Origin of the sequence: Massilia scottii, assembly GCF_030846495.1 — a bacterium.
GTDB classification, from domain to species: domain Bacteria; phylum Pseudomonadota; class Gammaproteobacteria; order Burkholderiales; family Burkholderiaceae_D; genus Telluria_A; species Telluria_A violaceinigra.
On record NZ_JAVCWM010000016.1, the window covers coordinates 1 to 57671 of the forward strand.

44 protein-coding genes (1 of these 44 running past the window's edge) are annotated in these 57671 nt (G+C 63.2%); 39 read left to right on the plus strand and 5 right to left on the minus strand.

What is annotated here, in order from left to right; translation table 11 throughout:
* Positions 1-2010, minus strand: a 2010-nt coding sequence (locus RBA41_RS21410) for a class III lanthionine synthetase LanKC N-terminal domain-containing protein (RefSeq protein WP_306626285.1), incomplete at its 3' end; no start/stop codon positions are given.
* A 139-nt stretch (positions 2011-2149) separates the two neighbouring features.
* Here RBA41_RS21410 and RBA41_RS21415 point away from each other — a divergent pair.
* From RBA41_RS21415 to uvrA, 21 genes are all read left to right on the plus strand, one after another.
* Positions 2150-2401: a hypothetical protein gene (locus RBA41_RS21415; protein ID WP_306626286.1), complete on the plus strand. Its 252-nt coding sequence runs from the start codon at positions 2150-2152 to the stop codon at positions 2399-2401.
* 1674 nt (positions 2402-4075) lie between these two features.
* On the plus strand, positions 4076-5815 hold the full coding sequence (locus RBA41_RS21420) for an IlvD/Edd family dehydratase (RefSeq protein ID WP_306626287.1): 1740 nt from the start codon (positions 4076-4078) through the stop codon (positions 5813-5815).
* A 107-nt stretch (positions 5816-5922) separates the two neighbouring features.
* Positions 5923-6915, plus strand: coding sequence for an AraD1 family protein (gene araD1, locus RBA41_RS21425; protein ID WP_306626288.1), 993 nt, complete (start codon positions 5923-5925; stop codon positions 6913-6915).
* The gene (locus tag RBA41_RS21430) at positions 6912-8483 is read left to right on the plus strand and encodes an aldehyde dehydrogenase (NADP(+)) (RefSeq protein WP_306626289.1); all 1572 of its coding nucleotides are present in this window, start codon (positions 6912-6914) and stop codon (positions 8481-8483) included. The genes araD1 and RBA41_RS21430 overlap by 4 nt, the downstream gene beginning before the upstream one ends.
* 109 nt (positions 8484-8592) lie before the next feature.
* Positions 8593-9360, plus strand: a complete 768-nt coding sequence (locus RBA41_RS21435) for an SDR family NAD(P)-dependent oxidoreductase (protein ID WP_306626290.1) — start codon at positions 8593-8595, stop codon at positions 9358-9360.
* A gap of 47 nt (positions 9361-9407) precedes the next feature.
* Positions 9408-10964 carry an alpha-N-arabinofuranosidase gene (locus RBA41_RS21440; protein WP_306626291.1) on the plus strand — a complete coding sequence of 519 codons (1557 nt, stop codon included), beginning with the start codon at positions 9408-9410 and terminating at the stop codon, positions 10962-10964.
* 116 nt (positions 10965-11080) lie between these two features.
* Positions 11081-12100: an arabinan endo-1,5-alpha-L-arabinosidase gene (locus RBA41_RS21445; RefSeq protein ID WP_306626292.1), complete on the plus strand. Its 1020-nt coding sequence runs from the start codon at positions 11081-11083 to the stop codon at positions 12098-12100.
* Between the two features lie 10 nt (positions 12101-12110).
* Positions 12111-14465: a glycoside hydrolase family 127 protein gene (locus RBA41_RS21450; RefSeq protein WP_306626293.1), complete on the plus strand. Its 2355-nt coding sequence runs from the start codon at positions 12111-12113 to the stop codon at positions 14463-14465.
* A gap of 177 nt (positions 14466-14642) precedes the next feature.
* Positions 14643-15602: an ABC transporter substrate-binding protein gene (locus RBA41_RS21455; RefSeq protein ID WP_306626294.1), complete on the plus strand. Its 960-nt coding sequence runs from the start codon at positions 14643-14645 to the stop codon at positions 15600-15602.
* A gap of 8 nt (positions 15603-15610) precedes the next feature.
* Positions 15611-17137 (plus strand): sugar ABC transporter ATP-binding protein, encoded by a 1527-nt coding sequence (locus tag RBA41_RS21460; protein ID WP_306626295.1) that lies wholly within the window; start codon positions 15611-15613, stop codon positions 17135-17137.
* On the plus strand, positions 17134-18177 hold the full coding sequence (locus RBA41_RS21465; RefSeq protein ID WP_374709583.1) for an ABC transporter permease: 1044 nt from the start codon (positions 17134-17136) through the stop codon (positions 18175-18177). The genes RBA41_RS21460 and RBA41_RS21465 overlap by 4 nt, the downstream gene beginning before the upstream one ends.
* Complete coding sequence (gene yjfF, locus RBA41_RS21470; protein WP_306626296.1) at positions 18174-19157, plus strand: galactofuranose ABC transporter, permease protein YjfF; 984 nt, start codon at positions 18174-18176, stop codon at positions 19155-19157. Before RBA41_RS21465 ends, yjfF begins: the two co-directional genes overlap by 4 nt.
* Before the next feature lie 33 nt (positions 19158-19190).
* Entirely contained in the window at positions 19191-20144 is a 954-nt protein-coding gene (locus tag RBA41_RS21475) for a glycoside hydrolase family 43 protein (RefSeq protein WP_306626297.1), read from the plus strand.
* Between the two features lie 57 nt (positions 20145-20201).
* Positions 20202-21143, plus strand: coding sequence for a LysR family transcriptional regulator (locus RBA41_RS21480; protein ID WP_306626384.1), 942 nt, complete (start codon positions 20202-20204; stop codon positions 21141-21143).
* Positions 21144-21183: 40 nt separating this feature from the next.
* The gene (locus tag RBA41_RS21485; protein WP_306626298.1) at positions 21184-21675 is read left to right on the plus strand and encodes an acyl-CoA thioesterase; all 492 of its coding nucleotides are present in this window, start codon (positions 21184-21186) and stop codon (positions 21673-21675) included.
* 201 nt (positions 21676-21876) lie between these two features.
* Positions 21877-23019, plus strand: a complete 1143-nt coding sequence (locus RBA41_RS33505; RefSeq protein WP_374709584.1) for an OmpA family protein — start codon at positions 21877-21879, stop codon at positions 23017-23019.
* A 203-nt stretch (positions 23020-23222) separates the two neighbouring features.
* Positions 23223-24638, plus strand: a complete 1416-nt coding sequence (locus RBA41_RS21500) for an ice-binding family protein (RefSeq protein ID WP_306626299.1) — start codon at positions 23223-23225, stop codon at positions 24636-24638.
* 51 nt (positions 24639-24689) lie between these two features.
* Complete coding sequence (locus RBA41_RS21505; protein ID WP_306626300.1) at positions 24690-25835, plus strand: OmpA family protein; 1146 nt, start codon at positions 24690-24692, stop codon at positions 25833-25835.
* A 317-nt stretch (positions 25836-26152) separates the two neighbouring features.
* Positions 26153-27565 carry an ice-binding family protein gene (locus RBA41_RS21510; protein ID WP_306626301.1) on the plus strand — a complete coding sequence of 471 codons (1413 nt, stop codon included), beginning with the start codon at positions 26153-26155 and terminating at the stop codon, positions 27563-27565.
* A 22-nt stretch (positions 27566-27587) separates the two neighbouring features.
* Complete coding sequence (locus tag RBA41_RS21515; protein ID WP_306626302.1) at positions 27588-28727, plus strand: OmpA family protein; 1140 nt, start codon at positions 27588-27590, stop codon at positions 28725-28727.
* A 170-nt stretch (positions 28728-28897) separates the two neighbouring features.
* Positions 28898-31453, plus strand: a complete 2556-nt coding sequence (gene uvrA / locus RBA41_RS21520) for an excinuclease ABC subunit UvrA (protein ID WP_306626303.1) — start codon at positions 28898-28900, stop codon at positions 31451-31453.
* 167 nt (positions 31454-31620) lie between these two features.
* Here uvrA and RBA41_RS21525 read toward each other — a convergent pair whose 3' ends face one another.
* A complete protein-coding gene (locus RBA41_RS21525) occupies positions 31621-31743 on the minus strand; it encodes a hypothetical protein (RefSeq protein ID WP_267876243.1) in 123 nt (40 codons plus the stop codon).
* Between the two features lie 198 nt (positions 31744-31941).
* On the opposite strand from RBA41_RS21525, the gene RBA41_RS21530 reads away from it, so the two are divergent.
* From RBA41_RS21530 to RBA41_RS21555, 6 genes are all read left to right on the plus strand, one after another.
* Entirely contained in the window at positions 31942-33642 is a 1701-nt protein-coding gene (locus RBA41_RS21530) for a RecQ family ATP-dependent DNA helicase (protein ID WP_306626304.1), read from the plus strand.
* Positions 33643-33703: 61 nt separating this feature from the next.
* A complete protein-coding gene (locus RBA41_RS21535; protein WP_306626305.1) occupies positions 33704-34759 on the plus strand; it encodes a ligase-associated DNA damage response exonuclease in 1056 nt (351 codons plus the stop codon).
* Positions 34752-36389, plus strand: a complete 1638-nt coding sequence (locus RBA41_RS21540; protein ID WP_306626306.1) for an ATP-dependent DNA ligase — start codon at positions 34752-34754, stop codon at positions 36387-36389. Before RBA41_RS21535 ends, RBA41_RS21540 begins: the two co-directional genes overlap by 8 nt.
* Positions 36386-38860, plus strand: coding sequence for a ligase-associated DNA damage response DEXH box helicase (locus tag RBA41_RS21545; protein ID WP_306626307.1), 2475 nt, complete (start codon positions 36386-36388; stop codon positions 38858-38860). Before RBA41_RS21540 ends, RBA41_RS21545 begins: the two co-directional genes overlap by 4 nt.
* The gene (pdeM, locus tag RBA41_RS21550; RefSeq protein WP_306626308.1) at positions 38857-39507 is read left to right on the plus strand and encodes a ligase-associated DNA damage response endonuclease PdeM; all 651 of its coding nucleotides are present in this window, start codon (positions 38857-38859) and stop codon (positions 39505-39507) included. Before RBA41_RS21545 ends, pdeM begins: the two co-directional genes overlap by 4 nt.
* 141 nt (positions 39508-39648) lie before the next feature.
* A complete protein-coding gene (locus tag RBA41_RS21555; RefSeq protein ID WP_306626309.1) occupies positions 39649-40692 on the plus strand; it encodes an outer membrane lipoprotein in 1044 nt (347 codons plus the stop codon).
* Positions 40693-40752: 60 nt separating this feature from the next.
* On the opposite strand, the gene RBA41_RS21560 is transcribed toward RBA41_RS21555, so the two are convergent.
* The 3 genes from RBA41_RS21560 to RBA41_RS21570 all read right to left on the minus strand — a co-directional run bounded on the left by RBA41_RS21560 (position 40753) and on the right by RBA41_RS21570 (position 43296).
* Entirely contained in the window at positions 40753-41562 is an 810-nt protein-coding gene (locus tag RBA41_RS21560; protein WP_306626385.1) for a Crp/Fnr family transcriptional regulator, read from the minus strand.
* A gap of 469 nt (positions 41563-42031) precedes the next feature.
* Positions 42032-42676, minus strand: coding sequence for a response regulator (locus tag RBA41_RS21565; protein WP_054263975.1), 645 nt, complete (start codon positions 42674-42676; stop codon positions 42032-42034).
* A 155-nt stretch (positions 42677-42831) separates the two neighbouring features.
* A complete protein-coding gene (locus RBA41_RS21570) occupies positions 42832-43296 on the minus strand; it encodes a universal stress protein (protein WP_099876073.1) in 465 nt (154 codons plus the stop codon).
* A 420-nt stretch (positions 43297-43716) separates the two neighbouring features.
* Here RBA41_RS21570 and RBA41_RS21575 point away from each other — a divergent pair, with 420 nt between their 5' ends.
* The 12 genes from RBA41_RS21575 to truA form a co-directional block, all read left to right on the plus strand.
* A complete protein-coding gene (locus RBA41_RS21575; protein ID WP_306626310.1) occupies positions 43717-44565 on the plus strand; it encodes a protein phosphatase CheZ in 849 nt (282 codons plus the stop codon).
* Positions 44565-46472, plus strand: a complete 1908-nt coding sequence (locus RBA41_RS21580) for a chemotaxis protein CheA (RefSeq protein WP_306626311.1) — start codon at positions 44565-44567, stop codon at positions 46470-46472. Before RBA41_RS21575 ends, RBA41_RS21580 begins: the two co-directional genes overlap by 1 nt.
* An 80-nt stretch (positions 46473-46552) precedes the next feature.
* Positions 46553-48238 (plus strand): DUF805 domain-containing protein, encoded by a 1686-nt coding sequence (locus RBA41_RS21585; RefSeq protein WP_306626312.1) that lies wholly within the window; start codon positions 46553-46555, stop codon positions 48236-48238.
* Positions 48239-48367: 129 nt separating this feature from the next.
* Positions 48368-48706 carry a hypothetical protein gene (locus tag RBA41_RS21590; RefSeq protein WP_306626313.1) on the plus strand — a complete coding sequence of 113 codons (339 nt, stop codon included), beginning with the start codon at positions 48368-48370 and terminating at the stop codon, positions 48704-48706.
* An 82-nt stretch (positions 48707-48788) separates the two neighbouring features.
* Positions 48789-49124: a DUF805 domain-containing protein gene (locus RBA41_RS21595; RefSeq protein WP_510184554.1), complete on the plus strand. Its 336-nt coding sequence runs from the start codon at positions 48789-48791 to the stop codon at positions 49122-49124.
* Between the two features lie 172 nt (positions 49125-49296).
* Entirely contained in the window at positions 49297-50700 is a 1404-nt protein-coding gene (gene leuC, locus RBA41_RS21600; RefSeq protein ID WP_306626315.1) for a 3-isopropylmalate dehydratase large subunit, read from the plus strand.
* A 23-nt stretch (positions 50701-50723) separates the two neighbouring features.
* A complete protein-coding gene (locus RBA41_RS21605) occupies positions 50724-50846 on the plus strand; it encodes an entericidin A/B family lipoprotein (RefSeq protein ID WP_306626316.1) in 123 nt (40 codons plus the stop codon).
* 67 nt (positions 50847-50913) lie between these two features.
* The gene (gene leuD, locus RBA41_RS21610) at positions 50914-51561 is read left to right on the plus strand and encodes a 3-isopropylmalate dehydratase small subunit (RefSeq protein WP_306626317.1); all 648 of its coding nucleotides are present in this window, start codon (positions 50914-50916) and stop codon (positions 51559-51561) included.
* A 20-nt stretch (positions 51562-51581) separates the two neighbouring features.
* Positions 51582-52652: a 3-isopropylmalate dehydrogenase gene (gene leuB / locus RBA41_RS21615; RefSeq protein WP_306626318.1), complete on the plus strand. Its 1071-nt coding sequence runs from the start codon at positions 51582-51584 to the stop codon at positions 52650-52652.
* A gap of 30 nt (positions 52653-52682) precedes the next feature.
* Positions 52683-53810 carry an aspartate-semialdehyde dehydrogenase gene (gene asd / locus RBA41_RS21620; protein WP_306626319.1) on the plus strand — a complete coding sequence of 376 codons (1128 nt, stop codon included), beginning with the start codon at positions 52683-52685 and terminating at the stop codon, positions 53808-53810.
* A gap of 324 nt (positions 53811-54134) precedes the next feature.
* The gene (locus RBA41_RS21625) at positions 54135-56987 is read left to right on the plus strand and encodes a motility hub landmark protein FimV (RefSeq protein WP_306626320.1); all 2853 of its coding nucleotides are present in this window, start codon (positions 54135-54137) and stop codon (positions 56985-56987) included.
* 27 nt (positions 56988-57014) lie between these two features.
* Positions 57015-57671, plus strand: the 5' portion of a protein-coding gene (gene truA, locus RBA41_RS21630) for a tRNA pseudouridine(38-40) synthase TruA (RefSeq protein ID WP_306626321.1). 141 nt of this gene lie beyond the right edge of the window; 657 of the gene's 798 nt are visible here — the first part of the coding sequence; the start codon lies at positions 57015-57017; its stop codon lies off the right edge, out of view.

Sequence of the window (57671 nt, forward strand, 5' to 3'; positions counted from 1 at the left end):
CAATGTCATGGCCAGATTGACTGCCGCGTCCAGGTAGCGGCCGTCTTTCAAGCGGAGATAGGCGGCGAGATTGGCCATGCCGATGCCGGCCATGCCGAAATAAAGCGAGTGATGGGCGTGCGTCAGCGGGCTGCGATTTGCATGCTTGAGCAATCGTTCCGCGGTTTCCCGATCCCCCGCCAGCAAGCAACACCATGCAATGCCGGAGGTACCGACCAGGAACCCGGGGGGGATCTCTTCCAGTTTAAGGGCCGCCAATTCATTGCGTTGGCGTTCGAGAGCGGGCAGGGGGATGTCGTAACCGCATGCCGACAGCGTATGAATAATGCCGGTCGCGCCGAAACCGAACGAACTCGGGTTGTCGCGCTGGCCAAAAGGGTCGACCGGGAACAGGGTGAATATCTTATCAAGCCGATAATTTGAAGTAATGAAGCGCGCCATCTGATCGCTGATTTCCATCGGCATATCCCCTTCCAGGGGGCGCCGCTTGATCGGCTGCTCGATCGTGTACTCACTCTGTTCGAGCAGGTCGGCAGCCTGGCTGCAGGTAATCTTATTATCGACCAGCTGCGTAATGATGGAGAGCGCCGGGGTGTTCGCCCAACCCACATCGGCCACCAATCTCGGCAAGACGGCGGTAAATAGATCTTCGCGCAGGAACTGCATTGCAGCAATCGGGAAGATTGCATACATCATGATCACACCGATCGCGAACGTATCGTCGTCGTAGGTGCTGTTCAGCTCGCGTCCCTTGGATGGGATGCGGAACTCGGGCGTATGCAGGCGTTGTGGCTCATCAATGCCCGGGCGGAATGCGCCTTCCAGGTCGATGAATCGCACCGTCATGCTGTCCCTGTCAACCAGGATGTTTTTTGGCGACACGTCGCCGATAACGATGCCCTGTTCGTGGATACGCGCCATGCCGCGCAGGGCACTGCTAAATGCCTTTTTATAGATATTGTAAAATTTTTCACTGGCGGCGATGGACGGCCGGGTGTCCACCAAGGGGCTTGATTCCAGCATCACCAGGCGTATGTCGGGAGCAGGAAAATACTCTTCAACGACGTAATAATTCTCCCAGTCCCGGAAAGAGTCGTAGATTTCGGGAGCAAGGCCGGTCCCACCGAGCAAACGGAGAATTTTTTCTTCCTGAACCAGGCGCGCCACGGCATCCATGTCGTCTTCACCCAGCTCGATATACGGGCGCGCCTCCTTGATGACCACCTGTCGCCCGCTTGCCGTTTCGGTTGAAAGGTAGACTCCTCCCGTATTCGAGAAACCAAGCGCTTCCTTCACCAGGTAGCGCCCGTTATTCAGAGTGAATTCGGCGTGATCAGGCTGTTCTTCGGGGAACGGATCGGAAGTCCACGGGGGAGTTTCGAAATACGGTGTCCGATGATCCGGAATTTGCTCGCCATCCGGTGAGAAAATGACCGGCTCTTTCTCGCTCGTGTACAGCAGTTTGGTAACGGAAGTAATGCCGCCATAGCGGTAGTAGAGGCAACGACAATCCTTGTAGCGCCGGTCCGACAAGATGTATGAACCGACGTCATCTTTCAAGACCGCATACGCCTTTTCGATGATTTCCCGGAATTTTTCGTCGGTAGGAGGATATAGCGTGATAAATTTTCCGGAACCGCCGCGCGACCATCGCTTCGATGTCATCATCTTGAGCGTTTCGGTGTCATTGGCGAACTTGAATTGAATATTGTTCTCAAGCGCCAGGGCTGCAACTTTGACAAGCAGGTTGCGGCAATTGGCCGCGATTGCAGACACGTGAATTTTCCACCCCTGGATCGGAAGCTTGTTCGATTCCGTGCGGTTGGCGGGAAGGATGTGGGTCCATACGTCCGAGCGATGTACTTTCCATGGCTCTGCGCGCCCTTCCAACATGGGGCGGACCAGGCTGATCAGCTCTTCGCCAGGTTGATAGTGCGTGTAACCGTGTTCGTAAAAACGCTTGCTGGGCCGAAGATAGGCTATTTTGTCGATGTGGCGCAGATCGCGCATGCCCCTAAGCTTCTTAACCATATTCTAGCTCCATTTGGTTTAATTCAACTGTTTTTGTAAAACAGTTTGTCTCTGAATTGAAAAGCTGTTTATTTCCGCGGCGTCGCATTGCGCGAGCACTCGTGCAGGTTGATCGCACATGCGGGGCGAACCGGGGTACTTGCATCACTATATCGCCGGATCTGATTTTTTTTACAGCAACATCGCGCTGGATATCCGTTTATACATGGCACACCGTCAGCGACATCCTTCCTGCATGATGCCCGGGTCGTTTGGCGATAATGCGGTCATTACTGGTTTGCGGCTTGATGCGCTGGCACGGTTAAAATCAAGAAAGATCGCTTTGGAATTTATATTCTCGGATAATTTCTTGAAAAAACAATTCGGGTAACTATAAAAAAAGTTACCCGAATGAATAGCCGGTCGCGATCAGGCGCAGCGACATGCGGCTGTTGAGCTGTTGCTCCCTTCCAGGCTGACATCCAGACACTGAAAATCAAACATGACAGTCTCTGGATGCGATGCCGGATTGGATTAGCAGCAACCCGCGCCCGAGCTGGTGCAGCTCTTTACTTCATCAACGGCTTTGTTGTAGTCGAGGCGTTGCAGATTCAAGATGCGATTCATTTTAAGTTTCCTAATAAATAGTGATTTGTGAATGCAAAGTTGCATCGGATTAGCAGCAGCCTGCGCCGGAGCTGGTGCAGCTTTTCACTTCGTCAACGGCTTTGCTGTAGTCCAGACGTTGCAAATTCAAAATACGGTTCATTTTAAGTCTCCTGAAAAAATGATGATTTATGAATCTGATGCGGAATCGAATTAGCAGCAGCCGGCGCCGGAGCTGGTGCAGCTTTTCACTTGGTCTTCAATGGCTTTGCTGTAGTCCAGGCGTTGCAGATTCAAGATACGGTTCATTTTAAAACTCCTAATTTTTAGTTATGGATGTGATTCCGAAACCGATAGGCAGCAGGCTGCGCATCGCGCTCCGGATAAAATGCCCTACGCTTAAAAACCCTCGACATTGCATACCTGCAGAATAAGCAATCGCCCTCTGGTGCCGGTTTCTTTTTCGATTATACGAATAGCCCCGGACCAGTGATCGCTTATCAATTCATGTATTGTCAAAAGCAGATTCACTATATGTGAGTCTTTTTTTTTAGTCAACAATTTTTTCCTGTCATTGTTGAAAATTTTTATATGCGGCATAGCGCCCTCAACGGCGGGCTTTTCCCTGTTCTCTTACCGGCCGGGGACGCGCGCATTTACCCGCATTACATGAATTAAAGGATGCTCGGAATAGCGCTGCTTTTGTTTGGCCGACGCGGGACGCGCGGCGTTGCCCGCATTGCATAAGTTAAAGAGTGTCCGGAATATCAGCGCATGTGTTTCTTCCGATCCGGAAGGTGCGTCATTACCCTTTTTGCGTGAATCCAGGCGTGCTCGGAATAGCCGTGCTTTTACTATTGCCAGTCACCGCAACGCTTGAAAGCGTGCGCCGTTGTGGGCGTGGCGCATTGGTCGCCTGCTTTCCAGTCCGCGTGGTTTATCGATGACTCATCGCGGCAGCGCTTATCTTTGAAACGTGGCTTCCAGATGGCCTGGCGCGAGGTTGCAGATCGTATGCATAAATTCGACGGCGCCTGCGGAAAACGAGAGTTCGGTATCCATGATGAAAACGGTCGCACGTGCTGCGGCTGGAAGACAAACCACGCATCCGCGAAGCTGGCGGTTTCCCGGCCGAGTTCCCGGTCTTTCCCGACTGCGCCCTTCCAAGGGCGTATGGTTTGGAGTGGAAACTATTTCTTGAATGCAATGATGTTTGCGGCAGGCTCAAGCCGAAAACGCGTAGTAAACAGGCCGATTTCCCTGGCGGGGAGTGGGCCTTTTTTTGGCCGCCATGGCATCGGCCATCCCTGTGGCCGGCACGCCGATTAATACCATAATCGATATCACTATCGCAGAAAAAGTGATTGGAAAGGCATCCCAAGAATCTTTAGTATCCCTCTATCGCTGACCGAACGACGACATGAGTTCGAGACGGCATCAGAATAACCAGGAGGAATACATGTCTGAGACGAAAAAGCCGAAACTGCGCTCCGCGGAGTGGTTCGGCACCCAGGATAAAAACGGTTTCATGTACCGCAGCTGGATGAAAAACCAGGGCATCCCCGACCACGAGTTTCAAGGCAAGCCGATCATCGGCATCTGCAATACCTGGTCCGAACTGACTCCTTGCAACGCCCATTTCCGCCAACTGGCCGAACACGTCAAGAAGGGCATCCTCGAAGCCGGCGGCTTCCCGGTCGAGTTCCCGGTCTTTTCCAACGGCGAATCGAACCTGCGCCCGACCGCCATGCTCACCCGTAACCTGGCCAGCATGGATGTGGAAGAATCGATCCGCGGCAATCCGATGGATGCGGTCGTGCTGCTGGTCGGCTGCGACAAGACCACGCCAGCCCTGCTGATGGGCGCGGCCAGCGTCGACCTGCCGACCATCGTCGTCAGCGGCGGTCCCATGCTCAACGGTAAGCTGAACGGCAAGAACATCGGTTCCGGCACCGCCGTCTGGCAGCTGCACGAACAGATGAAGGCCGGCACCATCACCCTGCACCAGTTCATGTCCGCCGAGTCCGGCATGTCGCGCTCGGCCGGCACCTGCAACACCATGGGCACGGCTTCGACCATGGCCTGCATGGCCGAAGCGCTCGGTACTTCGCTGCCGCACAACGCCGCCATTCCGGCGGTCGATTCGCGCCGCTACGTGCTGGCCCATATGTCGGGCATCCGCATCGTCGAGATGGTGCAGGAAGACCTGCGCCTGTCCAAGATCCTGACGCGCGAAGCGTTCGAGAATGCGATCAAGGTCAACGCCGCCATCGGTGGCTCGACCAACGCCGTGATCCACCTGAAGGCGATTGCCGGGCGCATCGGCGTGCCGCTCGAGCTGGAAGACTGGACCGTCATCGGCAAGGGCACCCCGACCATCGTCGACCTGCTGCCATCCGGCCGCTATCTGATGGAAGAGTTTTACTACGCCGGCGGCCTGCCGGGTGCGATCCGCCGCCTGGGCGAAGGCAAGCTGCTGCCGCACAAGCATGCGCTGACCGTCAACGGCAAGAGCCTGTGGCAGAACTGCGAAGAAGCGCCGATCTACGACGACGAGGTGATCCGTCCGCTGGCCAAGCCGCTGATCGAGGATGGCGGCATCTGCATCCTGCGCGGCAACCTGGCGCCGCGCGGCGCCGTGCTCAAGCCGTCGGCCGCCTCGCCGCACCTGATGAAGCACCGCGGCAAGGCCGTCGTATTCGAAGATTTCGAGCACTACAAGAGTCGTATCCTCGATCCGGATCTGGATGTCGATGCCGATTCGATCCTCGTGATGAAAAATTGCGGACCGAAGGGTTATCCCGGCATGGCCGAGGTAGGCAACATGGGTTTGCCGCCCAAGCTGCTGGCCCAGGGCGTGACCGACATGGTGCGCATTTCGGACGCGCGCATGAGCGGCACCGCCTACGGCACCGTGGTGCTGCACGTGGCACCGGAAGCGATGGCCGGCGGTCCGCTGGGCATCGTGCAGGATGGCGACTTCATCGCGCTCGACTGCCACAACGGCAGCCTGAACCTGGACATTTCCGACGATGAAATGGCCAGCCGCCTGGCTGCCCGTGCCGGATCGCAAGCGCCGGTGGCCAAGAGCGGCTACCAGAAGCTGTACATCGACCACGTGCTGCAAGCCGATGAAGGCTGCGACTTCGACTTCCTGCTCGGCAGCCGCGGTTCGGCGGTGCCGCGCCATTCCCATTAACTGCGCCGGATTTCAGGTCTGGCATCCATACGGGCTCACCCGCTTCGCGCTTGAGCCTGTGTCTGCTTGCCGCACCTGGAACCGCGCCAGCGTTCACCGGAGACCCCATGTTACTCGTCCAATTTACCAATGAAGCCGGCGCGCGCCGCGTTGCCGTGCTCGAGCAAGACCAGCTGCGCGTCGTCGACGGCTACGCCAGCACCTACGCCCTGGCGCGCCAGGCGATCGCCAGCACGACCAAACTGGCCGAACTGGCCGCTGCCGCCATCGGTGCCGAAGTCCATTCCTATGAAGCCGTCGCCACCTCCGGCCGCCTGCTGGCGCCGCTCGACCACGCCGACGCGGCCCACTGCTACGTCACCGGCACCGGCCTGACCCACCTGGGCAGCGCCGACACGCGCGACGCCATGCACAAGAAAATCGGCGGCGACGTCGAGACCCTGAGCGACAGCATGAAAATGTTCCGCATGGGCGTGGAAGGCGGCAAGCCGGCCGACGGCGCGCGCGGCGTGCAGCCGGAATGGTTCTACAAGGGCGACGGTTCGGTGGTGCGCGCCAGCGGCCAGCCGCTGCGGATGCCCGACTTCGCCCTCGATGGCGGCGAGGAACCGGAAATCGCAGGCCTGTACCTGATCGGCGACGATGGCCAGCCGCACCGCCTCGGCTACGCCATCGGCAACGAATTCTCGGACCACGTGACCGAGCGCCAGAATTATCTGTACCTGGCCCACTCCAAGCTGCGCAACTGCGGCCTCGGCCCGGCATTGCTGGTCGGCGACCTGCCAGCCCACGTGGCCGGCACCTCGCGCATCATCGGCACCGATGGAAAAGTGCGCTGGGAAAAGGCGTTCGTGAGCGGCGAGCAGAATATGTCGCACTCGATCGCCAACCTGGAATACCACCATTTCAAGTACGGCCTGTTCAACCGCGCCGGGGACGTCCACATCCATTTCTTCGGCACCGCCACCTTGAGCGTGGCCGATAACATCACGGTCCTGGCCGGCGAAACGTTCGAGATCGCATCTCCCGTCTTCGGTCCGGCCCTGCGCAACCGTCTCGACCGTGAACCATCCACCTTTACGAAAGTGAACGCCTTATGACCCTTACCGGTGAAGCACTGATTGGCGGCCACGCAGTGCGCGGCAATGGCGGCTCCTTCCAGGCGTTCGACCCGTCCACGCGCGCGCCGATCGAGCCGGCCTTTTACATGGTCGATGCCGGCCAGATCGACGAAGCTTGCCGCCTGGCGGAAGCGGCCTTCGATCCGTTCCGCGCGACCAGCAATGAAGCGCGTGCCACTTTTCTTGAAACCATCGCGGCCCAGATCCTGGAACTCGGCGACGAGCTGATCGTGCGCGCGATGACGGAGTCCGGCCTGCCGCGCGCCCGTCTCGAAGGCGAGCGTGGCCGCACGATGGGCCAGCTGAAGCTGTTCGCCGACCTGCTGCGCGAAGGCTCGTGGGCCGATGTGCGTATCGACAGCGCCCTGCCTGACCGCCAGCCCTTGCCGCGTCCCGACCTGCGCCTGCGCATGATCGGCCTGGGCCCGGTTGCGGTGTTCGCGGCGAGTAACTTCCCGCTGGCCTTTTCGGTGGCCGGCGGCGATACCGCTGCCGCGCTGGCCGCCGGATGCCCGGTCGTGCTCAAAGCCCATTCGGCCCATCCCGGCACCTCGGAACTGGTGGCGCGTGCGGTGGTCAAAGCGATTGAGCTGTGCAAGCTGCCGGCCGGCGTGTTCGCGCTCCTGACCGGTACCGGCAACGGCATCGGCCAGGGCCTGGTGGCGCATCCGTCGATCAAGGCGGTTGGCTTTACCGGTTCGCGTTCCGGCGGACAAGCGCTGATGGGCGTGGCGGCCGCGCGTGCGCAGCCGATTCCCGTGTATGCGGAAATGAGCAGCATCAATCCGTTTTTCCTGATGCCGGCGGCGCTGGCCGCGCGCGGCGAGCAGATCGCCACCGCCTTTGCCGCGTCGATGACGATGGGCGTGGGCCAGTTCTGCACCAACCCGGGCCTCGTGCTGGGATTGAAAGGGCCGCAATTCGACCGCTTTGCCGAGAAGGCCGCGCAGGCGCTGTCCAGCATCGAGGCGGGGACGATGCTGACGGCGGGTATCGCCTCGGCCTATCAGAGCGGCGTGCACAAGCTGGCGCAGCACGAGGCGGTTGATGCGTTGAAGGAAGCGACGCACACCGAAGGCAAGGGCGGTCCGGCGCTGTTCCGCACCAGCGGCAAGGCTTTCCTGACCGAGCAGGCGCTGCACGGCGAGATTTTCGGACCGGCCTCGCTGCTGGTCGCTTGCGACAGCATGGAGGAAATGCGCGCCATCACCGAAAGCCTGGAAGGGCAGTTGACGGCCACGGTGCAGATGGATGAGGGCGACACGGAACTGGTGCGTGCCTTGCTGCCTGTGCTGGAACGCAAAGTGGGGCGGATTCTGGCCAACGGCATGCCGACCGGCGTGGAAGTGTCGACCGCCATGGTGCACGGCGGGCCGTTCCCGGCCACGTCGGACGGGCGCAGCAGCTCGGTTGGGACGGCGGCGATCCAGCGTTTCCTGCGGCCGGTGTGCTACCAGAACCTGGCCCAAAGCTTGTTGCCGGACGTGCTGCGCGATGATAATGAGGGCGTATGGCGCCGCCGCGATGGGGCGTTGACGAAGGCTTGAACCCCCGTCTTTTCCACCAAAATCAGCACCGTCAAATGTAGCGCCGTCATCCCCGCCAAGGGGGCCGCCCAGGCCGGGGCTGACGGCAGATAAAAACGTTGGAGACACCATGAAAAAATCAGCCACCTACCCGAGCCTGCAAGGCAAACGGGTCTTCATCACCGGCGGCGGCACCGGCATCGGCGAGTCGCTGGTTGCCTCCTTCGCCGCCCAGGGCGCGCAGGTCGCTTTTGTGGACATCGCGCGCGAGGCCAGCGAAGCGCTGTGCCTGCGCATCGCCGGATCCGGCGCGCCGGCACCGGTGTTCCGCTACTGCGACATCACCGACATCCCCGCCCTCCAATCGACGATGGCCGAGCTGGCCACCCAATTGGGCGACTTCGACATCCTGGTCAACAACGCCGCCAACGACCAGCGCCACCAGACCGAAGACGTAACCGTCGACTTCTACGACCAGCGCATCGCCATCAACCAGCGCCCCATGTTCTTCACCTGCCAGTCGGTCCTGGCCGGCATGAAGAAGAAGGGCGCCGGTTCCATCATCAATGTCGGTTCCATGTCGTGGCACGCCAAGAACGGCGGCTACCCGGTGTACACGTCCACCAAGGCAGCCACGGTCGGCCTGACCCGCGGCCTGGCGCGCGACTTCGGCGCCCATGGCATCCGCGTCAACACCGTCACGCCCGGCTGGGTCATGACCCAGCGCCAGCTCGATCTGTGGGTCGACGAGGCCGGCAAGGCTGACATCAAGCGCAACCAGTGCCTGCCCGGCCCGCTGATGCCGGACGACATATCGGCCATGATCCTGTTCCTCGCGTCCGACGACAGCGCCATGTGCACCGGACAGGACTTCATCGTCGACGCCGGCTGGATCTGACGCCACATTCACGTAGCACCCAAAATAAGAACGATTCAGGAGACAGCATGAACATCATCAAGCACAGCATTGCCGCCATCAGTCTGGTCACCATCAGCGCGTGGCCCGCGTTTGCCGCCAATCAGGTCAGCGTGACGATCGATGCCGGCAAGCCGGGGCCGGTCATCAACAAGAATGTCTACGGTCAGTTCGCCGAACACCTCGGTACCGGCATCTACGAAGGCATGTACGTCGGCACCAGCTCGAAAATTCCGAACACCAAGGGCTGGCGCAACGATGTCGTCGGCGCGCTCAAGCAATTGCACGTGCCGCTGGTGCGCTGGCCGGGCGGCTGCTTCGCCGATGAATACCACTGGAAAGACGGCATCGGCCCGCGCGCCAGGCGCCCGGTCAAGGTCAATACCAACTGGGGCGGGGTGGAAGAGAGCAATGCCGTCGGCACGCACGAATTCTTCGATCTGGTCGATCTGCTCGGTGCCGACGCCTACGTGAACGGCAACCTGGGCTCCGGCACGGTGCAGGAAATGGCGGACTGGGTCGAGTACATGACGTCCGACAGCAAATCGAGCCTGGCCAACCTGCGCCGCAAGAATGGCCGCGACAAGCCGTTCAAGGTGGCGTACTTCGCGATCGGCAATGAAGCCTGGGGTTGCGGCGGCAATATGACGCCTGAGCACTACACCAATCTGTACAAGAATTACGAAACAATGCTCAAGGCGCCGAAGGAAAACCGGCCGTTGATGATCGCCAGCGGCGGCAACGACTACGACACCAAGTGGACCGACGTCATCAGCAAGAACGCGAAGGCCCAGACCTCGGCCATCAGCTTCCACTACTACACCATCCCGACCGGCAAGTGGGAAGGCAAGGGTGCAGCCACCGGCTTTGCCGAGCCGCACTGGATCTCGACCCTGGCGAACACCTTGAAAATCGATTCGATGATCAAGAACAACATCGCCGTGCTGGACAAGAACGATCCGGAGAAAAAGATTGGCTTGTACGTGGATGAATGGGGCACCTGGTACGACGTCGAGACCGGCACCACGCCCGGCTTCCTGTACCAGCAGAACACCTTGCGCGATGCGGTGGTGGCTGCGCTCAATTTCAACATTTTCCACCAGCATGCCGACCGCGTCCAGATGACCAATATCGCGCAGATGGTCAATGTGCTGCAGGCCATGATCCTGACGGAAAAGGACAAGATGCTCCTGACACCGACCTATCACGCCTTCCACATGTATGTGCCGTTCCAGGATGCGACGTCGCTGCCGGTGACGGTGGCACACGACCAGGCCTACACGCTGGGCGAGACGACGATTCCGGGCATCAGTGCCTCGGCGGCGCGCGCCAAGGATGGCAAGCTGTACCTGTCGCTGGTGAATACGAATCCGGGCCAGCCGGCTGATGTGGTGGTCAATGTGGCGGGCAAGCAGCTGGCCGGTGCAAACGGCCGCGTGCTGACGGCGACGGCCATGGACGCGCACAACACCTTCCAGAACCCGCAGGCCATCAAGCCGGCGCCGTTCAGTGCCAGGGCGAGTGGCGGTAAACTGACGGTTACCGTGCCGGCGAAAGCTGTCGTGGTGGTTGCGCTGGAAGGCTGATCAGCGTCTTTTTCGCTCAACCTTAACTTCGTCGTTCCCGCCGAGTGCCGCCTTGGCGCGGGAAGTCGTTTCTGGCAGTGCCAGGAACGACGGTTTTGAGTCTAACGGGAATCCATATGCGTCAATCCATCCAGCTATTCGTCTGCACCGCAGGCCTGCTCTTCACCACCGTCACCACCACCGTCCACGCCAAACAAGTCAGCGTCCACGACCCCGTCATGGCCAAGGAAGGCAAGACCTTCTACCTGTTCAGCACCGGCCCCGGCATCACCTTCTACAGTTCCGCCGACATGCGCAACTGGAAGGAAGAAGGGCGGGTCTTCCCCGGTGAACCCGCCTGGGCCAGGAAAGCCGCTCCCAGCTTCAACGACCATATCTGGGCACCGGACATCTACTTCCACAACGGTAAATACTACCTCTACTACTCCGTCTCCGGCTTCGGCAAAAACACGTCCGGCATCGGCGTGACCATCAACGCCACCCTGAACCCGCGCGCGGCCAACTATCAATGGCAAGACCAGGGCATGGTCCTGCAATCGATCCCCGGACGCGACAACTGGAACGCCATCGACCCCAATATCGTCGACGACAGCAGCGGCACGCCGTGGATGTCGTTCGGCTCGTTCTGGAGCGGCATCAAGCTGGTCAAGCTCGACGCCTCCCGCACGCGCCTGGCCGAGCCGCAGGCCTGGCACACGATCGCCCAGCGCACGCGGCCGGCCGGCATCGCTGACGAAGAGGCTGGCCCGGCGGAAATCGAAGCACCGCACATCCTCCAGAAGAATGGCTATTACTACCTGTTCGTCTCCTGGGGCCTGTGCTGCAAGAAGGAAGCGAGCACCTACCACGTGGTGATGGGCCGCTCGAAGGACGTCACCGGCCCCTATCTCGACCGCGCCGGCAAGGACATGGCCAAGGGCGGCGGCTCGCTGCTCATCGAAGGCAATGCGCAGTGGAAGGGTGTCGGCCACAACAGCGCCTACAGCATCGACGGCAAGGACCTGCTGGTGATGCACGCCTACGAAACGGCCGACAACTACCTGCAAAAGCTCAAAATCCTCGACATGAAGTGGGACAAGGATGGCTGGCCGTCGGTCGATGCGCAAGACCTGAACCGCTACCAGAGCAAGCAATAGTAAGGACGCCATGAAACACCTCCTTGCAGCCGCGCTGATGGCGGCGTGCGCACTGCCGGCCATCGCCGCCGAACGCTTTGCGCTGGCCGACGTGCGCCTCACCGCCAGCCCTTTGCTCGACGCCCAGAACACCAACCTGCGCTACCTGATGGCGCTCGAACCCGACAAGCTGCTGGCGCCGTTTCGCCGTGAAGCCGGTCTTCCGCTCAAGCAGGAAAGCTATGGCAACTGGGAGTCGAGCGGGCTCGACGGCCACATGGGAGGCCATTACCTGTCGGCCATGGCGCTGATGGCCGCAGCCAGCGGCGACAAGGAAGTGCTGGCACGCCTGAACTACACCATCGCCGAACTCAAGAAGTGCCAGGATGCGAACGGCAACGGCTATCTGGGCGGCATTCCGGGCGGCAGCGATGCATGGCAAGCCATCGCCAAGGGCAAGCTGGAGGCGGACAACTTTTCGGTCAACGGCAAGTGGGTTCCCTGGTACAACCTGCACAAGGTCTACGCGGGCTTGCGCGACGCTTATCATTACGCCGGCAACGAGGACGCGCGCGCGATGCTGATCGCGCTGTCGGACTGGGCCTTGAAGCTGACCGCCACGCTCACGCCGCAACAGATGCAAGCGATGCTGCGCAGCGAGCACGGCGGCATGAACGAAGTCTTCGCCGACGTCTACCAGATGACGGGCGACAAAAAATACCTGGAATTGGCGAAGCGCTTTTCGCACCAGGCGATCCTGGAGCCGCTGCTGACGTCCCAGGACAAGCTGACCGGCCTGCACGCGAACACGCAAATTCCCAAGGTCATCGGTTTTCAGCGCATCGGCGAGCTGAGCGGTGAGCCGAAGTGGCATGATGCCGCCCGCTATTTCTGGACCACGGTACGCGAACGGCGCACGGTCGCCATCGGCGGCAACAGCGTGAAGGAACACTTCCACGACGATCAGGATTTTTCGCCGATGGTAAACGAGGTGGAGGGGCCCGAGACCTGCAACACCTACAATATGCTGCGCCTTACCGAGATGCTGTTCCTCAAGGACCAGCAGGTGCGCTACACCGATTATATGGAGCGGGCGCTGTACAACCACATCCTGTCGTCGCAGCGGCCCTCGGACGGCGGCTTCGTGTATTTCACGCCCATGCGGCCGAATCATTACCGCGTGTATTCGCAAGCCGACAAGGCGATGTGGTGCTGCGTCGGGTCCGGTATCGAAAGCCAGTCGAAGTACGGCGAATTCATCTACGCGCACGATGGCGACGCGCTGTTCGTCAACCTGTTCATTCCCTCGACCTTGCACTGGCGCGCGCAGGACGTGAAGCTGACCCAGAGCACGCGCTTTCCGGACGAAGGCAAGACGCGGCTGACGATGGAGTCGGACAAGCCATTCACGCTCAAGCTGCGCTATCCGGGCTGGGTCAAGCGCGGGGCGATGCAGGTGAGGGTCAACGGCACGGCGGTGAAGGTCGACGCCGAGCCGGGTGCTTATGTGAGCCTGCGGCGCGCGTGGCGCAAGGGCGACACGGTCGATGTGACCTTGCCGATGCACACGACGCTGGAGCAAATGCCGGACAAGACCGACTATTACGCCGTCCTGCACGGTCCGATCGTGCTGGCGGCCAAGACCCGGTTGTTCGCCGGCGAAAAGCTGAACTTTGCCGCCGACGCGTCACGCATGGGGCATATTGCGTCGGGGCCGGTGTGTCCGCTGGAGGCTGCGCCGATTTTTGTGAGCAATACGCGCGATTTCGTCGCCCGGTTCAAGCCGGTCAAGGGCGAAGCGCTGACCTTCACGGCGCCGGGGCTGATTCGGGGCAAGGGCGCGGGAAGCTTGCGGCTGATTCCGTTTTTCCGGCTGCACGATTCGCGCTACATGGTGTACTGGCCCTTCTCGACGCCAGCCAATCTGGCGGTGACGCAGGCGGCAACCGCACGCGGCGAGGCGGAACGGCTGGCGCTCAATGCGCTGACCATCGACCAGGTGGCGCCGGGAGAGCAGCAGCCGGAGTCCGATCACGGCTATGAGGCGCAAGGGGGCGACGCGGGCGTGAACAAGGGCAAACACTGGCGGCACGCGAGCGGATGGTTCAGCTATGTACTGAGCGACCCGCAGCTGGAAGCAGCTGCGCTCAGGCTCAGTTTTTCGACGCTGGATGCGGGACGCAAGTTCGATGTGGTGGTCAATGGCGAGACGATCGCGGCGGTTGAGCTCGATGCGCCACCGGGGCAGGAGATATATACGCGCGATTTCGCGATTCCGAAGCCTATCGTCGCAGCCTCGGGCGGAAAAATGGTAGTGAAGTTTGTAGCGAGGCCCGGGTCGATCGCGGGCGGGTTATATAGCGTTCGCTTGTTGCGCGCTGGCTGATCTTCGATTTGCGTCGTTCCCGCGGGAACGACGCTGCAGTGGCTAGGCACGATGCACCGATACCTTTTCGGATATCGCAGATGTGAAAAAATTGATTGGATGGCTATGTGACTTTCTCCTAACATACAATAATAAAACGGAGTCCCGAATTCCACCCCTAATAACAGGAGACAACACATGAACACCACCCGCAGGGCCGTTCTGGCCACCGCATTGCTCGGCGCTTTCGCCACGTTACCCGCTCTCGCCGCAAAACCGCTGACCATCGGCTTTTCGCAAGTCGGCGCCGAAAGCGAATGGCGCACGGCCAATACCCTGTCGATCAAGGATGCCGCCAAGAAGGAAGGCATCAACCTGAAATTTGCCGACGCCCAGCAGCGCCAGGAAAACCAGGTCAAGGCGATCCGCTCCTTCATCGCCCAGCGCGTCGATGTGATTGCCTTCTCGCCGGTCGTGGAATCGGGTTGGGAAACCGTGCTGCGCGAAGCCAAGGCAGCAAAAATCCCCGTCATCCTCACCGATCGTGCTGTCAACGTCACCGATCAGTCGCTGTACGCCTCCTTCATCGGTTCCGACTTCGTCGAAGAGGGCCGCCGCGCCGGCCGCTGGCTGCTCGAACGCGCCGCCAAAACCCCCGATCGCACCTTCAACATCGTGGAACTCCAGGGCACCGTCGGCTCGGCGCCAGCCATCGACCGCAAGAACGGCTTTGCCGAAGTCATCGCCGCCAATCCCAAGCTGAAAATCACGCGCTCCCAGACCGGCGACTTTACCCGCGCCAAGGGCAAGGAAGTGATGGAAGCTTTCCTCAAGGCACAGGGCAAGAGCATCAACGTGCTCTACGCGCACAACGACGACATGGCCATCGGCGCCATCCAGGCGATTGAAGAGGCCGGCCTCAAGCCCGGCGTCGATATCCTGGTGATCTCGATCGACGGTGTGAAGGGGGCATTCCAGGCCATGATCGCCGGCAAGATGAACGTCACGGTCGAGTGCAGCCCGCTGCTCGGACCGCAACTGATGTCGATCGCGCGCGATGTCGTGGCAGGCAAGCCCGTGCCGAAGCGCATCACAACGGTCGAGGGCGTGTTCCCGGCTGAAGTGGCTGCCAAGGAACTGCCAAACCGCAAATACTAGGCCGCACCATGAGTGAGGCATGGCAAGCCGCGGCCCCGGTGCTGGAGCTGCGCGGCATCAGCAAGCAATTTCCCGGCGTGAAGGCTCTGAGCGATGTGGGCCTGAAACTCTACGCGGGCGAAGTCCACACCCTGATGGGCCAGAACGGCGCCGGCAAGTCCACCCTGATCAAGGTGCTGACGGGCGTGTATGCGCCCGACAGCGGCACCATCGTCATGGAAGGGCAGGAGATCCGCCCGGGCTCGACCCAGGATGCGCAGCGCCTCGGCATCAGCACCGTGTATCAGGAAGTGAACCTGTGCCCGAATTTGTCGGTGGCCGAGAACATTTTTATCGGGCGCTATCCGCGCAAGTTCGGCATGGTGGACTGGGCCGGCATGCGCGCGCAGGCCGCCGTCTTGCTGGAGCAGCTTGAAGTGCGCATCGACGTGCGCGCCCAGTTGTCCAGCTTTCCGCTGGCGATCCAGCAGATGGTGGCCATTTCGCGCGCGCTCAACATTTCCGCGCGCGTACTCATTCTCGACGAACCGACCTCCAGCCTCGACGAGGCGGAAGTGCAACTGCTGTTCCGCGTGCTGCGCAAACTGCGCGACCAGGGCATGGCGATCCTGTTCGTCACCCATTTCCTGGACCAGACGTATGCGATCTCGGACCGTATCACCGTCATGCGCAACGGCGAACGCGAGGGCGAATATGCCTGCGCCGAACTGTCGCGCCTGGCGCTGGTGAACAAGATGGTGGGCGCGCCCGATGCCAGCGAGCATCCGGCCGAGATGGTCCATGCGGGCGCCGCGCAGGCAGCGCCAGCGACCTTGCTGCAAGCCCGCGGCCTGGGACGCAAGGGCGCGCTGGCGCCGCTCGACCTCGACCTCCGCGCCGGCGAAATGCTGGGCCTGTGCGGGCTGCTCGGTTCCGGCCGCACCGAGGCGGCGCGCCTGCTGTTCGGGGCCGACAGGGCCGACAGCGGCACGATCCGCATCGGCGAGCGTACCCAGCCGTTCGGCTCGCCGCGCGACGCCATCGAAGCCGGCATCGGCTTTTGCTCGGAAGACCGCAAGCACGAGGGCGCGATCCTGGAACTGTCGGTGCGCGAGAACATGATCCTGGCGCTGCAAGCGCGCGCCGGCATGCTGCGTGCGATTCCCTTGCGCCAGCAGCAGGCGCTGGCGCAGGACTATGTAAAGTGGCTGGGCATCAAGACTGCCGATATCGACACGCCGATCGGATCATTGTCCGGCGGAAATCAGCAAAAAGTGCTGCTGGCGCGCTGGCTGGTGACCGCGCCGGCGATGCTGATCCTCGACGAACCCACGCGCGGCATCGATGTGCGCGCCAAACAGGAAATCATGGATTACGTTAGTGGACTTTGTCGCAAAGGGATGGCAATTCTGTTCATCTCCTCCGAACTCCCTGAAGTTCTGCGCTGCAGCGACCGCCTGGTCGTGATGCGCGACCGCAAGGCATGCGGCGAATACCAGCGCGGCGAACTGGACGACACGTCGGTGCTGCAAGTTATTGCCGGAGAAACGGCGTGACGGCCGCGCAGGCACAGGCCGCATCGAAGGACGACGCGTCGGCAACGCTGGCGTCGCTGCTGCGCCATCCGCTGTTTCGTCCGCTGGCGGCGCTGGCGGTCCTGCTGCTGATCGACCTGATCACCATCCCCGGCTTTTTTCATCTGTCGATCAAGGATGGCCACCTGTACGGCAGCCTGGTCGATATCGTCAACCGCGCCGCGCCGCTGATGCTGGCCGCGCTCGGCATGACCCTGGTGATCGCCACGCGCGGCATCGATATTTCGGTCGGCGCCGTGGTGGCGCTGTCGGGCACGGTGGCGGCCATGCTGATCGGCGGCGGTCCGCAGGCCGAGACGCCGCTGGTGTGGGCGCTGGCGGCCGCCATGGGCGCGGCCCTGCTGTGCGGACTGTGGAACGGGGTGCTGGTGTCAAGCCTGGGCTTGCAGCCGATCGTGGCCACCTTGATCCTGATGGTGGCGGGCAGGGGACTGGCGCAGCTGCTGACCGACGGGCAAATCGTCACCGTCTATTACGAACCCTTCTTTTTCCTCGGCGGCGGCTACTTTGCCGGCTTGCCGTTTTCGCTGACGGTGGTGGCGCTGGTGTTCGCGGCCATCGCGCTGATGATGCGCAAAACCGCGCTCGGCCTGTTCATCCAGGCGGTCGGCATCAATCCGGTGGCGGCGCGCCTGGCGGGCCTGAAGACGGCGTCGCTGATCGTTTTTGTCTACGTGTTCTGCGCCGCCTGCGCCGGGCTGGCCGGGCTGATGATCAGTTCCAACATCAAGAGTGCGGATGCGAACAATGCCGGCCTGCTGCTCGAACTCGACGCCATCCTGGCCGTCACCCTGGGCGGCACCTCGCTCGCTGGCGGCAAGTTCAGCCTGGTCGGCAGCGTGATCGGCGCGCTGATCATCCAGACCCTGACCTACACCATCTACTCGCTCGGCGTGCCGCCGGAAGTGAACATGGTGGTCAAGTCGGTCGTCGTGTTTCTCGTGTGCCTGTCGCAATCGGCTGAGTTCAAACAATTGTTTTCGCGTGCGAGGGCTGCATGAAATCGCCTTACTTCACCCCGCTGGTCACGGTCGTCCTGCTGCTGGCCATGCTCGGCATCGGCGGCGCCGTGTATCCGGGCTTGCTGTCGGTCCAGGTGATTCTGAACTTGCTGATCGACAATGCGTTCTTGCTGGTGCTGGCCATCGGCATGAGCTTTGTGATTCTGTCCGGCGGCATCGACCTGTCGGTCGGCTCGGTGCTGGCGCTGGCCACCATGATCTCGGCCTGGCTGCTGCAGGTGGCGCACTGGCCGCCGCAGGCCGTGATCGCCATCGTGCTGCTGCTGGGCGCGCTGTTCGGCGGCGGCATGGGCGCGATGATTCATTACTTCAAGCTGCAACCGTTCATCGTGACCCTGGCCGGCATGTTCCTGGCGCGCGGTCTGTGTTACCTGATCAGCATCAACTCGATCACCATCGAGGATCCGCTGTACCTGGCCATGTCGCAAACCCAGCTGGGCTTTTTGGGCGGCTTCGTCTCGCCGAGCGCGCTGATCGCGCTGCTGATGCTGGCGCTGGCCATTTTCCTGGCCCACTTTACCGCCTTCGGGCGCGGCGTGTACGCCATCGGCGGCAACGAGCAGTCGGCCCTGATGATGGGCTTGCCGGTGGCGCGCACCAAGGTGCTGGTGTACGCCTTCAGCGGCTTTTGCGCGGCGCTGGCGGGGGTGCTGTTCTCGTTCTACATGCTGTCGGGCTACGGCCTGCATGCCCAGGGCACCGAACTCGATGCCATCGCCGCGGTCGTCATCGGCGGCACCTTGCTCAGCGGCGGATATGGCTATGTGGCTGGCGCGCTGTCCGGCGTGCTGGTGCTGGGCACGATCCAGACGCTGATCGCCTTCGACGGCACGCTCAGCTCGTGGTGGACCAAGATCGTCATCGGCGCCTTGCTGTTCGTGTTCTGCGTGGTCCAGCGCCTGATGGCCATGGGCGCTGCGCGGCGCGCGGCCCGGCCCGGCCTGCGCGGCCCGACCTGAACTCATTCCAACTACCAGCAACAGGAGACATACATGATCAAATACGCACTGGGCGCACTCGCGCTCGGCTTCGCCACGGGCCTTGCCTCGGCGGCGAACCCGATCGTCAGCAATATCTTCACGGCCGACCCGGCGGCGCTGGTCGACAAGGGCCGCGTGTATCTGTACGTCGGCCACGACGAAGCCGAGCTTGAGGGCAAGGATTACGTGATGAAGGAATGGCGCGTGTATTCCTCATGCGACATGAAAACGTGGAAAGACCACGGCTCGCCGGTGCAGTATTCGACCTTCAAGTGGGCCGGGCGCGATGCCTGGGCGGGCGACGTGGCCAAGCGTAACGGCAAATATTATTTCTACTCCACGGTCGATCACAAGACCATTCCCGGCAAGGCCATCGGCGTGGCCGTGTCCGACAGCCCGACCGGACCGTTCGTCGATGCGCGCGGCAGCGCCCTGGTGAGCAACGACATGACCAAACACACCGACATCTTGTGGGATGACATCGACCCGGGCGTGTTCATCGATACCGATGGCCAGGCCTGGCTGTACTGGGGCAACACCGTGCTCAAATACGCCAGGCTGAAGAGCAACATGACCGAGCTCGACGGCCCGATCATGACGCACACGATCGATTCCTTTACCGAAGCGCCGTATGTGCACAAGCGCGGCGCCACCTACTACCTGTCGTACTCGCGCTATTTCCCTGAAGAGATGGTCTACGCCATCAGCACCAGCCCGGCCGGACCGTGGACCTTCAAGGGCGTGATCATGGACAAGAACGAGAAGGTCAAGACCATTCACCAGGCGATCATCGACTTCAACGGCAAGTTCTACGTGTTCTATCACAACGCCAATTTGCCGGGTGGGGGCGAATTCAGGCGCTCGGTGGCGGTGGAAGAGTTGCATTACAACGCCGATGGCAGCATCAAGTTCGTGCCGCAAACAGCCAGCGGTCCGGCCGCCAACCCGTCGCCGGGCTGCCAATGATATCCGGATCGGTATGTTGCAGTGCATACCGATATTATTTAGGGGTATGATCCCATGATGGAGACACTCAACCCCAACTGGTTTTTAAAGGCGCGCCTCAAGACGCGACAATTGCTGCTGCTGATCGCGCTCGACGACCACCGCAACATCCACCGCGCCGCCGAGGCGCTGCACATGACCCAGCCGGCGGCCTCGAAGCAGATCAAGGATCTGGAAGAGATGCTCGACGTCAAGCTCTTCGATCGCTTGCCGCGTGGGATGGAGCCGACCATGTTCGGCGAAACCATGGTGCGCCACGCCCGCATGGCGCTGACCAGCCTGGCGCTGGCGCACGATGACATCCTGGCCCTCAAGGCCGGGCTGGCGGGGCAGGTGGAGGTCGGCGTGATCATGACGCCGGCCATGGCGCTGCTGCCGCGTGCGATTGCGCGGATCAAGCAGCATGCGCCCATGCTGCGGATCGGCGCGCATGTAGAAGCGAGCAATATCCTGCTCGACAAGCTGCAGCACGGCACGCTCGACTTCATGATCGGGCGCATCCTCGAAAAAGAGAATTCCGCCGGCCTGATCTATGAAGAATTGAACGAGGAGCCAGCTTGCGCGGTGGTGCGCGTCGGCCATCCGCTGCTGGAGGTCGACCAGCTGGAGTTGAAGCACATCGCCGGCCAGCCCTGGATCCTGCCGCCGCACGGCAGCATTTTGCGCCACCGTTTCGACATGATGTTCCGCCGCGCCGGGCTCGATATTCCGGTCAACGTGGTCGACACCACGGCGCTGCTGCTCATTACGGCGCTGCTGCAGCAGACCGATTCGCTGCACGTGATGCCGGTCGACGTGGCGCAGTATTACGCCTCGCTCAATGTGCTGAGCATCCTGCCGATCGAGTTGCCGTGCAAGATGGATGCCTTCGGTATCATCCGCCAGAAAGACCATCTGCTATCGCCGGGCGCGGAACTGCTGCTGCAGGCGGTGCGCGACACCGCGCAGGAAATGGTTTGAGCCTCCCACCACCTTTGCGAGTACCTTCATGAGCAACGACATGACCCCCGTGCGACCGCGCGAGATCACCCTGCGTTTCCTGGCCGAGCCCACCGACGTCAATTTCGGCGGCAAGGTGCACGGCGGCGCCGTGATGAAATGGATCGACCAGGCCGGCTACGCCTGCGCGGTCGGCTGGAGCGGCTATTACTGCGTCACCGTGTATATCGGCGGCATCCGCTTCTATAAACCGATCTTCATCGGCCAGATCGTGGAAGTGAAGGCGATGGTTGTTCATACAGGCAACTCCAGCATGCACATCGCCATCGATGTCTCGGCCACGGAACCGAAGACCGGCGCGCGCCAGCGCACCACGCGCTGCCTGATCGTGTTCGTGGCGGTCGACAATGCCGGCGACACCGTCAAGGTGCCGGCCTGGACCCCTGTCGACGAAGACGACAAGCGCTTCGAGCAGTACGCCATCCATATGGCCGCGTTGCGTAAAGAGCAAGAAGACGAACTGCAGGCGACGGAAACCGCGCCGCCTGTGTGACAGGAACGCCACAGTTTGTTGGTTTTTGGTGAAAACTTTTCAATTTCCAAACAGTTATGTTCGCTACCGAACCGAACCACTGTTGTGAATAAGGAATAGTGGATACCGAGCTAAGCACAAAAGCATTAGCGATACACGACATCAGCGATAAACCATCCGGGCAGCCAGTCTGTCCGACACATACATACGAGAGAATACAACATGACCCTGACTAAGAAAATCGGTACTCTGAGCGCAATCGGCTTCGCAATGCTGGCAGGACAAGCGTCGGCACAAGACCAGTTCGTGAATCCAGAGTGGGCAAACAGCGCCACCTACATCGGTGCCGGTATCGGCCAGTCGCGCAGCTACACCAAGGCGGCTCCAGTGATCAAGAACCTGAACGGTCAGGGCGGCATGGTCAATTCGTGGCGCACCGACGAAAAAGACATGGGTTACAAATTGTTTGTTGGTAAGCAACTGAGCCGCTACTTCGCAGTGGAAGCCGGTTTCTTTGACCTGGGCAACTTCAACGTCAAGACCACCAACAACTTCGGCGGCGTTGTCAACGCCGAGCAGAAGTACAAGGGCGTGAACCTGGACATGATCGCGCAACTGCCGATGAGCGAGCGTTTCTCGGTCTATGGCCGTGCCGGTATGCATTACACCAAGGCATCGACCCGTTTCACCGGTAACCGCGCTGTCGGTTTGTTCGCTGGCGAAAAGAGCGAGAAGAAGCTGAACCCGAAATTCGGCGTTGGCCTGGAATACAAATTCACCGAAGCGCTGGCCCTGCGCGCCGAAGCTGAAAACTATCGCATCGACGACGCACTGCGCAGCAACGGCAACACCAAGCTGTACTCGATGAACCTGGTCTACAAGCTGGGCCGTCCGGCAGCATCGGCACCAGTGCCAGCACCGGCGCCAGCGCCAATGCCGGAAGCCACGCCAGCACCAGCGCCGGCACCAATGCCAGCACCAGCGCCGGCACCAGTGCCAGTGTCGGAAAAAGTCTCGTTCGCTGCTGAAGCCCTGTTCGACTTCGACAAATCGGTTGTCAAGCCAGAAGGCAAAGCCGCTCTGGACGATCTGCTGAACAAGCTGCAAGGCATGAACACCGAAGTCATGGTTACCGTTGGCCACACCGACTCGGTCGGTTCGGACGCGTACAACCAGAAACTGTCGCTGCGCCGCGCTGAAGCCGTGAAAGCCTACATCGTGTCGAAAGGCGTGGAAACGTCGCGCGTCTACACCGAAGGCAAGGGCGAGTCCCAGCCAGTTGCTGACAACAAATCGGCAGAAGGCCGCGCTAAAAACCGTCGCGTGACGGTTGAAGTGGTCGGTACCCGTACCACCGCCAAGTAAGCTTCCGCTGTACTGAAAAAGCCGCCGTGCCCGCAAGGGCCGGCGGCTTTTTTGCATTAACGGCTGAGTGTGTTGCTACGGTAATGAATATTTTTCGGTTTAAAGGCCTATGTACGATGGCGAACGGAGCGGGGGGTGACAAAAGGCAATAGTGAATGACGTTGCCGCTGTCCGGCCACATGCCCCAACCCAAAGGAATAAAAATGAAAATCATGACACATGCGAGGGCGCTGATCTGCACCGCAGGCTTGCTCGCCGTTTCCCTCCTCGCCGCATGCGGCGGCGGCGGCGATCAGGGCCGCGACCCGATTCTTGGCCAGCCGGCCGCTGCCCTGGTCAGCGTCGCCGTTACGCCAGCCAACGCCACGGTCCTTACCACTGAAACGCGCCAGTTCACCGCCACCGCCACCTATGCCGATGGCACATCGCGCGACGTGACGTCGACCTCGGCCTGGCTGTCCGCCTCGCCCGGCATTGCCGGCGTGAGCGCCGCCAACGGCCTGGCCACCGGCGTGACTGCCGGCAGCGCCGCCATCAGCGCCACCTTTTCCAGCAAGACCGGCGCCGCCACCCTGGTCGTGACGGCACCGGTGCCGCCGCCTCCGCCCGTGGTGACCTTGTCGTCCATCGCGATCACGCCGGCGACTGCGTCCATCTTAGTGGGCTCGACCCAGCAATTCATCGCCATCGGCACCTATTCGGACAAGTCGACCGCCATCATCACCAATTCGGTGACCTGGAACTCGGCCACCAACGCCAATGGCACGATCGCCGCATCCGGCATGGCCTCCGGCGTCGCCGCCGGCACCACCGCGATCAGCGCCAGCGGCGGCGGCCAGACCGCCAGCGCCGTCCTGACGGTCACCGCGGTGCCAGTCGTTCCACCAGTCGTGCCGCCAGTCGTGCCGCCAGTCGTACCGCCAGTCGTGCCGCCAGTGGTGCCGCCGGTCGTGCCACCAGTGGTGCCGCCGGTCGTTCCACCAGTGGTGCCGCCAGTCGTGCCGCCAGTCGTACCACCAGCCGCCGACATCAGCCTGGGCCGTGCAGCCAGCTTTGCCGTGCTCGCAGGTACGTCGATCACCAATAATTCCGGTGGTACCACCCTGGTCACCGGTGACGTCGGTGCACCTTCGCAAACCACCGCGCCAACCCAGTCCGCCGGCTACGCCAACTACAGCTCCGGCCCGATCCTGGCGGGCGCACTGGAAGACTTGCAAGTTGCCGTGACCAGCGCCAACAGCCAGACCTGCACCGTCAGTTCCGCTTCCGGTGTCGATCTCGGCGGGCTGGTGCTCACCCCGGGCGTGTATTGCTACGCCGGCGCCATCAGCATCACCGGCACGCTGACCCTCAACGGTCCCGGCGTCTACATCTTCCGCACCGCTTCGACGCTCAACAGCACGGCCAATGCCATCGTGGCGCTGACCGGCGGCGCATCGGACGGCAGCCTGTACTGGATTCCGGCCGGACCGACCACCCTCGGTGCCAACGGCGTCTTCAAGGGATCGATCCTGAGCCAGTCGGCCGCCATTACCGTCGGCGACAACACGAGCCTGTTAAGCGGCCGTGCACTGAGCGGCGCCGCGGTCACCCTGCGCAATAACAAGATCAGCAAATAATTCACAAACAAGCAGCCAACAAGCCGACTTAACATTTTCCGAAAGCACATCATGACAATAGCAAAACACATCGGCGCCCTGAGCGTCATCGGCTGCGCCCTTCTGGCGAGCCAGGCGGCACGGGCGGACGAGCCCTTCGTCAACCCGGAGTGGGCCAACAGCGCCTGGTACATCGGCGCCGGCATCGGCCAATCGCGCGCCAATATCGACAATGAGCGCCTGACGCGCAGCCTGACCGCCAATGGCGCCAGCCTGAACTCGTTCAAGGTCGACGAGCGCGACCTGGCCTACAAGCTGTTCGTCGGCAAGCAGCTGAACCGCTACTTTGCGGTCGAGGCCGGCTTTTTCGATCTGGGCAAGTTCGGCTTCGATGCGAGCACGTCCCAAAATGGCCGCCTGGTTGGCGAAGCGGGCTTTCGTGGCGTGAACATGGATCTGGTGGCGCAGCTGCCGATGTCCGACCGTTTTTCGGTGCTGGGCCGGATCGGCATGAACTACGCCAAGGCCAGCACGCATTTCAGCGGCAACCGTCTGTTCGCGGTGACCAATCCCCACCCGAGCGAGCGCAAGCTCAATGCCAAGGCCGGACTGGGCCTGGAATTCAAGTTCAGCGAAGCGCTGGCCCTGCGCGGCGAAGTCGAGCGCTACCGCGTCAACGATGCCGTGGGCAACCGCGGCGATGTCGACATGGCGTCGCTCAGCCTGGTGTACAAGCTGGGTCGCCCCGCAGCGAGCCGGCCGGCACCGGTCGAGCCGATGCCGGCGCCAGCGCCAGTGACGGTCGCGCCGGCGCCGGCACCGGCTGCGCCAGCGCCTGCCGCGCCGGTGGCCGTATCGGAAAAAGTATCGTTCGCCGCCGAAGCGCTGTTCGACTTCGACAAGTCGGTGGTCAAGCCGGAAGGCAAGGCCGCGCTCGATGATTTGCTGAACAAGCTGCAAGGCATGAACACCGAAGTGATGGTCACCGTCGGCCATACCGATTCGGTCGGCACCGACGCCTACAACCAGAAGCTGTCGATGCGCCGTGCCGAAGCGGTGAAGGCGTACATCGTCTCGAAAGGTGTCGAGGCGGGGCGCGTGTACACGGAAGGCAAGGGCGAAACGCAGCCGGTTGCCGACAACAAGAGCGCCGAAGGCCGTGCCAAGAACCGCCGCGTGACGGTGGAAGTGGTCGGCACCCGCAGCGTCAACAAGTAATACCTCGCCAGCAACTGTTGCCTAACCGGGGTCAGAGCTCCGACTCGAAACATTTCTTAATTGGGGTCAGACCCCTTTTATGTCGGCGGCAATTTTGTTGCAAGGGCGGCGTGAGCGCGACATGCGCCGCCGCCCCATTTTTTTGCCGGAACAAGGCAATAAAAGAGCCCTGCAGGACTTTCCCGTTGTGTTTTAGTACAATGTTGCCAATCTTTAAGCCGTTATGTTCGCTGGCGCACGGAACACCCTGATGCGCAGGAGAATAGTGTTGAATACACCTCGTAACGGCGAGAAATTATCTTCCCAAGGACGCTTTAATGAACATCAAAAAATATACAACCACTCTGTTATGCGCGACCGGCCTGCTGGCCGTGTCCGTGCTGGCAGCTTGCGGCGGCAGCAGCGACCGCGGCCGCGATCCGATTCTGGGCCTGCCGGCCGCGGAACTGGTCAGCGTCACGGTCACGCCGCCAACGGCCACCGTGCTGACCGGCGCCAGCCAGCAATTCATCGCCACCGCCAGCTATGCCGACGGTACCTCGCGCAACGTGACCGATGTGTCGGTATGGGCCTCGGCCTCGCCTACCATCGCCCGCGTGACCCCGTCCGGCGGCCTGGCCACCGGCCTGACCCCTGGCAGCGCCGCCATCACCGCCGCCTTCGGCGCCAAAACCGGCGCGGCCACCCTGGTGGTCAACGCACAGGTACCGGTCAACCCGCCCGCGGTCATCAGCGTGACCGGCCTGTCGGTGACCCCGGCCGCCGCCAGCGTGCGCGTAGGCGCCAGCCAGCAGTTCACCGCGATCGCCACGTATTCCGACAGCTCGACCGCCGTCATCACGAATGACGTGAACTGGACCTCGGGCAGCACCGCCATCGCTACCGTTGCCGCTTCGGGCAGCGCGACTGGCGTTGCCGTCGGCAATACCGTGATCACGGCCAGCTCGGGCGACAAGAGCGCCACCGGCGCCCTGACCGTCACGCCTGCACTGATCATCGATCCGCCGCCGGTCGTTCCGCCAGTCGTTCCGCCAGTGGTGCCACCGGTCGTTCCGCCAGTCGTGCCACCAGTGGTGCCGCCAGTGACCAACCCGCCGGTCGTGACGCCACCAGTCATCGACGCACCTCTTGACGGCGGCATCGGCCTTGGCCGCGCACGCGAATTTGCCGTGCTGGCGGTAACCACCATCACCAACAACGCCGGCGGCACCACCCTGGTGACCGGTGACGTCGGTGCGCCGGTACAGAATGTCGAGCCGGCGCAGCCGCTGGGCTTCCGCAACGTCAAGTCCGGTTTCGAGCTGAGCGGTCCATATGAAGATCTGCAAATTGCCGTGATCAATGCCAATAACCGTCCTTGCGCGATCCTGTCGGACGCCGGCATCGACCTCGGTGGACTGGTGCTCCAGCCTGGCGTGTACTGCTATTCCGGCGCGATCAGCCTGACCGGCAAGCTGACCCTGAGCGGCAACGGCCCGTACATTTTCCGCGCCAAGTCGACCCTGACCACGATGGCCAACTCCAGCATTGAACTGATTAACGGTGCACGCGCCGACAATCTGTTCTGGGTGCCGGTCGAGGCGACCACGCTGGGCGCCAACAGCGCGTTCAAGGGAACTGTCCTGAGCCGTGGCGAAGACATCACGGTGGGCGACGGCGCCACGGTGTTGAACGGTCGTTTGCTGAGCGGCAAGGCTGTAACGCTGCGCAACAACAAGATCACCAAATAAGAAAAATTTTTGAGAGAGAGCAATGACATTCATTAAAAAAGCGGGCCTCATGGGCGCCATCGGCTGCGCCCTGGTCGCAGGGCAGGCAGCGGCAGCGGACGACGTCTTCATCAACCCGGAGTGGGCCAACAGCGCCTGGTACGTCGGCGGCAATATCGGCCAGACGCGCGCCAACGTCGACGACGTGCGCCTGATCCGCAGCCTGACCGCCAATGGCGCCGGCCTGAACTCGTTCACGGCCGACGAGAAAGATGTCGGCTACAAGCTGTACGTCGGCAAGCAGCTGAACCAGTACTTCGCGGTTGAAGCAGGCTTCTTCGACCTGGGCAAGTTCGGCTTCAAGTCGACCACTACCCAGAACGGCACGCTCAACGGCGAAGCCGGTTTCCGTGGCGTCAATCTGGACCTGGTGGCGCAAGTGCCGCTCTCGCAGCGCTTCTCGGTATTCGGCCGCGCCGGCATGAACTATGCCAAGGCGACCACGCGCTTCCATGGTAACCGCCTGTTCGCGGTGACCAATCCAAGCCCGAGCGAGCGCAAGCTCAACGCCAAGGCCGGCTTCGGCCTGGAATACAAGTTCAGCGAAGCGCTGGCCTTGCGCGGCGAAGTCGAGCGCTACCGTGTCAACGATGCCGTGGGCAACCGCGGCGATGTCGACCTGTTCTCGGTGGGCCTGGTCTACAAGATCGGACGTCCGGCTGCCAAGCCGGTCGCTCCGGTCGAGCCGGCGCCGGCGCCAGTGGTGCCGGTCGTGGCGCCGGCCGCGGCCCAGCCGCCGGCCGAGCCAGCCAAGCCGATGAATCCGGTCTCGGAAAAATCGACTTTCTCGGCCGAAGCCGTGTTTGCCTTCGATAGCTCGGTGCTGCGCCCGGAGGGCAAGGCATCGCTCGACGAGCTGCTGAGCAAGCTGCAAGGCATGGATGCCGACGTCATGATCACGGTCGGCCATACCGACTCGATCGGCCGCGCCGCGTACAACGAGAAGCTGTCGCTGCGCCGCGCCGCGTCGGTCAAGGCGTACCTGGTGTCCAAGGGCGTCGATGCCGCGCGCGTCTACACCGAAGGCAAGGGCGAAACCCAGCCGGTAGCCGATAACAAGACGGCGGAAGGCCGCGCCAGGAACCGCCGCGTGACGGTGGAAGTGGTCGGTACGCGCCGCTAAGCCGATCCGGCTTGCTGCACAAAAAAACCGCTGGGCTGCGTGCTCCGCGGTTTTTTTTCGTTTGTGGCCTGCGCTTGCGCGTGCCATCCATCAATTTTTGTGTGGCAGCGTACGGTCTGCGCAGGCGGACGGGCGTGTAATGGCGGCTGATCAATCATCGGCAGCTCCCCATGCGCAAGAAAAACGACGACGCCCCCGCCATCGCACCGTTGGCCCGGCCCGGCTTCGTCCAGGTGCGCGGCGCGCGCGAGCATAATCTGAAGAATGTCGACGTCGACATTCCGCGCGACGCGCTGGTGGTGTTTACGGGCGTGTCCGGTTCGGGCAAGTCCTCGCTCGCTTTCGGTACCCTGTACGCCGAGGCCCAGCGGCGCTACCTCGAATCGGTCTCGCCCTACGCGCGCCGGCTGTTCCACCAGATGCCGGTGCCGGAAGTGGACGATATCGACGGCCTGCCGCCCGCCGTCGCCCTGCAGCAGCAGCGCGGCTCGCCCACCACCCGCTCGTCGGTCGGCAGCGTGAGCACCTTGTCCAATTCCCTGCGCATGCTCTATTCGCGCGCCGGCGACTATCCGGCGCGCCAGCCGCTCCTGTACGCCGAATCGTTTTCGCCGAATACCCCGGAAGGGGCGTGCACCGAGTGCCATGGCCTGGGCCGCGTGTATCAGGTCACGGAACAGTCGATGGTCCCCGACGACAGCTTGAGCATCCGCCAGCGCGCCGTCGCCGCCTGGCCCACCGCCTGGCACGGCCAGAACCTGCGCGATATTCTCGTCACGCTCGGCTACGATGTGGACACGCCCTGGCGCGACCTGCCCAAAAAAGTGCGCAACTGGATCCTGTTCACCGACGAGCAGCCGACCGCGCCCGTGTATGCGGGCTTCACGCCCGACGAGGTGCGCGCGGCGCTCAAGCGCAAGGAAACGCCGAGCTACCAGGGCACCTTTACCGGCGCGCGCCGCTACGTGCTGCACACCTTCGCCACCACCGAAAGCGCATCGATGAAAAAGCGCGTGGCGCGCTACATGGTCAGCGCCGAATGTCCGCTGTGCCGCGGCAAGCGCCTGCGCCAGGAGTCGCTCTCGGTCACGTTTGGGGGCATGGACATCGCCGACATATCGCGCCTGCCGCTCGAACGCCTGTCAGCGCTGCTGCGGCCCTTCGCCGACGGCAGCGCGCCGCGCAATGCCAGGACGGCGTCGCTGCATCCGGAAAAAACCATCGTCACGCGCCGCATCGCCGAAGACCTGGTTGCGCGCCTCGACGTGCTGCTGGCGCTGGGCCTGGGCTACCTGTCGCTCGAACGCAGCACGCCGACCCTGTCGCCGGGCGAGCTGCAGCGCCTGCGCCTGGCGACCCAGGTGCGCTCGAACCTGTTCGGCGTGGTGTATGTGCTCGACGAGCCTTCCGCCGGCCTGCACCCGGCCGATACCGAAGCCTTGCTCACCGCGCTGGCCCAGCTCAAGGCGGCCGGCAATTCGCTGTTCGTGGTCGAGCATGCGCTCGACGTGATCCGCCACGCGGACTGGATTGTCGATGTCGGCCCGGAGGCGGGCGAGCAGGGCGGCCATGTCCTGTACAGCGGAGCGCCGGACGGCCTGCGCCACGTCGAGGCGTCGCACACGCGCCGCTATCTGTTCGCGGCCGATCCGCCGGCGCCGCGCACGCCGCGCGAGCCGTCGGCCTGGCTGCGCCTCGAAGGCGTCACCCGCAATAACCTCGACCGCCTCGATATCGACCTGCCGCTCGGCGTGCTGGCCAGCGTGACCGGCGTGTCCGGCTCGGGCAAATCGACGCTGGTCAGCCAGGTGCTGGTGGAGCTGGTGGGCGCCGCGCTCGGCCAGCCGCAGGCGGCGCAGGCCGACGAGGGCGAGGAGCCGGAACACGAAGAAGTCATTCCGACCGAAGGACGCATCGTCTCGGGCATGGAGCACATCAAGCGCCTGGTGCGGGTCGACCAGAAGCCGATCGGGCGCACGCCGCGTTCCAACCTGGCCACCTACACCGGCCTGTTCGACCATGTGCGCAAGCTGTTCGCGGCCACCAAGACCGCGCGCGCCCGGCGCTACGACGCGGGCCGCTTTTCGTTCAACGTGGCCAAGGGGCGCTGCGAGCATTGCGAGGGCGAGGGCCAGGTCATGGTCGAACTGCTGTTCCTGCCCAGCGTGTACGCGCCATGCCCGACCTGCAACGGCGCGCGCTACAACGCCAAGACGCTGGAAGTGACTTACAACGACAAGAATATCGCCGAGGTGCTGGGCATGACGGTCGATGCCGCCGCCGCGTTCTTTGCCGATGAAGCGCCGGTGGCGCGCTCGCTCGACGTGCTGCGCGATGTCGGCCTGGGCTACCTGCGCCTCGGCCAGCCGGCCACCGAGCTGTCGGGCGGGGAGGCGCAGCGCATCAAGCTGGCCACGGAGCTGCAGCGCGCCGCGCGCGGGAGCATGCTGTACATACTCGACGAGCCCACCACCGGCTTGCATCCGTCCGACGTCGACAAGCTGCTGGTGCAGCTGGAACGGCTGGTCGAAGCGGGCAACAGCGTCATCGCGGTCGAACACAATATGCGGGTCGTCGCCGCCAGCGACTGGGTGATCGACATCGGACCGGGCGCCGGCGAAGCGGGCGGCAAGGTGGTGTGTTCCGGGCCGCCGGCCGTACTGGCGCGCGAAAGACGCAGCCGCACCGCGCCTTATCTCGGCAAATTCATGGCGGCGAAAAGCTGATGTGTGCCGGTGCGCGCACGTGCGACGGAATCGGAAGAAAATGAAGGTCGCGCCACAGGCGCGACGAGATCAGCCGCGCAGCGTGGGCTCGCAGACTGGGGCTGCGTCGCCAGAGAGGCGACGCGCAGGCAACTCGTTACCGCAGGAAATACTGGACATCCGTGCGCTTAGTGGAAAAACAGCGCCGCCGCGGTACCGCTTAACACATCGGTCGAGCACAGCAGGTACGTTGCGGCGCCTGCCAGGGTGACGTGCAGGGCGGCCCAAGTCAGTGGAAATAAGCGCATCATGATGTCCTCCAGTCGTGCGTTAAGGGAATTGCTTTCGGTATGTGATCATCTTAGTCAAGGTTCTCTGTAGAAACTATCGGCAAAACGTCCGACGCAATGTAGGACGTTGGCTCGCCAGTTTTGCTGTTGCCGTTCTCCTACGAAAAATGTAGGCGACGTCCTATGGTGCACCATGTGTGTGCGCCATAAAGTTGTGACATGACTACTCACAACCAACAACTCCTCCACAACGGCGCCCGCGCCGCCCGCCGCCATACCATCAACAAGCTGCTGCGCTCGATTTTCGGGGTGGAGAGTTTGCGGGATGGCCAGCAACAAGTGATCGACAGCGTCCTCGACGGCAAGGACACGCTCGCGATCATGCCTACCGGCAGCGGTAAATCGCTGTGCTATCAGATTCCCGCACGCATCCTGGATGGGACCACGGTTGTCGTCTCGCCTTTGATTTCTCTCATGAAAGATCAGCTCGAAAAGCTCGATGCGCTCGGCGTGCGCGCCGTGCAGGTCAACAGCAGCCTGACGCGCGAGGAGGAAGACGCGGCCATGGAGGGCATCCGCGCCAGCTTTCACGAAATCGTGTTCTGCACGCTGGAGCGCTTGTCGACGCCATCGTTCCTTGAAGCGCTCAAGGAAATCAAGGTGGCCCTGGTGGTGATCGATGAGGCGCACTGCATTTCCCAGTGGGGCCACGATTTCCGTCCGGCGTACCTGGAGATGGCGGCCGCCATCGACGCGCTGAAACGCCCGCCCGTGCTGGCGCTGACCGCCACCGCCACCGACGATGTGGTGGCCGACATCGCCCGCCAGCTTGGCCGGGCGCGCATGAACGTCGTCAATACGGGCATCTACCGTCCCAACCTGCACTACCGCGTGGCCCAGGTCACCAACAACGACGAGCGCTATGCGCGCGCGCTGGAATACGTACAGGCGTCCGGGGGCGTGGGCATTGTGTACGCGGCCACCGTCAAGGCGGCCGAAGAGATGCTCGACATTTTGGTGGGCGCCGGCGAAAGCGCCACGCTCTATCACGGCAAGCTGCCCGCCGCCGAACGCAAGCGCAACCAGGATGAATTCATGTCCGGCGCAAAGCGGGTGATGGTCGCCACCAACGCCTTCGGCATGGGCATCGACAAGCCCGACACCCGTTTCGTGCTGCACCTGCAGCTGCCCGCCAATCTCGAAGCCTACTACCAGGAGTCCGGCCGCGCCGGGCGCGATGGGCTCGACGCCGAGTGCACCCTGCTGTACTTCCAGGACGACAAGCGCCTGCAGCAGTTCTTCCTCGTGAAGCACTACCCGACCGCGAACGACCTGAAAGCGGTCTACGATTCGGTATGCGCGATGGCGCAGGAAGAGAAGGTCAGTTTCGACCGCTTGAACGACGAACTGGACGAACTGGCCTCGGGCAAGCTGAAAATCTGCCTCAAGCTGCTCAAGGACGGCAAGCTGCTGCGCCAGAACCGCAAGCTCGAATACACCGTGACGCCAAAGGAGGCCGGCGCCGATCTGTTCGAGGAGCTGTCCGCCATCTACGCACGCAAGCAGGAACGCGACCGCGAATCGCTGGAGCAGATGGTATCGTATGCAGTCAGCGGTTTTTGCCGCTGGAAGGTGCTGCTCGACTACTTCAAGGATGAAGTCGAGGGCTTCGACAAATGCTGCCGCTGCGATAACTGCCTCCATCCCCCGGCGGTGGCGCAGATCGAGATCCGTGACGATGAATTCGAACGCGACCCGGAGCCGGTGCCGGCGGCGCCGCACTTCGAGCCTGGCACCCAGGTGCGCGTACCCAGGTTCGATGTCGGCACCGTGGTCTCGATGGCCGGCGACCAGGTGACCATTGAATTTCCCGAACACGGCGAAAAGACCTTCCTGGCCGATTACGTGGAAGTGGCTTGAGCAGCAGTCTGACTGTCAGCGCCGTCCAGCGGCGCGAGGAGAAAAACATAGGAGAGCACACATGTCGGACATGGTAGTGGTACGCAAGGAGGGACTGTTCTGCGTCCCCGGGCAGTTCTACATCGACCCGTGGCGGCCTGTGGACCGCGCCGTGATCACCCACGCGCACGGCGACCACGCGCGCGTCGGCCACGGCCACTACCTGTCGGCCGCCAGCGGCGTGAACGTGCTGCGTTCGCGCCTGGGCGACATCCACATCGACGGCCTCGAATACGGCGAGCGCATCGTGCACAACGGCGTGACGGTGTCGCTGCATCCGGCCGGCCATGTGCTCGGCTCGGCCCAGGTGCGCATGGAGCACCGCGGCGAAGTGTGGGTCGCTTCCGGCGACTACAAGGTCGAACCGGACCGCACCTGCGTGCCGTTCGAGCCGGTGCGCTGCGACACCTTCATCACCGAATCGACCTTCGGCCTGCCGATCTACCGCTGGCAGCCGGAGCAGGAGATTTTCGACGACATCAACAGCTGGTGGCGCAAGAACGCCGACGAGGGCCGCGCCAGCGTGGTCTTTGCCTATTCGTTCGGCAAGGCGCAGCGCGTCCTGTCCGGCCTCGATCCATCGATCGGCACCATCATCTGCCACGGCGCGGCCGAACCGATCAACCGCGTCTACCGCGAGGGCGGCGTGACGCTCCCCGCAACGGTCATGGTGACCCAGGTCGACAAGGCGGACATCAAGCGCGCCATCGTGATCGCGCCGTCATCGGCCGCCGGTTCAACGTGGATGAAGCGCTTCGGCGACTACAGCGATTCGTTTGCCAGCGGCTGGATGCAGCTGCGCGGCGCGCGCCGCCGGCGTGGCGTGGACCGCGGCTTCGTGCTGTCCGACCACGCCGACTGGCCCGGGCTGATGACGGCGATTCGCGCCACCGAAGCGCCGCGCGTGATCGTCACCCACGGCTCGATTCCCATCATGGTGCGCTGGCTGCGCCAGGTGGGCCTGGACGCCGCCGGCTTCGATACCGAATACGGCGACGAGGATGAAGCCGTGGAAGCTGCAGGCGACCCTGTGGCGGCTCCAGCGGCCGAAGGGACGCCCGAGGTGATGGATGCGTGAGTTTGCCCGCCTGTACACTGAGCTCGACGAGACCACCGCCACCAACCGCAAGCTAGAAGCGCTGCAAGCCTATTTCGGCAGCGCCGCTCCCGACAACGCCGCCTGGGCGGTATACTTCCTGGCCGGCGGCAAACCGCGCCAGGCCGTGCCGACCAAGCTGCTGCGCCAGTACGCCATCGAATACGCGCAGCTCGACGAGTGGCTGTTCGACGAGTCGTACAACGCCGTCGGCGACATGGCCGAAACCATCGCCCATATCCTGCCGCCACCCGAACAGCAAAGCGACATCGGCCTGGCCGAGTGGATGCAGGAGCGCATCGGTCCCCTGCGCGGCGCCGATCCGGCCACTATCCGCACCGCCTTGTTCGGGTTCTGGAACGAACTCGATTGGCGCGAACGCTTCTTGCTGACCAAATTGATCGGCGGCGGCTTTCGGGTCGGCGTGTCGAAACTGCTGGTCACGCGCGCGCTGTCGTCGCTGGCGGCGGTCGACAGCAAACTGATTGCCCAGCGCCTGATGGGCTGGACCGACGGCAGCGTGCGTCCCACCGCCGCCGGCTTCCTGCAACTGATCGCCGCCCAGTCGGACGAAGAGCACAAACTGCGCGGCGGCCAGCCCTATCCCTTCTTCCTCGCGCACCAGTTGCAGGGCGAGCCGGAAGGGCTGGGGGAGGTGGGCAACTGGCAGGTGGAATGGAAGTACGACGGCATCCGCGCGCAGCTGGTGCGGCGCGGCGCGCAAAACTACCTGTGGTCGCGCGGCGAAGACCTGATCACCGAACGCTTTCCCGAGCTGGCGGCGCTGCATCTGCCCGAAGGCACCGTGGTCGACGGCGAAGTGCTGATCTGGACCGAGGAAGACACACCGGCCGCGTTCGCGGACCTGCAAAAACGCATCGGGCGCAAGACCTTGTCCGCCAAGCTGCTGGCCGAACTGCCGGCGGTGCTGGTGGCCTACGACTTGCTGGAGCAGGACGGCGTGGACCTGCGCGCGCTGCCCCAGCATGAGCGGCGCGCCCTGCTGGAGGTGCTGGTGCGCGAAACAGCGAAGCCGCAGCTCAGATTGTCGCCACTGATCCGCGCGGGCAGCTGGAACGAACTGGCGGGCGTGCGCACCGAGTCGCGTGCGCGTGGCGTAGAGGGAATGATGGTCAAGGCGCGCGACGCCCAGTACGGCGTGGGCCGCACCAAGAATGTGGGCACGTGGTGGAAGTGGAAGGTCGACCCGTACACCATCGACGCGGTGCTGATCTACGCGCAGGCGGGCCATGGCCGGCGTGCCTCGCTCTATACCGACTACACCTTTGCAGTGTGGGACGCGGACGGCGAGGGCGGCGAGCGCAAGCTGGTGCCTTTTGCCAAAGCATATTCGGGCCTGACCGACGCCGAAATCGCGGTGGTCGACAATGCGATTCGCAAGACCACCATCGAAAAATTCGGGCCGGTGCGCTCGGTGCGCCCGACCATGGTGTTCGAGATCGGCTTCGAGGGCATTGCGCTGTCGAGCCGCCACAAGGCCGGCATCGCGGTGCGCTTTCCTCGCATCTTGCGCAAGCGCGACGACAAGACCATCGACGACGCCGATTCGCTCGATACCCTCAAGGGCCTGCTGGCCGCAGCCGGTACATGAGCAAGAGCCAGATGGCGCGCGCCATCGACGACTGGTTCGTCCAGCGCAAATGGAAGGTGTTCCCGTTCCAGCGCGCGGTGTGGCGCGCCGCGCTGGCCGGCGAATCGGGCCTGCTGCACGCGAACACGGGCGCCGGCAAGACCTATGCAGTGTGGCTGGCGGCGCTGCTGCGTGGCGCGCTGGCCGGCAAGCGCAAGGCGTCCGGCCTGCGCGTGCTGTGGATTACGCCGATGCGCGCGCTGGCCGCCGATACCCAGCGCGCGCTGGAGGAGTCCAGCGCGGTGCTGGCACCCGGCTGGACGGTCGGCGCGCGCACCGGCGACACCAGCGCAAGCGAGCGCGCGCGCCAGTCGCGCGCCATGCCGTCGGCGCTCATCACCACGCCCGAAAGCCTGTCGCTGCTGCTCAGTCACGCTGCGGCGCAGACCCAGTTCGCCAGCCTGGACATGATCATCATCGATGAGTGGCATGAACTGATGGGCAGCAAGCGCGGGGTGCAGGTGCAGCTGGCGCTGGCCCGCCTGCGCCACTGGAACCCGCAGCTGGTGGTGTGGGGCTTGTCGGCCACCATGGGCAACCTGGCGCAGGCGCAGGACGTGCTGCTGGGCGTTGGCAAGGGCACGCTGGTCGAGGGTGACCTGAAAAAGGAGATCCGGGTCGATACCCTGATTCCCGCCAACGTGTCGCGTTTTCCGTGGGGCGGGCACCTCGGCATCGCCATGCTGCAGCCGGTGATCAGCGAGATCGAGGAATACAACGCCACGCTGGTGTTTACCAATACCCGCTCGCAGTCGGAACTGTGGTACCAGAATATCCTGGAGGCGCGCCCCGACTGGGCCGGCGTGATCGCGCTGCATCACGGCTCGCTCGACCGCGAAGTGCGCGAGTGGGTCGAAAATGGCCTGAAAAAAGGTGAACTCAAAGCGGTGATCTGCACCGCCAGCCTCGATCTGGGGGTGGACTTCCTGCCGGTCGAACGGGTGCTGCAGATCGGCAGCGCCAAAGGCATCGCGCGCTTGCTGCAGCGGGCCGGGCGCAGCGGCCACGCGCCGGGGCGCGTCTCGCGCGTGACACTGGTGCCGACCAACAGCCTGGAATTGCTGGAAGCGGCCGGCGCCAAGCACGCCGTCGCGGCGCGCCGCATCGAAGCACGCCTGGTGCCCAACAAGCCGTTCGACGTGCTGGTGCAGCATCTGGTGACGGTGGCGCTGGGCGGCGGCTTTCGCTCCGAACAGCTGTACGAGGAGGTGCGCAGCGCCTGGTCGTACCGCGCGCTCTCGCCAGAAGAGTGGCAATGGGCGCTCGATTTCGTGGCGCGCGGCGGGCAAAGCCTGATCGCGTATCCGGAATACCAGCGCGTTATCGCCGACGACGAGGGCGTGTACCGCGTGCCGAGCGTGGCGCTGGGGCGGCGCCATCGCATGGGCATCGGCACCATCGTGTCCGATTCGACCATGCAGGTGAAGTACATGAGCGGAGGGCGCATCGGCAGCGTCGAGGAATCGTTCATCTCGCGCCTGAAGGCGGGCGACCGTTTCCTGTTCGGCGGGCGCATCCTGGAATTCGTGCGGGTGCACGAGATGACCGCGTTTGTGAAGCGCGCCACCGGTGCGCGCGGGGCGGTGACGCGCTGGCAGGGCGCCAAGATGCCGATGTCGTCGGAACTGGCGCACGCCGCGCTGGAACAATTGCGCCACGCGGCACGTGGCGAATTCCGTGGTCCGGAAATGGAGGCGATCCGTCCGCTGCTGGAAATCCAGCAGCGCTGGTCGGCGCTGCCGACCATCGATACGCTGGTGGTGGAGGCCATGACCAGCCGCGAGGGCTATCACCTGTTCATGTATCCGTTCGCGGGACGCTCGGTGCACATGGGACTGGCCTCGCTGTTCGCGTACCGGATCGCGCGCGTGCAGCCGATGACGTTTTCGATCGCGATCAACGATTATGGCTTCGAGCTGCTGGCGGCCGAACCGGTGGACTGGGCGCGCGTCTTTTTGGCGGCGTCCGAGAACGTGACGGGGCTTGAAGTGCCCCTGTTTTCCACCGAACTGCTGCTCGACGACGTGCTGGCGAGCCTGAACGCGACCCAGCTCTCGCAGCAGCGCTTCCGCGAAGTGGCGCGCATCGCCGGGCTGGTGTTCCAGGGCTATCCGGGCCAGCCGAAAAGCACGCGCCAGATCCAGGCCTCGTCGTCGCTGTTTTTCGAGGTGTTCCGCAAGCACGATGCGGGCAACCTGCTGCTCACGCAGGCGCAGCGCGAAGTGATGGAGCAGGAGCTGGAATTGACGCGCCTGCGCGATACCTTGATCGAGCTGCACGGGCGCGGCGTGGCTTTCCGCGAAGTCAAACGCGCCACGCCGTTCGGCTTTGCGCTGATGGTCGAGCGCTTCCGCGAAAAACTCAGTACCGAAAAACTGTCCGACCGGGTCGGGCGCATGCTGCGCGAACTGGAGAAGGCGGCCATGCCATGACCTACCGCGCGATGCAGCTGGCCGGTGAAACAGTCCTGCTGCTGCCTGAAAAGGCGCTGTACTGGCCGGCGCGCGCGATGCTGGTCATCGCCGACATCCACTTCGGCAAGGCGGCCTCGTTTCGCGCCCAGGGCGTGCCGGTGCCGCGCGGGACCACCACCGAGAACCTCGACGCTTTGGATGCGCTGATGGCCGCGCACAAAACCCGCGAGATCGTCTTCCTGGGCGACTTTTTGCACGCGCGCGCGGCCCATGCCTCGGCCACGCTGACGGCGATGCTGGCGTGGCGTGCGCGCCATCCGGACCTGATCCTGACCTTGGTGCGCGGGAACCACGACAAGCACGCGGGCGACCCGGCGGCAGCGCTGGCGATCGGCATGGTCGACGAGCCGCACACGGTGGGGCCATTCTCGTTCTGCCACCATCCCGACATCGCCGCGCCGGGCTACGTGCTGGCGGGGCACGTGCATCCGGTGTACCGGCTCTCGACCCGGCTCGATTCGCTGCGCCTGCCATGCTTTCTGATCGGGCCCACGCGCATGGTGCTGCCGTCGTTCGGCGCCTTTACGGGCGGTTTCGTGGTCGCGCCGGGCGCTGGGGAGCATGTGTGCGTCAGCTCGGGAGAGGCTGTGCATTGCGTACGCTAGCGCACCGACGCCCCTATGCGACCAGCGTAACTTGACGTGACTGCTGGAAATATCCGGCTTCGCTGTACAACCTCCGAGGAGATCATCATCAAAACGACAATAATAATCCGCGCCGCATCGCGCGCCGCAGTCCTGGCTGCGATGCCGCTCTTTGCCATGACCCTGGCCGCGCCTGTACAGGCCCAGCAATACAACGCCGCCTACGCTCCGGTGATCCGCGGTTTCGACGTGGAAGAAGTGCGCCGCCTGAGGCCCGGCGTGGAACTGAACTTCAACCTGTATGGCACCCCGGGCGGACGCGCCACCCTCAGCATCGCCGGCGCCAACCGCAACCTGAACCTGACCGAAACCGAGCCGGGCCAGTACGAAGGCACCTACACGCTCGGCGGGCGCGACAACATCACGGGCAGCAGCGCCGTGACCGCCAACCTGCGTGTCGGCAACCAGGTGACTAGCGGCGTGCTCAGCGAATCGCTGCTGCGCGACGTCGGCCGCCATCCGCGCGACAACCAGGGCCGCGAGCGCGCCGCCGATGTGCCGCGGATCGCGCGCTTCGACGTGCAGGGCAGCGACGACTTGTCGCCGGGTAACGAGCTGACGTTTTCGGTGTACGGCACGCCGGGCGCCAAGGTCGACATGGTCATCGCCGGCACCCGCGGCGTGTTCTTCTTGCCGGAAGTCAAACCAGGCGAGTACAGCGGCGACTACACGATCCGCCGCGCCGACCGGATTGCACCGAACAGCGCGGTGACGGCCACCATGCGCGTCGGTGGCCGCGTCTCGACCGCCGTCCTCGGCAAGCCATTGCGTGTCGCGGCGGCCGCGCCGACGCCGCGCGACGTGCGTTATTGCACCAACTGCGCCACGGTCGACGCGATCAACGTGATTGAAGTCAACGGCGACGGTAACTATCTGGGCACCATCGGTGGCGGCGTGGTTGGCGCCGTGCTGGGCAGCCAGGTCGGCAAGGGCAGCGGCCGCACCGCGGCGCAGATCGCCGGCGCCGTTGGCGGCGCTTACGTGGGCCGCAATATCGAACGCCGGGCCCGCAAAACCCAGCATTACGAAGTGGTGATCCGCTTTAACAACGGCGGCACCCAGACCGTGACGTACGAAAACGATCCAGGCTTGCGTGTGGGCGAGAAGGTCCGGATCACGGACGGCGTGCTGTCGCGCGATCAGTAAGCCGGTGTGATGGCATGAAAAAAGGCGCTCCGAGGGGCGCCTTTTTTATGGGGCAATTGCTCAGACGGTAGTGGTGGCCAGCACCTTGGCGTCGCCGGCCTGTTGTTCGGCTTCGGCCTTGGCCTTGGCTGCGCTGTTCTGCTTGGCGCGCGAGCGCGATGGCGGCAGGCGGCGCAGGGTTTTGAGCGCATCGGCGTCCTTGATGCCGATGGTGCGCTGGTCGACCGTGATGAGCCCGATTTCATTGAAAGCCGACAAGGTGCGGCTGACGGTTTCCAGGGTCAGGCCCAGGTAGCTGCCGATTTCATGGCGCGTCATGCGCAGGTTGAACAGCTTGCTCGAGTAACCCATGGCGGCAAAGCGGTCTGCGAGCGACACCAGGAAGCGCGCCACGCGGGCTTCCGCGCTGAGGGCGCCGAGCATGCCGATCATGGCTTGTTCACGCACCAGTTCGCGGCTCATCACGCCGTACATGACGTTTTCCAGTTCCAGGTGCACGCGGCCCAGGGCCGTGAGCTTCTTGAACGGCAGCAAGATCAGGTCGCAGTCGGACAGGGCCACCGCTTCGGAGGCGTAGTGGCGGGTATGGATGCCGTCGACGCCGAGCATGTCGCCCTTCATGGGGAAGCTGAGTACCTGTTCGTTGCCGAATTCGTCGATGAGCACGGTCTTGAGGAAGCCGGAGTTGACGATGTAGAGGGTGTCGAAGGCCTGGCCGATGGTGTGGACGCGTTGGCCGGTCTTGAATTGCACGTGCTGGAACAGCAATTCTTCGCTGTTGATAGAGACTGCCGCGCTGATGTGCAGCAGGTCGCAGACTTCCTTGAGATTGGACCAGAGGCGGCCCTGACGCTGCCGCCCCGCTTCCATTGGAGAGGAATGCATGGTCGACGTGGTGGTGGTGCGGGTGTCTTGCGGTGGCGTGGTCAGCATGCTCATCTCCAGGGTAAGGAAAATTCGAAGTTTCAGGCTGCGGGTATCAGGCTTGAACAACGATCTGAACAACCTGCGACCGGAGCTTCAAAAGTGATGTACAGCACGGCTGGCTAGCTTGCGTAAGAACAATTTATAAACCGCAGGAAAGCCGAATCGCTGGATTTAAGTATGCCAACACGAGTCCGGCATTGATATCAGCGAACGCTGAATCTGGGAGTAGGATAGGGCGCGCCTTTGTAGGACTATTCCTATCGGAGGAGGTGATCTACAGAGTGAAAACATGGCCTTGGCAGGGGAGTGGAGCGGGTGCTACTGATGGGTACAGAATCCGACTACTTGAGGTTTCTCGGCACGAAACCATCGCGCCGGTGTCTAAAACTTTTCGCCGTCCGTCGGGCGCACTTCAGGTCTTGAACGGCGACAGCAGGCGATGGGCCACGGCATATTGCACCATTTCCGACAGCGACGTCATGCCCATTTTTTGCATGATGCGCGTTTTGTGGGTGCTGACCGTCTTCACGCTCAGGTGCAGGCTGTTGGCGATTTCGGTAATCGACTTGCCACCCACCAACAAGGAAAACACTTCGAATTCGCGGTCCGACAACTGCTTGTGCAGCAGCTGTTCGTTGGGCGTCATGATGTTCAGCGCAAGCTGCTCGGCCACTTCGGTGCTGATGTAGGGCCGGCCCGAGGCCACCTTGCGGATCGCCCCCACCAGCTGGGTGCCCGCGCTTTCCTTGGTCAGGTAGCCCTGGGCGCCGGCGCGGATGGCGCGCACCGCGTACTGCTCTTCCTCGTGCATGGTGAGGATCAGGATGGCCAGCTTGGGCGCCTCGCTGCGGATCTGGCGGATCAGGTCGACGCCGCTGCGGCCCGGCATCGACAAGTCGAGCAGCAGCAGGTCGAAGCCGCCCTGGCGCACATGCGACAGTACTTCAAAGCCGTTGATGGCTTCCCCGACAATATCGATGTCGAGGGCGCCGTCGAGGATGCGCTTGAGGCCCTCGCGCATGATCGTGTGGTCGTCGGCAACAACAATGCGTATCATAAAATTGCAATCAGGTAAGTAAGCATGAACGGCGCGCGCGCCGCTGAAAAAAGACTACCAAAAAGCAAGACGGCGCCAGCGCCGATGCCCCGCGGCCCGGCATAGGGTACGGCAAAATTGTCGCTCGCGCCATATTCAGCACTGCTAGGTAAGTGCTAGGTTCCGGGCTCCGTGATCAGCCGGTGAACCAGCACCGGCTTGCTGGTGTGCGACAGCACCTTGTTTGTCACACTGCCCAGCAACAGCTGGCCCCAGCCGCTGCGCCCGTGCGAACCCATGAAGATCAGGTCGCACTGGCGCTGCTCCGCCACCTCGACGATTTTCAGCGCGGCGGCGTCGGCAAACGCCGTCAGGCCCTCGCAGCGCAGCCCCGCATCCTGCGCCGCCCGCAGGACCGAACCGAGGTGCTCCTGGCCGACGCGCCGCATCTGCGCCAGGTATTCCTCTTCGCTGGGGTAGGAGGGCGGAATGATTTCCACGTACACCGGGTACTGGTACTCCGGCGCGACATACAGGACCAGCACATCGGCCCCCATCTGTTTGGCGAAGTTCACGCCGGCGCAGGCCGTGTGCTTCGATACCGCCGAGCCATCGGTCGTAATCAGAATTTTCCGATACATGATGAGTTCTCCCACACAGCAGGTCGTATTCTGTATTGTAGTGCGCAATCTGACGATTGATAGAACGCCATCCTTTGATCTTGATCAAACTGACAAGCAAGCTGGACAAGAAACGTGACATCGTTTTTTTGCCTGGAACAGGCGATTCGCTTCCTCCGCGCAAAGCCCCCTTACGAAATACAACACTCCACAGTATCAATTGCACATCAAAGTCACGTTTTAATTATCGATGGCACAAGTTTCGCGTGCCATTTTGCCGCGACCCATGCACAGTGATTTACCAAGGGCACTTCACGCTGCTAAACTCGCGTAAACCCGGCGATGTTGCCGCGCATCATGCTCTGCCCCAAACTTGCATGGCACTACCAGACACCAGCAGATTGATTGCGAACACTTTACAAACATGGAGAAGCAGGGACTATGACCGACGCCGCTGATGATTTCGACGCATTATTCGAGGAAGTGTCCGCGCAGCGCAGCAGCGAACCGGCGCCCGCAGTTGCGCCGGCGCCCGCCGCCGCTGCCGAAGACGATATGGAAGCATTGTTCGACCAGGTCGCTTCGACCCGTCCGCCCGAGTCCGCGCCTGCGCCTGTCGCCGCGGCTGCGCCAGCGGCCCCTGCCTTGGCTGCCGCCCCCGCCGCGGAAGGCGGCGCCGTCGAAACCGACGAGCACGGCAAACCCATGTTCGAGCGCCTCGGCGGCATCGTGCGCCTGCTGCACGACTCGCTGCGCGAACTGGGCTACGACAAGGCCCTGTCGGAAGCGTCGACCCAGATCGTCGATGCCCAGGATCGCCTGGAATACGTCGCCAGCCTGACCGAGCAGGCCGCCAACAAGGTCCTCAACACGCTCGACGAAGGCATGCCGGCGCAGGACGTGCTGTCGAAGAAAGCCAAGGTCATGGACACGCGCTGGGCCGACCTGTTCGCGGGCAAGCTCAGCATCGACGAATTCAAGACCCTGGCCGGCGACTCGCGCGCCTTTGCCCAGGCCGTGACCGACGCCACCGAAGCCGAAAAAGCGCGCCTGCTCGACATCATGATGGCCCAGGATTTCCAGGACATCACGGGCCAGCTGATCAAGAAAGTGGTGATCATCACCAAGACGGTGGAACACGAACTGGCCGAGCTGCTGCGCGACAACGCGCCGCCGGCGGTGCGCGAAAAACTGCTGCACAAGCCAGCGCTGATGTCGGGGCCGTCGTTCCCGTCCGTCGCACTCGATCAAGACAATGTTGACGACCTACTTGCCGATCTGGGATTCTAATGGACGATATGCTCAAGGATTTCGTCGTCGAGGCGATGGATCTTGCAGTCAACGTAGAAGAACACCTGCTCGCCCTCGAGCGCGACCCGAACAATAAGGAAACGCTCAACGCGGTGTTTCGCTCGTTCCACACAATCAAGGGTGGCGCGGGCTTCATGAACCTGCCGGCCCTGGTGGCGGCCTGCCACCTGACCGAGAACCTGTTCGACGCGCTGCGCACCGGCGCCGCGCCCGTCACGCCGATCGCCATCGAAGCGGCGCTGCAGGCATCGGGCTTCGTGGCCGACCAGCTGACCGACCTGTCGAACGGCGCCAGGCCCGAACAACTGGCCTCGATGCCCGATTCGCTGGAACGCATCCTGGTCAACGCCATCGAAGGCAAGGGCGATGCGCCGCCGAAGCCAGCCCCCGTGGCCGCACCGGCGCCCGCACCGGTGGCCGCCGCGCCGGCCGCAGCCGCTCCTGTTCCTGCCGCCGCCTCCACCTCCGCCAGCGCTCCCGGCGCCGATGGCCTCGACTGGGAAGCCATGTTCGTCGCGGTCACGCCGGCCGGCACCTACACCCCGGCCGAGAAGCCTGCCGCCGCTGCCGCTCCCGAACCGGCCGCCGCTCCCGTGGCTGCCGCCGCACACGCACCGGCCGCCGCCAAGCCGGCCGCCGCCGATGCCGGCGCCGACCGCCGCGAAGAAAAGGTGCAGGAATTCCGCGCCGCCTCCGCGCCCGCCAAGGAAGACAGCATCCGCGTCGACGCCGTCAAGCTCGACGCCCTGCTCGAAGTGGCCGGCGAGTCGGTGCAGGCCGCCAACCAGGCTGCCGTGCTGCTCGAACGCCTGCTGCAATTCAAATTCGAAGGCCCAGCCGCCACCCTCATGGCGACCCTGACCGAAACGCTGGAACGCGCCTCGCGCTATTCGGCCGAACTGCAGCGCGCCACGCTGGCCACGCGCATGCAGCCGGTCGGCCGCCTGTTCCAGAAATTCCCGCGCCTGGTGCGCGAACTGGCCAAGGACCTGGGCAAGGACGTCGAACTGACCATCGAAGGGGCCGAGACGGAAGTCGACCGCGTGGTCGTCGACAGCCTGTACGACCCGCTGGTGCACATGCTCAGGAATGCGCTCGACCACGGCGTCGAATCGCCCGAAGACCGGCTCGCGGCCGGCAAGCCGTCGAAGGCGTTCATCTCGCTCAAGGCCTGGCAGGAAGCGAACAGCGTCATGATCGTGCTGCAGGACGACGGCAAGGGCATGGACCCGAACGCGCTGCGCCGCAAGGCCGTGCAAAAAGGCCTGATCAACGAAAACGGCGCCCCGAGCGACGAAGAAGCCTACCAGCTGGTGTTCCTGCCGGGCTTTTCGACCAAGGAAGTGGCGTCCTCGGTATCCGGCCGCGGGGTCGGCATGGACGTGGTCAAGACCGCGGTGGAAAAGAACCGTGGCGCGATCCACATCGATTCCTCGCTCGGCCACGGCACCAAGTTCGCGATCCGCCTGCCGATCGAACTGTCGATCGTGCCGACCATGCTGGTGTCGACATCCGGCGCCGCCCTGGCGCTGCCGATGGCGGTGGTCCAGCGCGTGGTCGAACTGCCCGACAATTTCATGAACGTCGGCGGCGCGCCGGTGCTCAAGGACCAGGGACGCCCGCTGCCGGTGCGCTCGCTGGCAAGCTCGCTCGGTTACGAAGCCTGCTCCGAAAAAGTCGGCATCGTGATCGCCGCGCCCCAGCCTTACATCCTGGCGGTGGAAGCGGTGGACGGCACCGCCGACCTGGTGATCAAGCCGATGACCGCCATCAGCGTCGATGGCATCACCGGCACGGCGCGCTCGGCCGAAGGCGAACTGGTACTGGTGGTCGGCCTGTCGTTCCTCATGGATGGCTGCCGCAGCACCCTCAAAGTCGCGGCCTGATTGTCCCAAAGCGCTGCCGCCGGACCTGTTCCGCGGCAGCGCGTCTTCTCTTCCCCATCATTGACAACGTTGACGTTGCCTTGCATCTGAATGCATGGCAGCATGGCATCGTTTATTTTCCACAAAAAAACTTAATTGAAAGTCGTACATCGATGGCGTCGGAAACTTTTGAGCAGGTGCTGAGCACTGCACAGGCGGATGGATCCTTGAATCCGGCCTGGAAAAAATTGGTGAACACGCGTTTTTTCGTTCCTGTCAGAGCGGCTGCCGGCAGCGCCGCCAGCAGCGCCGAATTGCATCTGACCGATGCCGCGGGCGACGGCAAGCGCTCGATCCTGGTGGCGGAAGTGCGCGCGCAGGTCGAGCCGCAGCAAGGCAGCGTGCTGACCTCTCTGCTGGGGCATGATCTGGTGCGCATGCTGCAGCCCGGCGCCGGCATCCGGATCGCCTTGAGCGATCGCGTTTTCGAGATCGCCAGCGACCGGGTCGAGTGGCTCCGGAAGGGCATCGAAGCATCGCTGGCCAAGGCCGCCGCCAAGGCGGGTGGCGCCGCGTCGGCAGCCGCACCCGTACCAGCAGCCGCACCAGCGTCCGTGCCTGTTCGCGCAGCTGAACCGGTGCGCGCGCCGGCAGCGGTCATCCCCGGCAAGGCCGCGCCGGCCCGGACCAGCGTTCGCCGCCCGGCCGCCGCTACCCTCGACGTCGCCGCGCTCGAGCCGCGCAGCGTCGTCATGCCCAACATCGGCCTCGCCTTGTTCGTGCCGGCCGCCTGGGGCGAGAGCAGCACGCCGGGCGGCCTGCGCTTTCAGGACAAGAAGAGCGGCACGCTGCTCGAACTGACCGGGTCGTTGCGTCCCAACGTCTCGCTGACTCAGTGGATGAGCAACCGCATCGGCATGGTGCAGCGGGACATGCCCTGCCTGACGCAGGACGGCCCGGCATATGACATCAACGGCGAAGGCTGGGGCGAGCGGATCGAAGGCAAGGCCGCCGAATTTAGCGGCACGTTCCCCGGCGACAAAGCCGCAAGCCGCTTCCTGCTGGCCTGCATGCGCATCGATGGCACCGTGGTGGCGATCACGATCCGCGCCCCGGCCGCCGCATTCGAGCAACACCGCGCCGTGTACCAATGGCTTCTCGGCCGCGTCAACATCAAACCGGTGGCGGCGGAGCTGTACAGCATGGCCGCGGCGTCCGGCGGCGCCAGCATCAATGCGCTGGAGGCCGGGGTGTATAGCGTGTCGGCGGCCTCCATGGGGGGCGGCGCGGCCGCGCAGCGCGAAGAGGGCGACGAGCCGGGCATGGTCGGCTTGTCGATGAAAGGCCGCATCGGCCGGCTGCGGGCAATGGCTTACTCGATGCCGCTCCTCGTTGCGGTGTTCGTCGGAGGGGTCGCGACCGCAGTGGTCGGCCTCAATGCGGGGGTGGCCGTGTATGTCGTTGGCGGCCTGGTTGCCATTGCGATCTTGTATCTGTCCATACGGCTGATGGTGTTGCGCATGCACGACGTGAACCTGAGCGGCAAATGGCTGATCGGATTGTTCGCGGCCATGATGCTCATGGGAGCCTTTGACAAGAAGGAACTCATGGCTGTGGCGTTGATTCTTTTCTCGTTCGGAACCATGCTCATTTACTGCCTGGTTCCAGGCACCGGCGGCGAGAACGACTATGGCGGCGCGACCGGGCCCGATTCCACCCTGGTCAAGGTGGGTGCGGGACTGTTCATCCTCATGTATGGCGTTTCCTTGCTGGGTCAGCTGACGTAGGCAAGGCGCGCGCCATCGCGCCGCGGCGGCGCGGTCCGGCTATCCTTACATTGAAAGTTGTTATTAGATGTCGCAAGATTTCGAGCAGGTGCTCAGCGCCGCGCAGGCGGACGGATCGTTGAATCCGGCATGGAAAAAATTTGTCAGTACCAAGTTCTTTGTTCCGGTCATCCGGCCGCCGAGCCGGTGCGCATGCTGCACGCCGAAGCGGGTATCCTGGCCGCCCTGAGCGATCGTACCGTCGACATTGCCGGGGACCGCGTCGAGTGGCTCAGGAAGGGCATCGAAGCGTCGCTGGCCAAGGCCGCCGCAAGGCGATTGAATTTACCGGCACTTTTCCCGGTGACGAATCGGAGAGCCGCTACCTGGTCGCCTTGGTGCGTGTTGACGGCATCATGGTCTCGATTGCGATTCGTGCAGGGGCAGACGCGTTCGAGCAAAACCGGGCCCTGTACAAGTGGTTCCTGAGCCGCGTCGACATCGATGAAGCGTCGGCCGAGGTGTACGGCGCGCCTGCGCGCGCTGGCTTACTCGCTCGGTCTTCCTGCCGCTGGTCCTGCTGGCTATCGTGGCCCCCGCCATTGGGCGGAAAATGTCGCGTATCCGGACTGCCGCGATCCTGATAGGCGTCGCCTTGTCGATGTTCTTCTGCATGCGCCTGATGGTGCTGCGCCTGCATGACGTGAACCTGAGCGGCAAATGGCTGCTCGGGTTGATTCTGGCCATCGGTCTTGGCGGGGCAGTGGGCAAGGAGTATTTCGTCATGGCCGCCTCGGTCATGTTCTGGAGCGGTTCGGCGCCAAAGCGTACATGGCGATGGCCGTATCGAAGAGCGACCCGGCATCGATGGCCAGGGTCGACGAGTTCCTTCGATCGTTCACCCTGACCCGCTAGCCAAGCGATCGTTCGCTGACGCGATACATTAAGTGAATAAACTTCAGCAAAGGCGTATCGAAAACTCCCAAAGTATCAAAATGGTGCAAGGACTACTGCGGTGCACAAATATGGCATAATCAAATGCAGTACTCGATTCATGCAGTCGCCTAAGACCAACCATCATGATAAAAACGCTCTACGACAAACTCTGGGAATCGCACGTCGTGCGTTCCGACGACGACGGTACGACGGTGCTGTACATCGACCGCCACCTGCTGCATGAAGTGACCAGCCCGCAGGCCTTCGATGGCCTGCGCGCCGCCAACCGCAAGCTATGGCGCAATTCGGCCAACCTGGCGGTGGCCGACCACAACGTGCCGACCACCGACCGCAAGGACGGCATCGCCGACCCCACCTCGCGCCTGCAGGTCGAAACGCTCGACGCCAACTCGAAGAGTTACGGCCTGACGTACTTCAACATGAACGACAAGCGCCAGGGCATCGTGCACGTGATCGGTCCCGAGCAGGGCGCGACGCTGCCCGGCATGACGGTGGTGTGCGGCGACTCGCACACGTCGACCCACGGCGCCTTCGGATGCCTGGCGCACGGCATCGGCACGTCCGAAGTCGAGCACGTGCTGGCGACGCAAACGCTGCTGGCCAAGAAATCCAAATCGATGCTGGTGCAGGTCGACGGCGCGCTGCCGGCCGGGGTGACCGCCAAGGATATCGTGCTGGCCGTGATCGGCAAGATCGGCACCGCCGGCGGCACCGGCTACGCCATCGAATTCGGCGGCGCCGCCATCCGCGCGCTGTCGATGGAAGGGCGCATGACGGTCTGTAACATGGCGATCGAAGCGGGCGCGCGCGCCGGCATGATCGGCGTGGACGACACCACCATCAATTACGTCAAGGGCCGCCCGTATGCGCCGGCCGGTCCGCACTGGGACCGCGCGGTCGATTACTGGCGCACCCTGCATTCGGACCAGGGCGCCCAGTTCGACATGGTCGTGCTGCTCAATGCCGCCGACGTCAAGCCGCAGGTCACCTGGGGCACCTCGCCCGAAATGGTCACCTCGATCGACGGCCGCGTGCCCGATCCCGACCAGGAAAAAGACGCCGTGCGGCGCGACGCCATGGAAAAGGCGCTGGTCTACATGAACCTCAAGCCAAACACGCCGATCGCCGACATCCGCATCGACAAGGTGTTCATCGGCTCGTGCACCAATTCGCGCATCGAAGACTTGCGCGCGGCCGCGGCCGTGGTGCGCGGCAAGCACCGCGCATCGAACGTGCGCCTGGCGCTGGTGGTGCCGGGCTCCGGACTGGTGAAAGACCAGGCCGAGCGCGAAGGACTGGACAAGATTTTCAAGGACGCGGGCTTCGAATGGCGCGAGCCAGGCTGCTCGATGTGCCTTGCCATGAATGCCGACCGGCTCGAGCCGGGCGAGCGCTGCGCCTCGACCTCGAACCGCAATTTCGAAGGTCGCCAGGGGCAGGGCGGGCGTACCCACCTGGTATCGCCCGCCATGGCGGCGGCGGCCGGCATCACCGGCCATTTCGTCGACGTGCGCGCACTGCGCTAACATCCATCGTCTGTGAGTTTGTAATGAAAAAGCTGTTTGCCCTGTTTGCCATCGCACTGCTGCTCACCGCTTGCAATACCGTATCGGGCTTTGGCAGGGACATTCAAAAAGTCGGCCAGAAGATAGACGGCGCCGGCAAAAAATAACAGGCGGATCCGCGGACCGCCGCGTCGCTCCCGCCCAGGCGGGGGCGCGCCCACACTGCAAAAGACCATGGATAAATTTACGATATACGAAGGCCTGGTGGCCCCGCTCGACCGCGCCAACGTCGATACGGATGCGATCATTCCCAAGCAGTTCCTCAAGTCGATCCTGCGCACCGGCTTCGGCCCCAATCTGTTCGACGAATGGCGCTATCTCGATCACGGCGAGCCGGGCAAGGACAACAGCGGCCGTCCGCTCAATCCCGACTTCGTACTCAACGAGGCGCGCTACCAGGGCGCTTCGATTCTGCTCACGCGCAAGAACTTCGGCTGCGGCTCCTCGCGCGAACACGCGCCATGGGCGCTCGACCAGTACGGTTTTCGCGCCATCATCGCACCGAGCTTCGCCGACATCTTCTTCAACAACTGCTACAAGAGCGGCCTGCTGCCGATCGTCCTCGCCGAGTCGCAGGTCGAGCATCTGTTCAACGAAGTGAAGGCCTTCCCCGGTTTCCGCCTGGTGGTGGACCTGGAGCAGCAGCGCATCTCCACCTCGAACGGCGCGGTGAGCTACGACTTCCAGATCGACCCGTTCCGCAAATACTGCCTGTTGAATGGCCTGGACGACATCGGCCTGACCCTGCGCCACGCGGACGAGATCCGCGCCTTCGAAGAGCGCCACCTGGCGGCCCAGCCCTGGCTGGCCAACGTCATCTGAACACAAGAAAAAGAGATCACATGAAGATTGCAATCCTGCCCGGCGACGGCATCGGCCCTGAAATCATGGCGCAAGCGGTCAAGGTACTGAACGTCCTTGGCGAACAATTCGAGATGGAGACCGCCGACGTCGGCGGCGCCGGCTACGCCGCCCACGGCCACCCGCTGCCGCCGGCCACGCTGGCGCTGGCCAAGAGCGCCGACGCGGTGCTGTTCGGCGCCGTCGGCGACTTCAAGTACGACACCCTGGAGCGCTCGCTGCGTCCGGAGCAGGCCATCCTCGGGTTGCGCCGCGAGCTGGCGCTGTTCGCCAACCTGCGTCCGGCCATCCTGTATCCGGAACTGGCCGGGGCGTCGACCCTGAAGCCCGAAGTGGTGTCGGGCCTGGACATCCTGATCATCCGCGAACTGACCGGCGACATCTATTTCGGCAAGCCGCGCGGCGTGCGCGAATGCCCGGACGGCCCGTTCAAGGGCGAGCGCGAAGGCTTCGACACCATGCGCTACGCCGAAACGGAAATCCGCCGCATCGCGCACGTGGCCTTCCAGGCCGCGCAAAAGCGCAGCAAGCGCGTTACCAGCGTGGACAAGGCCAATGTGCTGGAGACGTTCCAGTTCTGGCGCGACATCGTCACCGACGTGCACAGGGAGTATCCCGACATCGAGCTCGATCACATGTACGTCGATAACGCGGCGATGCAGCTGGTGCGCGCGCCGAAGAAATTCGACGTCATGGTCACCGGGAATATGTTCGGCGATATTCTGTCCGACTGCGCCGCCATGCTCACCGGTTCGATCGGCATGCTGCCATCGGCCTCGCTCGACGCCAGCAACAAGGGCCTGTACGAACCGTCGCACGGTTCGGCGCCCGACATCGCCGGCAAGGGCATCGCCAATCCGCTGGCGACGATTCTGTCGGCGGCGATGATGCTGCGCTTTTCGCTCGACAAGGCCGAGCAGGCCGACCGCATCGAGAACGCGGTGAAAAAAGTGCTGGCGCAAGGCTTGCGCACGGCGGATATTTTTGAAGCCGGTACCACCAAAGTCGGTACCGAGGAAATGGGCAATGCAGTGGTCAAGGCGCTTGGGTAAAGCGGTCTTTAACGATAACGAGGAAAGAAGATGAAATTAGTAGGCTTGGTAGGTTGGCGCGGTATGGTTGGTTCGGTCCTGATGCAGCGCATGCAGGACGAGGGCGATTTCGCCCACATCGAACCGGTGTTCTTCACAACGTCGAACGCGGGCGGTAAAGCGCCTGCGATGGCGAAGAACGAGACTACCCTGAAAGACGCAACCGACATTACCGAGCTGTCGAAATGCGAGATCATCATTTCCTGCCAGGGCGGCGACTACACCAGCGAGGTGTTCCCGAAGCTGCGCGCGTCCGGCTGGAACGGCTACTGGATCGACGCCGCCTCGACCCTGCGCATGAATGACGACGCCGTCATCGTGCTCGACCCGGTCAACCTCGACGTCATCAAGAACGCGATGACCAAGGGTGTGAAGAACTACATCGGCGGCAACTGCACCGTGTCGTGCATGCTGATGGGCCTGGGCGGGCTGTTCCAGCACAATCTGGTCGACTGGATGAGTTCCATGACCTACCAGGCCGCGTCCGGCGGTGGCGCCCAGCACATGCGCGAGCTGCTGACCCAGTTCGGCACCATCAATCAATCGGTCAAGGCGCTGCTGGACAACCCGGCTGCCGCCATCCTCGAAATCGACCGCACCGTGCTGGCTACCCAGCATGGCATGTCGGCCGATGAGACCAAGCAGTTCGGCGTGCCGCTGGCCGGCAACCTGATTCCGTGGATCGACAAGGACCTGGGCAACGGCCAGTCGAAGGAAGAATGGAAGGCCGGCGCCGAGACCAACAAGATCCTCGGCCTGGGCGCGGCCTTCGGCAGCACCGAGATTCCGGTCGATGGCCTGTGCGTGCGCGTGGGCGCGATGCGCTGCCACTCGCAGGCGCTGACCATCAAGCTGAAAAAGGATGTGCCGCTCGACGAGATCAACGACATCATCGCCGCCAACAACCAGTGGGTGAAGGTGGTGCCGAACACGCGTGAAGCGTCGGTGCGCGACCTGTCGCCGGCGGCGGTCACGGGCAGCCTGACCATTCCGGTCGGCCGCCTGCGCAAGATGTCGATGGGCGGCGAGTACCTGTCCGCCTTCACCGTGGGCGACCAGTTGCTGTGGGGCGCGGCCGAACCGTTGCGCCGCATGCTGCGAATTATTCTGGACAAGTAAATACGTGTAGAATTGCGTGTTGTGCATGCAATCAGTGCACAACACGGCAGCGGTGGCCGGCGCGACACTTGCGTTTTTAGCCACCGTTACCACGGTTTTTCGTATCCTTCTTGATAATTCAGTTGTTAAATCTTGCAAGGTACTTGACATAACGGCATGAATGCGGTTCTGAGTGAGCTGTTACAGAAAGCGCGAAATTGCGTATTTAGTGAGCAACTGCCCGACATAGTTGCTCCAAAAACTTGCATGCTCTAGTGCATGATGATATGTTGAGACCTCCGGGAAACCAGCCTTCTCCCCCGTCAACTCATGATGCCGCCAACTATGCATTTAAACACTCGCTCCAAGCTCACTTCGTTCGCGTTGAAAACCCTCACAGGCGCTGTTGCCAGTGCGGTGTTTCTGTCCACCTCAGCATACGCGGCTGGTCTCGGTAAACTGACCGTACTGTCCGCACTCGGCCAGCCCCTGAACGCAGAGATCGAACTGACCTCGGTTGCCAATGACGAAGCGAGCGGTCTGACGGCCAAGCTGGCCCCGGCAGAAGCCTTCCGTCAAGCCAATATCGATTTCAATCCTGCCCTGCTGTCGCTGCGTTTCAGCGTCGAGCAGCGCGGCGGCCGCCAGTTCATCAAAGTCACTTCTTCGCAGCCTGTCAACGAACCGTTCGTCGATATGTTGCTCGAATTGAACTGGGGTTCGTCGGGCCGACTGGTGCGCGAATACACCTTCCTGCTCGATCCTGTCGAAATGCGTTCGACCCAGACCGCGCAAGTATCCGCGCCGGTCGACGTACTCTCGCAGGGTAACCGCAACGGCGCCAAGTCCGGTGCCAAGGCCGGCGCCAAGACTGGACCGGCAAGCGCCGCCAAGCCGCCTGCCGAAGCGCCTGCGGAACCGAAGGCAGCCGAGCCGAAGGCCGCGCCATCGCAAGAGCCGCAGCGTGCTGCCGGCAGGGGCGAGGGCGACAGCGAGTACAAGGTCAAGCGTGGCGATACGCTGGGCAAGATCGCGGCGCAAGTCAAGCCGGCCGATATTTCGCTCGACATGATGCTGGTCGCGCTGTACCGCGCCAATCCGGACGCCTTTGCAGGCAACAACATGAACCGCCTGAAATCGGGCCAGATCCTGGCGGTGCCCGAGGCGGCATCGATCAAGGGTTCCGAAGGCGAAGCGCGCGGCGTCGTGGTGGCCCATGCCACCGACTTCAACGCGTACCGCAACAAGCTCGCCGGCCAGGTCGCCAGCGGTTCGGCCGACAAGGAACCTGAAAAGACCCAGAGCGCCGCCGGCAAGATCACCGCCAAGGTGGCCGAGCGTCCAACCGCCGCCAACGAATCGAAAGACCAGCTCAAGCTGTCGAAAGCGACCGGCGCGACCGACGCCGCCGGCAAAACCGGCGCGCTGACGCCGGAAGACAAGATCGCCAAAGAAAAAGCCATGGCCGACGCCACCAAGCGCGTCAAGGAACTGGAAAAGAACGTTGGCGATCTCGAAAAGATCATGACGGTCAAGAGCAAGACCGCCGCCGGCGCGACCGCGCCGAAGACGCCGATCACGGAAGTGGTCAGCGCCAAGCCGCCTGCCGCCACGCCAGCGGTCGTCACGCCGCCGCCAGTGCCAGTGGCGCCGCCTGCCGCCGTGACGCCGCCGGTCACCCCTCCGGCAGCGACCCCGCCAGTGGTGACGCCAGCGCCCGTGGTTGCCGATGCGCCCGTACCGGCGCCGGCCGTCGTGCCTGCACCGCCGCCAGTGGCCAAGCCGGCAGCGCCAGCACCGGAGCCAAGCTTCTTCGACATGCTGATGGAAAACATCGTCCTCGTGGTCGCTGCCATCGTTGCCTTGCTGGCCGGCCTGTTCGGCCTGTCGAAATGGCGCGAACGCAAGCAGGTCGAGCGCAATCCGTCGGAGCCGTCGATCCTCGGCGCGCCGACCGACCAGGCGCACTCCCTGTTCGCCGAAACCGGCGGCCAGAGCGTGGACACCAACAACAGCGTGTTCAACTCCAGCTTCGCCCCATCGGCCAGCCAGCTCGACACCAATGAAGTCGATCCGGTCGCCGAAGCCGACGTCTACATCGCCTACGGCCGCGATGCCCAGGCTGAAGAGATCCTCAAGGAAGCGCTGCGCACCCATCCCGACCGCTACCCGGTCCGCCTGAAACTGCTGGAAATCTACGCCGCCCGCAAGGATCAGCGCGCGTTCGAGAGCCAGGCCAGCGAACTGTACGGCATGACCAAGGGCCAGGGCGACGAGTGGGCACAAGCGGCTGCACTGGGCCTGTCGATCGATGCGATGAACCCGCTGTACGCCAGCGCCGGCAGCAGCGCGGCAACGGCCGACAGCAATCAGCGCGCGGATCTGGCCGACCAGTTCGATGCTTCGGCAATCGACAACGGTCCGCACAGCGCGCTGATGGACCTCGACCTCGACCTGAGCAAGGACGCCACCGCCACGCCGGTTGCACCGGCACCGGTAGCGCCGGCACCAGTAGCCAAGGCAGCCGAAGAGCACACCCTCGACTTCGACCTGGGCGGCATGAGCTTCGAGCCGGTGACCGAGACCAAACCACCGGTGGTGACGCCGGCAGCGGAAGTCATGGACGAGCATCACCTGTCGTTCGACACGCCAGCGGCAGCGCCGGTCCACGTCGAGCCAGTGAAGGCCGACACGCCGGACATGGATTTCGACATGGACTTCAATGCACCGGCAACCAGCGCACCAGCGCCGGCGGCCAGCACGGTCAACATGTCCAAGCCGCCAGCGGACGACGATTTCAACCTCGATGGCATGAACTTCGACCTGCCGCAATCGACCACGCCGGGCGCCGTGCCTAGCCTGGCCAACGACGATCCGTTCGCTGCCGACACCAAGACCGCCAGGGCTGACGCCACGCCGGACTTCGACATGAACTCGCTCGACCTCGACCTGCCTGCAGGCAGCAGCGCCGACACCACCGCACTGCCGGACTTCAACGACATCGGCAGCGCCAGTGACGTGCCGGCCGGCGAACTGACGGCGGTCCAGATGGAGATGGAGACCAAGCTTGACCTGGCCATCGCCTATCAGGAAATCGGCGACAAGGAAGGCGCACGCGAACTGCTCGACGAAGTCATCAAGGGCGGCAGCGCTTCCCAGGTGGCGAAGGCGAACGAGATGCGCATCAAGCTGGCTTGATGAACCACGGCTGTTACTGGATCTAGATTGAAGCGAATAGCACTGGGAGTCCAGTACGACGGTACCGCCTTCAACGGCTACCAGAAGCAGCCAGACCGCAACACGGTGCAGGACCGGCTCGAAATCGCGCTCGAAAAATTCGCGCGCGTCGAGCTGGGTACCACCTGCGCCGGCCGTACCGATACCGGCGTTCACGCGCTCGAACAGGTGGTCCATTTCGACACCGAACTGTCGCGCAGCATGCAATCCTGGGTGCGCGGCGTGAATGCCTTTTTGCCCGACGCGATCGCCGTGCGCTGGGCCACCGAAGTGCCCGAGCATCCGGGGCAGGAATTCCACGCCCGCTTCGCCGCCTTTGCGCGCACCTACCACTACGTCCTGTACAACAATCCGATCCGCTCGCCGCTGCTGGTGGGCCGCGCCGGCTGGGTATTTCGTCCGCTCGACGTGGACCTGATGCGCGCCGCCGCGCAGTGCCTGGTCGGCACGCATGATTTTTCCGCTTTCCGTTCCTCGCAATGCCAGGCCAAGTCGCCGGTCAAGCAGATGCACGCGGTCCATATCGAGCGGCATGGCGAAGTGATCGTGTTCACGCTGCGCGCCAGCGCGTTCCTGCATCACATGGTGCGCAACCTGATCGGCTCCCTGATCTACGTCGGGCAGGGCCGTCATTCGCCCGCATGG

Coding starts and splice junctions, on each gene's coding strand:
- RBA41_RS21540 (WP_306626306.1), top strand. CDS start 34,752: ATGCGTGAGTTTGCCCGCCTGTACACTGAGCTCGACGAGACCACCGCC.
- leuC (WP_306626315.1), top strand. CDS start 49,297: ATGATAAAAACGCTCTACGACAAACTCTGGGAATCGCACGTCGTGCGT.
- RBA41_RS21525 (WP_267876243.1), bottom strand. CDS start 31,743: ATGATGCGCTTATTTCCACTGACTTGGGCCGCCCTGCACGTCACCCTG.
- RBA41_RS21555 (WP_306626309.1), top strand. CDS start 39,649: ATGCCGCTCTTTGCCATGACCCTGGCCGCGCCTGTACAGGCCCAGCAA.
- RBA41_RS21580 (WP_306626311.1), top strand. CDS start 44,565: ATGGACGATATGCTCAAGGATTTCGTCGTCGAGGCGATGGATCTTGCA.
- RBA41_RS21430 (WP_306626289.1), top strand. CDS start 6,912: ATGACCCTTACCGGTGAAGCACTGATTGGCGGCCACGCAGTGCGCGGC.
- RBA41_RS21625 (WP_306626320.1), top strand. CDS start 54,135: ATGCATTTAAACACTCGCTCCAAGCTCACTTCGTTCGCGTTGAAAACC.
- RBA41_RS21570 (WP_099876073.1), bottom strand. CDS start 43,296: ATGTATCGGAAAATTCTGATTACGACCGATGGCTCGGCGGTATCGAAG.
- RBA41_RS21565 (WP_054263975.1), bottom strand. CDS start 42,676: ATGATACGCATTGTTGTTGCCGACGACCACACGATCATGCGCGAGGGC.
- RBA41_RS21475 (WP_306626297.1), top strand. CDS start 19,191: ATGATCAAATACGCACTGGGCGCACTCGCGCTCGGCTTCGCCACGGGC.
- RBA41_RS33505 (WP_374709584.1), top strand. CDS start 21,877: ATGACCCTGACTAAGAAAATCGGTACTCTGAGCGCAATCGGCTTCGCA.
- RBA41_RS21515 (WP_306626302.1), top strand. CDS start 27,588: ATGACATTCATTAAAAAAGCGGGCCTCATGGGCGCCATCGGCTGCGCC.
- RBA41_RS21445 (WP_306626292.1), top strand. CDS start 11,081: ATGCGTCAATCCATCCAGCTATTCGTCTGCACCGCAGGCCTGCTCTTC.
- RBA41_RS21545 (WP_306626307.1), top strand. CDS start 36,386: ATGAGCAAGAGCCAGATGGCGCGCGCCATCGACGACTGGTTCGTCCAG.
- uvrA (WP_306626303.1), top strand. CDS start 28,898: ATGCGCAAGAAAAACGACGACGCCCCCGCCATCGCACCGTTGGCCCGG.
- araD1 (WP_306626288.1), top strand. CDS start 5,923: ATGTTACTCGTCCAATTTACCAATGAAGCCGGCGCGCGCCGCGTTGCC.
- RBA41_RS21500 (WP_306626299.1), top strand. CDS start 23,223: ATGAAAATCATGACACATGCGAGGGCGCTGATCTGCACCGCAGGCTTG.
- RBA41_RS21415 (WP_306626286.1), top strand. CDS start 2,150: ATGCGGGGCGAACCGGGGTACTTGCATCACTATATCGCCGGATCTGAT.
- RBA41_RS21590 (WP_306626313.1), top strand. CDS start 48,368: ATGGAAAAAATTTGTCAGTACCAAGTTCTTTGTTCCGGTCATCCGGCC.
- RBA41_RS21450 (WP_306626293.1), top strand. CDS start 12,111: ATGAAACACCTCCTTGCAGCCGCGCTGATGGCGGCGTGCGCACTGCCG.
- RBA41_RS21560 (WP_306626385.1), bottom strand. CDS start 41,562: ATGGAAGCGGGGCGGCAGCGTCAGGGCCGCCTCTGGTCCAATCTCAAG.
- leuB (WP_306626318.1), top strand. CDS start 51,582: ATGAAGATTGCAATCCTGCCCGGCGACGGCATCGGCCCTGAAATCATG.
- RBA41_RS21420 (WP_306626287.1), top strand. CDS start 4,076: ATGTCTGAGACGAAAAAGCCGAAACTGCGCTCCGCGGAGTGGTTCGGC.
- RBA41_RS21485 (WP_306626298.1), top strand. CDS start 21,184: ATGACCCCCGTGCGACCGCGCGAGATCACCCTGCGTTTCCTGGCCGAG.
- pdeM (WP_306626308.1), top strand. CDS start 38,857: ATGACCTACCGCGCGATGCAGCTGGCCGGTGAAACAGTCCTGCTGCTG.
- asd (WP_306626319.1), top strand. CDS start 52,683: ATGAAATTAGTAGGCTTGGTAGGTTGGCGCGGTATGGTTGGTTCGGTC.
- RBA41_RS21435 (WP_306626290.1), top strand. CDS start 8,593: ATGAAAAAATCAGCCACCTACCCGAGCCTGCAAGGCAAACGGGTCTTC.
- RBA41_RS21605 (WP_306626316.1), top strand. CDS start 50,724: ATGAAAAAGCTGTTTGCCCTGTTTGCCATCGCACTGCTGCTCACCGCT.
- RBA41_RS21510 (WP_306626301.1), top strand. CDS start 26,153: ATGAACATCAAAAAATATACAACCACTCTGTTATGCGCGACCGGCCTG.
- leuD (WP_306626317.1), top strand. CDS start 50,914: ATGGATAAATTTACGATATACGAAGGCCTGGTGGCCCCGCTCGACCGC.
- yjfF (WP_306626296.1), top strand. CDS start 18,174: ATGAAATCGCCTTACTTCACCCCGCTGGTCACGGTCGTCCTGCTGCTG.
- RBA41_RS21535 (WP_306626305.1), top strand. CDS start 33,704: ATGTCGGACATGGTAGTGGTACGCAAGGAGGGACTGTTCTGCGTCCCC.
- RBA41_RS21440 (WP_306626291.1), top strand. CDS start 9,408: ATGAACATCATCAAGCACAGCATTGCCGCCATCAGTCTGGTCACCATC.
- RBA41_RS21455 (WP_306626294.1), top strand. CDS start 14,643: ATGAACACCACCCGCAGGGCCGTTCTGGCCACCGCATTGCTCGGCGCT.
- RBA41_RS21505 (WP_306626300.1), top strand. CDS start 24,690: ATGACAATAGCAAAACACATCGGCGCCCTGAGCGTCATCGGCTGCGCC.
- RBA41_RS21480 (WP_306626384.1), top strand. CDS start 20,202: ATGGAGACACTCAACCCCAACTGGTTTTTAAAGGCGCGCCTCAAGACG.
- RBA41_RS21575 (WP_306626310.1), top strand. CDS start 43,717: ATGACCGACGCCGCTGATGATTTCGACGCATTATTCGAGGAAGTGTCC.
- RBA41_RS21530 (WP_306626304.1), top strand. CDS start 31,942: ATGACTACTCACAACCAACAACTCCTCCACAACGGCGCCCGCGCCGCC.
- RBA41_RS21460 (WP_306626295.1), top strand. CDS start 15,611: ATGAGTGAGGCATGGCAAGCCGCGGCCCCGGTGCTGGAGCTGCGCGGC.